36 protein-coding genes and 1 rRNA gene are annotated in these 47,728 nt (G+C 73.2%); 11 read left to right on the top strand and 26 right to left on the bottom strand.

Annotated features, from left to right (window positions below; all coding sequences use genetic code 11):
* Positions 1-42: 42 nt before the first annotated feature.
* Positions 43-954, bottom strand: coding sequence for a permease-like cell division protein FtsX (ftsX, locus tag ACFVX9_RS04435; RefSeq protein WP_063349174.1), 912 nt, complete (start codon positions 952-954; stop codon positions 43-45).
* Between the two features lie 86 nt (positions 955-1,040).
* Positions 1,041-1,730, bottom strand: a complete 690-nt coding sequence (ftsE, locus tag ACFVX9_RS04430) for a cell division ATP-binding protein FtsE (RefSeq protein ID WP_063349173.1) — start codon at positions 1,728-1,730, stop codon at positions 1,041-1,043.
* A gap of 349 nt (positions 1,731-2,079) precedes the next feature.
* Here ftsE and ACFVX9_RS04425 point away from each other — a divergent pair, with 349 nt between their 5' ends.
* Positions 2,080-2,274, top strand: coding sequence for a hypothetical protein (locus ACFVX9_RS04425; protein ID WP_363370334.1), 195 nt, complete (start codon positions 2,080-2,082; stop codon positions 2,272-2,274).
* 154 nt (positions 2,275-2,428) lie between these two features.
* Here the strand turns inward: ACFVX9_RS04425 and prfB are convergent, their stop codons facing one another.
* The 3 genes from prfB to ACFVX9_RS04410 all read right to left on the bottom strand — a co-directional run bounded on the left by prfB (position 2,429) and on the right by ACFVX9_RS04410 (position 7,032).
* Positions 2,429-3,538, bottom strand: coding sequence for a peptide chain release factor 2 (prfB, locus tag ACFVX9_RS04420; protein WP_380343626.1), 1,110 nt, complete (start codon positions 3,536-3,538; stop codon positions 2,429-2,431).
* An 80-nt stretch (positions 3,539-3,618) separates the two neighbouring features.
* Entirely contained in the window at positions 3,619-4,878 is a 1,260-nt protein-coding gene (locus ACFVX9_RS04415; RefSeq protein ID WP_063349170.1) for a serine/threonine-protein kinase, read from the bottom strand.
* Between the two features lie 228 nt (positions 4,879-5,106).
* Positions 5,107-7,032 (bottom strand): serine/threonine-protein kinase, encoded by a 1,926-nt coding sequence (locus tag ACFVX9_RS04410; RefSeq protein ID WP_387980355.1) that lies wholly within the window; start codon positions 7,030-7,032, stop codon positions 5,107-5,109.
* Between the two features lie 320 nt (positions 7,033-7,352).
* On the opposite strand from ACFVX9_RS04410, the gene ACFVX9_RS04405 reads away from it, so the two are divergent.
* Entirely contained in the window at positions 7,353-10,310 is a 2,958-nt protein-coding gene (locus ACFVX9_RS04405; RefSeq protein WP_387980353.1) for an FtsK/SpoIIIE domain-containing protein, read from the top strand.
* Positions 10,311-10,449: 139 nt separating this feature from the next.
* Here ACFVX9_RS04405 and ACFVX9_RS04400 read toward each other — a convergent pair whose 3' ends face one another.
* The 12 genes from ACFVX9_RS04400 to ACFVX9_RS04345 form a co-directional block, all read right to left on the bottom strand.
* Positions 10,450-11,361, bottom strand: a complete 912-nt coding sequence (locus ACFVX9_RS04400) for an enoyl-CoA hydratase/isomerase family protein (protein ID WP_387980351.1) — start codon at positions 11,359-11,361, stop codon at positions 10,450-10,452.
* Positions 11,358-12,548: a cytochrome P450 gene (locus ACFVX9_RS04395; protein ID WP_380376996.1), complete on the bottom strand. Its 1,191-nt coding sequence runs from the start codon at positions 12,546-12,548 to the stop codon at positions 11,358-11,360. Before ACFVX9_RS04395 ends, ACFVX9_RS04400 begins: the two co-directional genes overlap by 4 nt.
* 266 nt (positions 12,549-12,814) lie before the next feature.
* Positions 12,815-14,200 (bottom strand): cytochrome P450, encoded by a 1,386-nt coding sequence (locus ACFVX9_RS04390; RefSeq protein ID WP_387980349.1) that lies wholly within the window; start codon positions 14,198-14,200, stop codon positions 12,815-12,817.
* Positions 14,201-14,273: 73 nt separating this feature from the next.
* Positions 14,274-14,864 (bottom strand): ATP/GTP-binding protein, encoded by a 591-nt coding sequence (locus tag ACFVX9_RS04385; protein WP_387980347.1) that lies wholly within the window; start codon positions 14,862-14,864, stop codon positions 14,274-14,276.
* Positions 14,839-15,213 (bottom strand): DUF742 domain-containing protein, encoded by a 375-nt coding sequence (locus tag ACFVX9_RS04380; protein WP_350881090.1) that lies wholly within the window; start codon positions 15,211-15,213, stop codon positions 14,839-14,841. Before ACFVX9_RS04380 ends, ACFVX9_RS04385 begins: the two co-directional genes overlap by 26 nt.
* Positions 15,210-15,620 (bottom strand): roadblock/LC7 domain-containing protein, encoded by a 411-nt coding sequence (locus tag ACFVX9_RS04375; RefSeq protein ID WP_363370343.1) that lies wholly within the window; start codon positions 15,618-15,620, stop codon positions 15,210-15,212. The genes ACFVX9_RS04380 and ACFVX9_RS04375 overlap by 4 nt, the downstream gene beginning before the upstream one ends.
* On the bottom strand, positions 15,617-16,930 hold the full coding sequence (locus ACFVX9_RS04370; RefSeq protein ID WP_380479557.1) for an ATP-binding protein: 1,314 nt from the start codon (positions 16,928-16,930) through the stop codon (positions 15,617-15,619). Before ACFVX9_RS04370 ends, ACFVX9_RS04375 begins: the two co-directional genes overlap by 4 nt.
* A gap of 372 nt (positions 16,931-17,302) precedes the next feature.
* Positions 17,303-22,249 carry an NAD-glutamate dehydrogenase gene (locus ACFVX9_RS04365; RefSeq protein ID WP_380487309.1) on the bottom strand — a complete coding sequence of 1,649 codons (4,947 nt, stop codon included), beginning with the start codon at positions 22,247-22,249 and terminating at the stop codon, positions 17,303-17,305.
* Between the two features lie 283 nt (positions 22,250-22,532).
* Positions 22,533-24,158, bottom strand: a complete 1,626-nt coding sequence (pruA, locus tag ACFVX9_RS04360) for an L-glutamate gamma-semialdehyde dehydrogenase (protein ID WP_387980449.1) — start codon at positions 24,156-24,158, stop codon at positions 22,533-22,535.
* 151 nt (positions 24,159-24,309) lie between these two features.
* Positions 24,310-24,969 (bottom strand): HAD family hydrolase, encoded by a 660-nt coding sequence (locus tag ACFVX9_RS04355; RefSeq protein WP_079135844.1) that lies wholly within the window; start codon positions 24,967-24,969, stop codon positions 24,310-24,312.
* Between the two features lie 85 nt (positions 24,970-25,054).
* Entirely contained in the window at positions 25,055-25,564 is a 510-nt protein-coding gene (locus ACFVX9_RS04350; RefSeq protein ID WP_363370351.1) for a DUF6912 family protein, read from the bottom strand.
* Between the two features lie 90 nt (positions 25,565-25,654).
* Positions 25,655-26,797, bottom strand: a complete 1,143-nt coding sequence (locus tag ACFVX9_RS04345) for a patatin-like phospholipase family protein (RefSeq protein WP_387980343.1) — start codon at positions 26,795-26,797, stop codon at positions 25,655-25,657.
* Positions 26,798-27,157: 360 nt separating this feature from the next.
* Here ACFVX9_RS04345 and ACFVX9_RS04340 point away from each other — a divergent pair, with 360 nt between their 5' ends.
* Positions 27,158-27,598 carry an Rv3235 family protein gene (locus ACFVX9_RS04340; protein WP_063349159.1) on the top strand — a complete coding sequence of 147 codons (441 nt, stop codon included), beginning with the start codon at positions 27,158-27,160 and terminating at the stop codon, positions 27,596-27,598.
* A gap of 140 nt (positions 27,599-27,738) precedes the next feature.
* Here ACFVX9_RS04340 and secA read toward each other — a convergent pair whose 3' ends face one another.
* Positions 27,739-30,501: a preprotein translocase subunit SecA gene (secA, locus tag ACFVX9_RS04335; protein ID WP_380487313.1), complete on the bottom strand. Its 2,763-nt coding sequence runs from the start codon at positions 30,499-30,501 to the stop codon at positions 27,739-27,741.
* A 242-nt stretch (positions 30,502-30,743) separates the two neighbouring features.
* On the opposite strand from secA, the gene ACFVX9_RS04330 reads away from it, so the two are divergent.
* Together ACFVX9_RS04330 and ACFVX9_RS04325 are read left to right on the top strand one after the other, a co-directional pair.
* The gene (locus tag ACFVX9_RS04330) at positions 30,744-31,316 is read left to right on the top strand and encodes a GNAT family N-acetyltransferase (protein ID WP_380376979.1); all 573 of its coding nucleotides are present in this window, start codon (positions 30,744-30,746) and stop codon (positions 31,314-31,316) included.
* Between the two features lie 56 nt (positions 31,317-31,372).
* Complete coding sequence (locus ACFVX9_RS04325; protein WP_387980340.1) at positions 31,373-32,596, top strand: winged helix-turn-helix domain-containing protein; 1,224 nt, start codon at positions 31,373-31,375, stop codon at positions 32,594-32,596.
* A gap of 20 nt (positions 32,597-32,616) precedes the next feature.
* Here ACFVX9_RS04325 and ACFVX9_RS04320 read toward each other — a convergent pair whose 3' ends face one another.
* Positions 32,617-33,375, bottom strand: coding sequence for a response regulator transcription factor (locus tag ACFVX9_RS04320; RefSeq protein ID WP_079135841.1), 759 nt, complete (start codon positions 33,373-33,375; stop codon positions 32,617-32,619).
* A 205-nt stretch (positions 33,376-33,580) separates the two neighbouring features.
* Positions 33,581-34,273: a ribosome hibernation-promoting factor, HPF/YfiA family gene (hpf, locus tag ACFVX9_RS04315; RefSeq protein WP_380376983.1), complete on the bottom strand. Its 693-nt coding sequence runs from the start codon at positions 34,271-34,273 to the stop codon at positions 33,581-33,583.
* Positions 34,274-34,643: 370 nt separating this feature from the next.
* Between hpf and ACFVX9_RS04310 the strand changes: the two genes are divergently transcribed.
* Positions 34,644-35,363, top strand: a complete 720-nt coding sequence (locus tag ACFVX9_RS04310) for a ComF family protein (RefSeq protein WP_380376984.1) — start codon at positions 34,644-34,646, stop codon at positions 35,361-35,363.
* Positions 35,364-35,440: 77 nt separating this feature from the next.
* Here ACFVX9_RS04310 and ACFVX9_RS04305 read toward each other — a convergent pair whose 3' ends face one another.
* From ACFVX9_RS04305 to mtrA, 3 genes are all read right to left on the bottom strand, one after another.
* On the bottom strand, positions 35,441-37,306 hold the full coding sequence (locus tag ACFVX9_RS04305) for an LpqB family beta-propeller domain-containing protein (RefSeq protein ID WP_380376986.1): 1,866 nt from the start codon (positions 37,304-37,306) through the stop codon (positions 35,441-35,443).
* On the bottom strand, positions 37,281-39,317 hold the full coding sequence (gene mtrB, locus ACFVX9_RS04300) for an MtrAB system histidine kinase MtrB (protein WP_244293445.1): 2,037 nt from the start codon (positions 39,315-39,317) through the stop codon (positions 37,281-37,283). Before mtrB ends, ACFVX9_RS04305 begins: the two co-directional genes overlap by 26 nt.
* A 70-nt stretch (positions 39,318-39,387) precedes the next feature.
* A complete protein-coding gene (mtrA, locus tag ACFVX9_RS04295; RefSeq protein ID WP_030247322.1) occupies positions 39,388-40,065 on the bottom strand; it encodes an MtrAB system response regulator MtrA in 678 nt (225 codons plus the stop codon).
* A gap of 288 nt (positions 40,066-40,353) precedes the next feature.
* Between mtrA and ACFVX9_RS04290 the strand changes: the two genes are divergently transcribed.
* The 5 genes from ACFVX9_RS04290 (at position 40,354) to ACFVX9_RS04270 (ending at position 45,784) form a co-directional block, all read left to right on the top strand.
* Positions 40,354-41,529 carry a hypothetical protein gene (locus tag ACFVX9_RS04290; RefSeq protein WP_380376989.1) on the top strand — a complete coding sequence of 392 codons (1,176 nt, stop codon included), beginning with the start codon at positions 40,354-40,356 and terminating at the stop codon, positions 41,527-41,529.
* Positions 41,530-41,534: 5 nt separating this feature from the next.
* On the top strand, positions 41,535-42,194 hold the full coding sequence (locus tag ACFVX9_RS04285) for a DUF4129 domain-containing protein (protein ID WP_063349151.1): 660 nt from the start codon (positions 41,535-41,537) through the stop codon (positions 42,192-42,194).
* A complete protein-coding gene (locus ACFVX9_RS04280; protein ID WP_387980336.1) occupies positions 42,191-43,423 on the top strand; it encodes a DUF4350 domain-containing protein in 1,233 nt (410 codons plus the stop codon). The genes ACFVX9_RS04285 and ACFVX9_RS04280 overlap by 4 nt, the downstream gene beginning before the upstream one ends.
* A gap of 101 nt (positions 43,424-43,524) precedes the next feature.
* Positions 43,525-44,445 (top strand): AAA family ATPase, encoded by a 921-nt coding sequence (locus ACFVX9_RS04275; RefSeq protein WP_380343635.1) that lies wholly within the window; start codon positions 43,525-43,527, stop codon positions 44,443-44,445.
* Positions 44,446-44,473: 28 nt separating this feature from the next.
* Positions 44,474-45,784 carry a DUF58 domain-containing protein gene (locus ACFVX9_RS04270; protein ID WP_380376994.1) on the top strand — a complete coding sequence of 437 codons (1,311 nt, stop codon included), beginning with the start codon at positions 44,474-44,476 and terminating at the stop codon, positions 45,782-45,784.
* Between the two features lie 86 nt (positions 45,785-45,870).
* On the opposite strand, the gene ACFVX9_RS04265 is transcribed toward ACFVX9_RS04270, so the two are convergent.
* The 3 genes from ACFVX9_RS04265 to rrf form a co-directional block, all read right to left on the bottom strand.
* Positions 45,871-47,016, bottom strand: a complete 1,146-nt coding sequence (locus tag ACFVX9_RS04265; RefSeq protein WP_387980447.1) for an RNA polymerase sigma factor — start codon at positions 47,014-47,016, stop codon at positions 45,871-45,873.
* A gap of 8 nt (positions 47,017-47,024) precedes the next feature.
* Positions 47,025-47,432, bottom strand: coding sequence for a YciI family protein (locus tag ACFVX9_RS04260; protein ID WP_063351357.1), 408 nt, complete (start codon positions 47,430-47,432; stop codon positions 47,025-47,027).
* 204 nt (positions 47,433-47,636) lie between these two features.
* Positions 47,637-47,728, bottom strand: a 5S ribosomal RNA gene (rrf, locus tag ACFVX9_RS04255); the annotation flags it as partial.

Genomic DNA, 47,728 nt, shown 5'->3' with positions numbered 1-47,728 from the left:
GGACGGCGCAGTGCCGTCCGGGGCCGCCGGGGCCGGAGGTGGTCAGACCTTGAGGTACTTGCGCAGGGTGAAGAACGCCGCCACGCCGGCCATGCCCATACCGACCACGATCAGCAGCGGTATCACCGCGAGCACCGAGCCGAGGCCGATGAAGTGGATGAACTGCACCCGGTCGGCCAGCCAGTTCTGGACGAAGAAGTGCCCGCCGACCAGCAGCCCGGAGGCCATGGCCGCGCCGAGCAGCGCGGAGAACGCGGCCTCGGCGATGAACGGCATCTGGACGTAGAAGTTCGAGGCACCGACCAGGCGCATGATGCCGGTTTCGCGCCGCCTGCTGTACGCCGACACCCGGACGGTGTTGACGATCAGCAGCAGGGCGACGAACAGCATCAGCACCATGATCACGAAGGCCGCCGTCTGGAGGCCGTTGAGCAGGCCGAACAGGTTCTCCAGGATCTTCCGCTGGTCCTCCACCGACTTGACGCCGGGTTTGCCGGCGAAGGCGCTCTGGATGACGTCGTACTTGGTCGGGTCGTTCAGCTTGACCCGCCAGGACTGCGGCATCGCGTCCGGGCCCAGGACGGAGATGAGCGGGTTGTCCGGGTTCATCTCCTTCCAGTGCTTGTACGCCTCGGCGGAGCTCTCGAAGGCCGACGACTGGACCACCGAGTCCATCTTGTCCAGCTGGGCCTTGATGTCCTGCACCTGCTGGTCGGTGGCCGCACCCTTGTCGCACTGCGGCGAGTTGCGCGCGTCCGACTTGGTGCAGAAGTAGATGCTCACCTCGACCTTGTCGTACCAGTACCCCTTCATGGAGTTCACCTGGTCGCGGACCAGGAGCGAGGAACCGGCCAGGGCGAGGGAGAGCGCGACACTGACCACGACCGCGATGGTCATCGTCAGGTTGCGGCGGAGACCCACACCGATCTCCGACAGGACGAACTGGGCACGCATGCGGGTAACAACTCCAGGGTCGGTACTGCTGGTCTGGCGACGCGGGCGGACGGCCCTACGGGTTCAGCGCCGGCTGCGCCGGTCGGTCAGTGCTGGTATCCGTAGACGCCGCGGGCCTGGTCGCGGACGAGCAGCCCCTTGTCGAGCTCGATGACGCGCTTGCGCATCTGGTCGACGATGGCCTGGTCGTGGGTGGCCATCAGCACCGTGGTGCCGGTGCGGTTGATGCGGTCGAGCAGCTTCATGATGCCGACCGAGTTCTGCGGGTCGAGGTTGCCGGTGGGCTCGTCCGCGATCAGCAGCATCGGACGGTTCACGAACGCGCGGGCGATCGCCACGCGCTGCTGCTCACCACCGGACAGCTCGCCCGGCATGCGGTCCTCCTTGCCGCCGAGGCCGACCAGCTCCAGCACCTCGGGCACCACCTTGTTGATGGCGCTCTTGGGCTTGCCGATCACTTCGAGGGCGAAGGCGACGTTCTGCGCGACCGTCTTGTTGGGCAGCAGGCGGAAGTCCTGGAAGACGGTGCCCAGCTGGCGGCGCATGTGCGGCACCTTCCAGTTGGACAGCTTGCCGAGGTCCTTGCCCAGCACGTGCACCTCGCCCGTGGAGGGGCGCTCCTCGCGCAGGCACAGGCGCAGGAAGGTGGACTTGCCCGAGCCGGACGAGCCGACCAGGAAGACGAACTCACCCTTCTCGATCTCCAGCGAGACGTTGTCCAGGGCGGGACGGTTCTGCTTGGGATAGGTCTTGGAGACGTTGTCGAATCTGATCACGGCTGCATCACGGAGGCCATCCTAGGCGGCGCCAGTCCTCGGTCGGTCCACCCCGGGCGCCCGGCCCTGGGGCGGGTGGCGGGAGCGGAAAGGGCCGCTCCCGGTCTGGGACCATACGCGAATCGGCGGTCGGCGCGCAGGGCCCGCCCAGGACAGCCGTCGAAATCTGGGGGAGAATGTCTGGTTATGCCCCGAAAATTGGGAGGCATCTCACAGCCCGGGAGCCGGAACGGTCAGAACCTGGCAGAGTGGAGGTGGCGTCCGTGTTCGGGCGCTCCCCCGCACAGGGCAAGAAGAGGAACCAAAGCCCCGTCCGGTGCGTTGGCTGTAGCAGCGAGGAGGAGATCGCATGACCTGCGACCATCTGGTGTGCGCCAACTGCAACGGCCGCGTGAGTGACGGGCGCTGCGCGGTCTGCCGCGCCAACCGGGCCCGGCTGCAGGAGCAGCAGGGTCCGTTCGCGGCGCTCTCCCCCGCGATGCTGCTGGCCCTGCTGGCCGGTCTGCTCGCGGTGGCGCTGATCGCCCGGCAGGCACTGGCCTGAACCCACCGAGGCATACGAAAGGGCCCCCGACCACTGCGGTCGGGGGCCCTTTCGCATGCCTGCGCCTACTGCGCGGCGGTCTCGCGCTGCTTGCGCCAGCGGATGCCGGCCTCGATGCTGTGCTTGATGTTCATCGAGGCCGGCATCCTCACGCTCAGCTCGCGGTTTCCCGCTGCTTCCTCCATCGGATGCCGGCCTCGATGAAGCCGTCGATGTCGCCGTCCAGCACGCCCTGCGGGTTGCCGACCTCGTACTCCGTCCGGACGTCCTTGACCATCTGGTACGGGTGCAGCACGTAGGAGCGCATCTGGTTGCCCCAGGAGCTGCCGCTGTCCTTGAGCGCGTCCATCGCCGCCCGCTCCTCCTGGCGGCGCCGCTCCAGCAGCTTCGCCTGGAGGACGTTCATCGCGGACGCCTTGTTCTGGATCTGCGAGCGCTCGTTCTGGCAGGAGACCACGACACCGGTCGGGAGGTGCGTGATGCGCACCGCCGAGTCGGTGGTGTTGACGCCCTGGCCGCCGGGGCCGGAGGCGCGGTAGACGTCGATCCGCAGGTCGCCCTCGTCGATGTCGACGTGGTCGGACTGCTCGACGACCGGGAGCACCTCGACACCGGCGAAGGAGGTCTGCCGGCGGCCCTGGTTGTCGAAGGGCGAGATGCGGACCAGGCGGTGGGTGCCCTGCTCGACCGACAGGGTGCCGTAGGCGTACGGCGCCTTGACCGTGAAGGTCGCGGACTTGATGCCGGCCTCTTCGGCGTACGAGGTGTCGTACACCTCGGTGGGGTACCCGTGCCGCTCGGCCCAGCGCAGGTACATGCGCATCAGCTGCTCGGCGAAGTCGGCGGCGTCGACGCCACCGGCCTCGGCGCGGATGTTGATCAGCGCCTCGCGGGCGTCGTACTCGCCGGACAGGAGGGTGCGGACCTCCAGCTCCTCGACCGCCTTCTGGAGGGAGACGAGTTCGGACTCGGCCTCGACCCGGGTGTCCGCGTCGTCCTCGGCCTCGGCCAGCTCGAACAGCACGCCCAGGTCGTCGATGCGGCTGCGCAGGCCCTCGACCTTGCGCAGTTCGCCTTGGAGGAAGGAGAGCCGGCTGGTCACCTTCTGCGCGTTCGCGATGTCGTCCCACAGGTTGGGGGCGCCTGCCGCCTCCTCCAGGACAGCGATGTCGGCCCGGATCTTGTCCAGGTCGAGGACGGCCTCGATCGACCCCATGGTCGTTTCGAGGTTCTTGAGCTCTTCGGAAGGATCGACGGCTGCCACGCCCCCAGGGTAATGGTTCCGGGGGTGGTCATGACGACACCGGGGTCCTCCGGCTCTCGCGGTACCCGCCCGACGGCCCGCTACGGTGCCCGCGGGGCCGTGCCGGACACCGTCGGGCGGGCCGGGTGACCGGCGTCCGGGGCGGTGGCCGCGAAGGCCGTCCAGGCCGCGGCGGCGCCCGCCAGCAGCAGGACGGTGGCCAGCAGGACGGCCAGCACCCGGCGGCGGCGCAGCAGCGCCTGCCGGTCCCGGCGGTGCCCGGTGCCCGGGGCGGTGCGCTGGGCACGGGACTCCGCGGCGTACGCGGCCAGCTCGTCCGCGGAGGGGCGGCGCAGGCTGGTGTGGGTGTCCCGGGTGGAGTCGGGGGCGACGCCGGGCACCAGCGGGACGGCCGGGCCCCGGCGGCGCTTGTGGATTCCCGGGCCTGCGTCCACCTCGGCGTACACGGCCTCACCGGGGGTCAGCGCCTCCTCCGCCGGGGCGCGGCCCTGGGAGGGCACGGCCAGCACCGGCAGGCCGGCCAGCGAGGGCAGCTGCTCGCGCAGCCGGGCCGCCAGCTCGGCGGCCCGCAGCCGGGAGGCCGGGGCCTTGGCCAGGCACTCGGAGATGATCCGCCACAGCCCGTCCGGCAGGCCGGGGATCGGCGGCACCTGCTCGGTGACGTGCCGGCGCAGCACCGCGCCGGTGTGGCCGCCGCCGAACGGGGTGAACCCGGCCAGCAGCTCGTACAGCACGGTGGCGAGGGCGTAGATGTCGACGGCGGCGCGCGGCTCCAGGCCCTCGATGATCTCCGGGGCGAGGTAGTCGGGGGTGCCGATGATCCGGGTGGCCCGGGTGCGGCGCGGGGCGTCGACCAGGCGGGCCACGCCGAAGTCGGTGAGCTTGGCGCGCGGGGCGCCGCCGGGGCCGGGGGCGGCGGCGAGGTCGAGCAGGACGTTCTCCGGCTTGACGTCGCGGTGGACGATGCCGGCGGCGTGCGCGGCGGCCAGGCCGTCGGCGACGTCCGCGATGACCGAGGCGGCGGTCTGCGGCGGGAGCGCGCCGTCACGCTCCAGCCGGGAGCGCAGGTCGGTGCCCTGGACCAGCTCCATCACCAGGGCGAGGTCGCTGCCGTCCACGACCATGTCACGCACGCCGACCACCCGGGGGTGGTCGAGGCTGGTCAGCGCGGCGCGCTCCTGGACGAAGCGGCCGACCAGCACCTGGTCGGCGGCCAGGTCCTCGCGCAGCAGCTTGACCGCCACCGGGCCGTCGGGCCCCTCACCGAGCCAGACCGTCCCGGCCGAACCCCGGCCGATCACCTGGTGGACGGTGTACCGGCTGCCGATCTTGCGTGCCAATGCTGCTCCGTGGGCGGCGCGGGAGCGCGCCCGGGGGTCCGGTGCGCTCGATGGGGCGGGACAACAGCGACCAACCTACGCGCCCCGGCGCCCCGCGCGGGCCGCCCGAGGGCCCTGGGCGGGCAGCCGCGGGCGAGAAATCTTGCGAATTGTCGACAAAGCGTCAATCCCGCCGCGCGGGCCCGGCCCTGGACCGGGCGGGCCCGCACGGCAGGGTCTGGCCCGGCGTCAGTTCTTCGAGCTGCCGAACAGGGCGTCCGCCCAGTCGCGCACGGTGTTGAACCAGCCCTGGATGTTGTCCCAGTAGTGCGGCAGCGGCGTGAAGTTCCACAGCGCCACCCCGGCCACCACCAGCACCACCAGCACCACCAGGCACCCCTTGAGGCAGCCGAGCCCGGGGATGTACATCCGGTTGCGGCTGCGCGGGCGCCGCTCGCGCGGCGGGGCGGGCTCGCGGCGGTCCTGCTCGCGCGGCTCGTCCCGGCGCTGCGGCGATTCGCGGCGCTGCGGCGATTCGCGGTGCTGCGGGGGCTCGCGGTGCTGCGGCGATTCGCGGTGCTGCGGCGATTCGCGGTGCTGCGGCGCCGGCGGCTCGGCCCGGCGCGGGACCGGGGCGGGCGGGGGCGGGTAGCCGCCCTGCGACTGCCCGTACGCGGCCGGGGCCGGCCGGTAGCCGCCGGGCGGCTGCGGGCGTCCACCGGGCCCGGGCTGCGGCGGGCCGCCGTGACCGGACTGCCCGGCCTGGTAGCCCTGACCGCCCTGACCGCCCCGGTAGGGCGGCGGGGCCACCGGCGGCCGCTGGGCGTACCCGGGCGGCGGCGGGCCCTGGCGCCGCTGGTCCGGGTGGTAGCCGGCCGGCGGCTGCGGCTGGTAGCCGGGGGGGCCGGCCGGCCCGGCCTGGAAGGGCCTCGGGGCGACCTGCGGGTCCTCGAAGTCCTCCGGGCCGAAGTAGCCGACCTGGGTCTGCTGGTTGCGGTCCCGGGCCGCCCGCAGCTGCGTCTGCCACGGGTGCGGCGTCTCCTCCGCCGGAGCGCCCGGAACACCCGGAGCGCCCGGCGGGGGCGGCGGCACGACGGTGGGCGGCATCACCTGGGTGCGGTCCGGGGCCCCGAACGGCGGGGCGGGCGGCGGCTGGGTGCCCATCACCTGGGTCGCCCCGGCCGGGTCGTACTGCGGGGCCGCCGGGGCAGCCGGCGTCAGGCCGGGGACGCCCGCGCCGGCGCTCGGGACGGAGGTCGGGCGCGGGTCCGGCAGCAGCAGCGAGCCGACCGCGAGCGCCTCGTCCACCGCCGACGGGGAGGCGTGCACCCCGACGCCGGCCGCCACCACCCGCAGCGCGCGGGCCAGCGAGGTCGCGGACGGCCGCTGCGCCGGGTCCTTGCGCAGGCAGCGCTCGATCACCGTCCACAGCGGCTCGGGCATGGTGCTGGGCCGCTGCGGCTCCTGCGCCAGGTGGGCGTGGAGGAGCGCGATCGCGCTGTCACCCTGGAACGGCTGGCGGCCGGTGACCAGCTCGTACAGCATGATCCCGGCGCCGTAGACGTCCACCGCGGAGGTCTGCGGGCGGCCCTCGGCGGACTCCGGCGCGATGTAGGCGGGGGTGCCGACGAACTCGTGGGTACGGGTGATGCCCGGGGAGTCGGCGAGGCGGGCGATGCCGAAGTCGGTCAGCATCGGGTGCATCTGCTCGGTGCCGTCCAACACCGTGGAGGCGAGCAGCACGTTGGCCGGCTTGAGGTCGCGGTGGACGATCCCGTCCTCGTGGCTGGCCGCCAGCGCGTCCGCGACCTGGGCCATCAGCAGGGCGCCGGCGATCGGGCTGAACGGGCCGTTGGAACGCAGGTAGCGGGCCAGGTCGGGGCCGTCGATCAGGTCCATCACCAGGGCCAGCAGCTCGCCCTCGACCACCAGGTCGCGGACCCGGACGATGTTCGGGTGGGTCAGCCGCAGCAGCAGCGAGCGCTCGCGCAGGAAGCGCATCACGACGTCCGGGTCGGACGCCAGTTCCTCGCGCAGCACCTTGATCGCCACCAGCTGCCCGGGCTCGCTGCCGGGCACCTGGACGTCGGGGCGCACCCGGCCGCGCCAGACCGTCCCGGTGGCACCCCGTCCGAGGGTCTCCTCAAGCAGATACTTGCTGCCGACTGGCCGCACCTGTCGCACTCCTCGTCGTGCCGCCCGCGCGGGGCGCTCCTCCGCCGGTGCGGTGAGCCTGCCGGGCCCGTGTCTGCGGCCACTCTAACGGTGTCCGTTCAGGTTTTTGGGGCGACCGGCAGGCCATCCCGGAGGGGTTGGGGGACATCCCCTAGGGGAGTTCCCGGACCGGTTCCGCGGGCCCGCCGACGGGGCCCTCGCCGCACCGGTTGACCTGACCCTCCGTCGCCTCCACCATGGCGATGATCGCAAGATCGTCAAATCCGGTACGGTGCGCGGACTGTCCGTGACGGATGGCAGGATGGACACTCGCCACTCGTGTGGCCCAAAGGGTCGCCGCGGCCGCCCCGCGCGCCCGCGACGACACCGGGCAGCGGTACCAGGCTCCACACCAGCAGAAGGGACCCGCGGGCGAGATGCAGATCCGGCTGACCGTCCTCCGACCGCGCAGCGGCCCGGCCGCCGCCGGCTCCGCCATCCCCTACGTGGACGTGCTGGTCACCGCCCCCGTCGGCACCGCGCTCGGCTCCCTCGCGGGCGCCCTCGCGGGCGCCGTCGGCGTGCGCGGGCCCCGGGCCGCCACCCACGTGCACCTGTACGCCGGGGCGCACCGGGTCGACGAGCACACGCTGCTCGGCCACCCCCCGCTCCTCGACGGGGCCGTCCTCAGCCTCAACGAGCCCGACCCGACCGCCGACGACCCCGACGACACCCCCGCCGCCGCCGAACTTCGCGTGGTCGGCGGCCCGGACGCCGGCGGAGTGCACCGGCTGCACGGCCGGGAGATCCGGATCGGCCGCTCCGGCGAAGCCGACGTCCCGCTCGACGACCCCGACGTCTCCCGGCTGCACCTGGCCCTGCACCTCGCCGACGACGGCAGGATCACCGTCCGCGACCTCGGCTCCACCAACGGCACCACCCTGGACGGTCGGCTCGTCCCGCCCGGAGCCCCCGAGGAAGCCGTCCCGCTGGAAGCCGGCGCCCTGCTGCGCATCGGCGAATCCACCCTGCACGTGGCCACCCCCGACCCGGCCGACGGCACCGGCCGCGCCGCCCTGCCCGACGGCCACGGCCACCTCCAGCTCGCCGCCCCAGGCCCGGTCCGCCCCACCCCGCCGGTGGCCGAACCCCCCGCCGCCCCCGAACCGGCCCCCGGCCGCGGCCGCGGCCTGCTCTCGCTGCGACTCGGCCGCACCGCCGAACCGCCCGGCCAGGAGAGCGCCGAACGCCACCACACCGCCGTACGGCTGCGCCAGGCCGCCACCCAACGCGAACGGTGGCCGGATCTCGCCACCCTGCTGCTCAACGCCGTCGGCCCCGGCCCCCGGCTCTGGGAGCGCGGCCCCGGCCACCCCGACGCGCTCACCCTGCGCCTGGGCACCGCCGACCGCCCCGGCGGCCCCGGCACCGCACCCGGCACCATGCTGCCCGCCGTCCCCGTCACCCTCGACCTGCAGACCGCCGGCAGCCTCGGCCTCAGCGGCCCGCGCGAACGCCTGGACGCACTCACCCGGGCCGTCGTCGCCCAGCTCGCCGCCCTGCACCCGCCGACCGGCCTGAGCCTGGTCGTCGTCGACGCCGACCAGGCCCGCACCCCCGAAGAACGCGCCGACACCTGGGCCTGGGCCCTCTGGCTGCCCCACCTGCGCCCCGCCGACGGCCAGGACTGCCGGCTGCTGCTCGGCCTCGACGACGAACAGGCCACCGCCCGGCTGACCGAACTCACCGCCCGGCTCAGCGGCCCGGCCGGCCTCGGCGGCCACCCCGCCACCGTCGTCGTGGTGGACGGCCGCCCGACCACCGAGACCGCCCGGCAGGCCGTCGACCTGCTGCTGCGCCAGGGACCGGCCGTCGGCATCTTCCCGGTCTGCCTCGCCGAGCAGCCCGAACTGCTCCCCCGAGGCCTCGGCGCCACCGCCCTGATCACCGGTGAGGTCGGCACCCAGCTCTCCCTCGACCGCCCCGTCGCCCGCGGCAGGGAGACCTTGCACGAGGTCTCCCTGGACGCCGTCTCCGACGCCTGGGCCGAACGGCTCGCCCGCGTGCTCGCCCCGCTGCGCGAGGCCGCCCCGGCCGCCCGCGGCCCGCTGCCCGACGCACTGCGGCTGCTCGACCTGCTCCAGCTCGACACCGTCACCCCGGCCAAGCTGTCCGCCCGCTGGGCGGCGCACGCCGGCGGCATCGGCGCCGCCACCGCGCTGCTCGGCACCACCCGGGACGAGCTCTGCACGCTCGACCTGGCCGACCCCGAACTCGCCCTCCCCTCCCCCGACCCGGGCGGCCCGCACCTGCTCATCGGCGGCGCCCGCGGCTCCGGCAAGACCGAGCTGCTGCGCACCCTGGTCGCCTCGCTCGCCGTCTCCGAACGCCCCGAGCGCCTCACCGTCACCCTCATCGAGGGCCGGTCCACCGAGGACGGCCTGGACGGCTGCACCGAACTGCCGCACGTCACCGGCCTGGTGAACGCCGCCGACGACCCGCGGGCCGCACTGCTCGCCGCGGAGGCCCTGGAGGACGAACTCGCCCTGCGCGAGCGGCTGTTCGACGGACTGGACTTCGCCTCCTGGCACGCCGCCCGCATCTTGGACGGGCAGAGCCTGGACGCGCAGAGCCTGGACGGGCAGGGCCTGGCTGGACAGAGCCTCGCCGGACACCCGGCCGTCCCGGTGCCCGCCGTCGTCGGCGCGGCCTCCGCCGCCACCCCGAAGATCATCCACCCGCGCAGCGGCGGCGACGGCCCCCGGCCGGTCACCTCCCCCGCCGCCGCCCCCTGCCCCGCCCGCCTGGTCGTCGTCGTGGACGACTACGACGCCCTCCTCTCCCCCACCTCCCCGGCCGGCCGCCCGCTCGCCCGCGCCCTCGCCGCCGTCGCCCGCCACGGCGGCCCGCTCGGCGTCCACCTCGCGGTCACCACCGGCCACCCGGAGGAGAGCGCCGGCACCGAGGTCGACGAGGCCGCCCTGCTCCGCATCGCGCTGCGCACCGAGGACCCGGCCGACTCCGACCTGCTGATCCACCTCGGCGACGCGGCCGCCCTGCCCGAGGACACCCCCGGCCGCGGCTACCTGCGCCTGCCGGACGGCGGCGTCACCGCCTTCCAGACCGCCCGGATCAGCGGCCGCATCCCGCGCACCGCCACCCTGCGCCCCACCGTCGTCGCGATCGACCCGCTCCAACTCGGCGCCCCACCCGCCCGCCGCCCGGTCCGCGAACTCGGCAACGGCCCCACCGACCTCGCCCTCCTCGCCAGTGCCCTCCAACGCGCGGCCGCGCACTGACCAGCTCGTACCAGCGCGCCACCCACTTCCCAGGAACCGCGAACACCCCGGCGGCCCCCGCCGGGGCCGCCGAGAGCGGAGCCACGTACGCGCCGCCTCGACCGGACGGAGGTCGAAGGCGGCGGACGGCAGCTGGCGGTCAGTGGGCCGGGGGCTGGGCGGCGAGGCCGCGGGTGTAGTGGGCGGCGGCCAGGACCGAGGCCATCAGCTCGGCGTCGAGCACGGAGGCGTCGGCCAACCGGGTGGCCGCCGCGTGGGAGGCCAGCAGCGTCTTGGTGACCCGCAGTGCGGCCTCGGGGCGGCGGGTGACGGGCCTGACCCACTCGGCGACCGCCCCGTCCAGGTCCTGCTCGGGGACGACGCGTTGCAGGATGGCGAGCTCCCGCGCCTCCACCGCGCCGACCGGGCGGCTGGTGAGGATGATCTCGCGGACCCGGGCCGCGCCGACCTCGTGGAGCAGCCGAGGCAGCAGTCCGCCCCAGGCGACAGGCAGGCCCAGGGCCAGTTCGGGCAGCCGGAAGACGGCGTTGTCGGCGCCGGCCCGCAGGTCGCAGGCGAGCGCCAGGGCGAAGCCGGCGCCGGTGGCCCGGCCCTGGACCCGGGCGACGGTCACGGCGGAGCTGTTGGTCAGGGCATCGCAGACCCTGCGGGCCTTCTCCCCGTAGCTCCGTATGCCGCCGCCGGTCGGGTCCTGCTCCAGGCCCGCGAAGAGTTCGTCGCGGTCGCCGCCGAGGCAGAAGTCCCGGCCGGCCCCGGACAGCACGATCACGCGCACGGCCGGATCGGGTACGGCCAGCACGGCGAGGAGTTCGTCCAACATGGCAGAGGTGACGGCGTTCCCGGTCGCCGGGCTGTCCAACTCGATGTGGAGCACGGGGCCCTGGCGCTCGGTACGGACCGTACGGGCCGCCGCAGGCGCGGGAACGGGCTCCGGGGCGGGCGGCGGGACGGGCGACGCGACGGGCTCGGGGTACGGGTACGGGAGGTACGACGGCTGCGCCGCGTGCGGCGGGTACTGCGGAACCTGGGGAACCTGGGGGAACACGTTCATGCGGCCACTCTCAGGGACGTCACCCGGTGGAAGACCATCCGGGGTGCGTACTCGGGCGGGCTCGCCACCCGCAGGGTCGGGAAGCGCCGCAGCAGCTGGCCGAGCAGGGCGCGTGCCTCCAGCCTGGCCAGGCCCGCGCCGAGGCAGTAGTGGGCGCCGCCGCCGAAGGTGAGGTGGGTGCCCCGGCGGAGCACGTCGAAGGTGTGCGGGTCCGGGTTGCGGCGCGGATCGCGGTTGGCCGCGCCGTACATCACGTGGACCATGGTGTCCTTGGGCAGGAACACCCCGGCCAGCTCGGTGTCCTCGCCCGCGACGCGGCTGTTGACGCGGACCGGCGGGTCGTAGCGCAGCGCCTCGTCGATCGCGTCGTCGATGTGCTCCGGCCGCTCCCGCAGCCACTCCCACCGGCCGGGCGACCGCAGCAGCGACCACACCAGCGAGGAGAGCAGCGTCGCCGTGGTCTCCAGCGAGGCGATGGTGACGAACATGGTGAGCTGGTAGACCATCCGGTCGGTGGCCTCGCGGTCGGACTCCAGCGCGTCCCAGGTGCGGATCCAGCCGGCGATCACGTCGTCGCCGTCATTGTCGCGGCGCTCCCGGACGAGGCGGGTGAAGTACTCGCGCAGGTCCATGGTGGCCTGCTCGGAGACCGCCAGCTGGCTCTTGGTGGGCAGCAGTTCCTGGGCGTGCACCTGGTTGTGGGTCATCGTCAGGATGTGCGGGTAGTCCTCGGGCGCGATGTCCAGCCAGCGCCCGACGGTGTTGATCGGCAGCTGCTCGCTGACCAGGGCGGAGAGGTCCGCCTCGCCGTCCGTCCGTATTCGCTCGGCCAGGCGGTCGAGCAGTTCGGCGACGTCGGCCTCGATCTGCGGCTCCATGTCCCGCAGGGTGTTCCGGTCGAAGAGGTTTCCGAGGCTGCGCCGCTGCCGGGTGTGGTCGGGGGCGTTGAGCCGGGAGAGGGTCCGGCTCATCTCCTGGGTGGCGACGGCGTCCCAGCGCCCCGTCCCGGTCTGCCGTTCCTGCCAGGCGAAGTCGGGGACGAGCCAGGTCCTGCCGCGCAGGACCTGGTCGCACGCGTCGTACCCGGTGACCAGGTAGCCGCCCCAGGGCGCCGGGACGAGGTCTCCCAGCGCCCGCAGCCCGTCGTAGACCGGGCTCGGGTCGGCGAGTCCCTCGGCCGACCGCAGCCTGCGCAGGAGCGGCACGGCGGCACGGCGGTCGACCACCCTTCCGTCCGGGCGCTCCGGGTCTGCGGGGCGGGCTTCCAACGTGGCGGTCACACGGGGCTCCTTACGCGCGGGCGGGCAGTACGGCGGCGATCTACCCAGCAACAGCGCGCTCAAGCGTCGATCCGTGTTGCCCCTGTCACGTACCCGCACCGCCGTCGGACTCCGTTCACGCCGCGGTGGCGGAACGGCTTCCGACGGCGCGTCGGATCGGAGCCCGGGGCGTGTCAGACCCGGAAGACGTCCAGGAAGGAGCTCCACCACCCCTTCTTCTGCCCGGCCCGGCCCGGTGCGGGGGCGGTGGCCTGCGGGTACGCCTGCGTCGCCTCGGAGCCGACCGGCGACCCGCCCGGCGCGGTGTCCGCGCCCGCGGCCGGCCGCGTGGTCCGGGCGGGCGCCGGGCTGAACCGCACCGGCAGCGAGACCAGGCCGCGCTGGAACGGGCCCGGCCGCCACTCCACGCTCTCCGCGGGCACCGCGAGCGTGACGTCCGGGAGGGCGTTGAGCAGGCACTCGATCGCGCTCAGGGCGATCAGCTGGGCCGGAGACTTGGCCGGGCACGCGTGCGGGCCGGCGCCCCAGGCCAGGTGGGCCCCCTTGCTGAGGGTCAGCCGGGCATCCGTCAGCGCGGGGTCGCTGTTGGCGGCGGCGAAGCTGATCACCACCGGGCTGCCTGCGTCCATCGGGACCCCGCCCACGTCGAGGTCCTGCATCGGGTAGTGCGTGGCGTAGTTGGCGATCGGCGGGTTGTTCCACAGCACGTCGTCGAGGGCGTCCTCGATGCGCAGTCCGGAGCGGCCCTCGCCGGACAGCAGCAGGAGCAGCGCGTTGCCGATCAGGTTGCGCTCGGGCTCGACGCCGGCGCCCATCAGCATGACCAGCTGGTCCTTGAGCTCCTCGTCCCGCAGGCCGGCCGGGTGCTGGATGAGCCACGAGGTGATGTCGTCGCCGGGCTGGCGGCGCTTCAGCGCGACCAGGTCCATCAGGCAGGCGGTCAGCTCCTCGTTGGCCTGGATCACGTCGAGGCCGTCGAAGAGCGCGGACATGCTGCGGGTCAGCCGGTCGCCGATGTCGGCCGGGCAGCCGAACAGCTGGTTGAACAGCAGCAGCGGCAGCAGCTTGGCGTAGTCGTTGAGCAGGTCGGCCCGGCCCAGCGGACTGAACTGGTCGATCAGGTAGCCAGCGATCCGCTCGACGTGCCGGTTGAGCCGGTTGTCGTTGAGCCGACCCAGGCTCTCGGTGACGGCCTTGCGCAGCCGCAGGTGTTCGGCGCCGTCCGTGAAGAGGCAGTTGGGCCGGTAGAACATCATCGGCAGGACGGGGCTGTCCATCGGCACCCGTCCTTCGTTGAGCGCCGCCCAGCGCCGCGAGTCCCGGGCGAACATCCCCGGGTTCTGCAGCACCCGCAGGGCGGCCTCGTGCGAGGTGACCAGGGTGGCCTCCACCCCCGGGGCCAACTCCACCGGCGCGGCAGGGCCGTTGGCGCGCAGCTTGTCGTAGACCGCGCCGGGGTCGGACGAGAACATCTCCCCGTAGAGCGGTGTGCTCACGCCGACGTGCATCGGGCAGCCCTGCGGAGGCGACTGCGGGGCGGGTCGCTGCGGAGAATCCATGGGTCGTTCCTTGGAGGTGGCCCCGGGCGGGTGCGGACCCGGGAGGCGTGCGGGGAGGGAGGCGCGGGGGAGGTCAGGAGGCGCGGTCGAGCAGGTGCCGGACGAGCGTCAGCAGGGCGTCGGCCGAGGAACGCTGGTCCCGCGCGTCGCAGAACACCACCGGGGTGTGCGGCAGCAGGTCGAGTGCCTCGCGCAGCTGGTCCTCGGTGTACTCGTCCTGCCGGTCGAAGCTGTTGACCGCCACGGCGTACTCCAGGCCGTACTGCTCGATCAGGTCGATGACGGGGAAGGTGTCCGCGAGGCGGGTCGGGTCGGCCAGCAGCAGCGCTCCCAGCGCGCCCCGCGCCATGTCCTCCCAGAGCTGCATGAACCGTTGCTGCCCCGGCGTGCCGAACAGGTACAGCACCAGGTCGTCGCCGAGTGTCAGCCGGCCGAAGTCCAGGGCGACGGTCGTGGTCTTCTTGTCCGGTACGCCGCGGAGGTCGTCGACGCGGATGGACGCCTGCGTCATGCTCTCCTCGGTGCTCAGCGGGGCGATCTCCGACAAGGCCCCGATGAGCGTGGTCTTGCCGACCGCGAAGTGCCCCACGACCAGGATCTTGACCGCGGTCGTCACCGCGCCCGGGACATAGATGTCCTCAGGCGAACCGGCGTTGAAGTCCATGCAGTACCTTCTCTAGAAGTCTCGGATCCGGGGCCTGGGCCGGGGGCGGGGCCGACCGGCACAGCAACCGTCCCTCATGGATCAGGTCCGTCAGCAGCAGCCTCACGACCCCCACCGGCAGCTCCAGCCGGGCCGCGACCTCGGCCACCGAGAGGTAGCCGCCGGAGCACAGCTCCCAGATCGCCCGGGTCTCCGGGCTCGGCAGGGCCGGGAGGTCCTGCTCGGGCGCGACGGTGACCAAGGTGATCAGAGACAGGGCCTCCGCACTCGGTAACTCGCGCCCACCGGTGATCACGTAGGAGCGGATGAAGCCGCCGGTGACCCGCTGTTCCTCGCCGCCGGCCGTCATGAGCCGCTGAGCGTGCTCTGGCGCGGCGCCGCCGACATCGCCCGTCCGAGCGCGCCGACCTGCTGCTGCATCCGGAAGGACATCGCCTCCATGTCGACGTCGGGGGCGGTGGAGGCGGCCAGGTACGCGCCGCTGCCGGCCGCGATCAGGAAGATCCAGCCGTGGTCGTACTCCAGCAGGGTCTGGCGCCAGACCCCGGCGCCTGCGCCGTCGGTGCCGACGAACGGGGCGACCGCGCGGCTCAGCGACTGCATCGAGCTCATCGCGGCGGCGTTGGTCTCCGCCTCGTCGCGGCCTATCTCGCTGGACCGTTCGAGCAGGAGGCCGTCGGCGGAGACGAGGATGGCGTGCCGGGCGCCGGGTACCTGGAGTACGTCGTTGAGCACCCAGGAAAGATCGCGGCTCACTGGATCTCGGTTCCTTCCGTGTTCGTGGTGTTGCGCCCGGACAGCGTGCCGCGCTGGAACGCGCCGAGGCGGGACGGCGTGTTCTGGACGGGGCTCCGCACCGGCGCCTCGGCCCGGCCGGGGTCCTGCGGGGAGGGGAGGACGGACACCGGGCGGTTGCGGCGGCGGCGGGGCAGCTGTCCGTCCGCGGTCATCTCCGGTTCCGTCACCGCCGCCGCCGGCACCGGGGCCAGCGGCGCCGCCGGTTCGGGCAGCGACACGAGCCGCTGACCGGGGGCCTGCGCCCAGGCCTGCGCGGGCTGCTCCGCCGGCGGGGCCTGGTAGTCGCCGCGCGCGCCCTGGTGGTCACCGTGCGCGGCCTGGTGCTCGCCGTGCACGGCGGCGGCCGGGGCCGGGGCCGCGACCTCGCTGCTGAGCAGCTCGGCCGGCAGCAGCACCACGGCCCGCACGCCCCCGTACGGGGAGACCGAGTCGACGGAGACCCGGAAGCCGTAGCGGGCGGCCAGCATGCCGGAGACGGCGAAGCCGAACTTCGGGGGGTTGCCCAGGCTGGTGAGGCCGATCGGCGCGCCCGGGTTCAGGAGCACCGCCGCGCGGTCCTTCTCCTCCTGGCCCATGCCGAGGCCGGCGTCGTCGACGATCAGGCAGACGCCGGTGGGGACGGCCTGGACGCTGACCTCCACCGGGGTGTCCGGGGCGGAGTAGTTGGTCGCGTTGGCGAGCAGCTCGGACAGCACGACGGCGACCGGCTCGACGACCTTGCTGACGAGCGCGACGCTGACCTGGGAGTGGATCCGCACCCGGTCGAAGTGCCGGATCCGGCCCTGGGCGCTGCGGACCACGTCGTAGACCGAGGCGACGCTCTCACGGCGGCCCAGCCAGCCGCCGCAGAGCACCGCGATGCCCTGGGCGCGTCGGCCGAACTGGCTGTTCGTGTGGTCGATCGTCATCAGGTCGGCCAGGATCTGCGGGCTGTCGCCGTACTTCCGCTGCACCTTGTCGATGACGACCTGCTGCTCGTCGGCCAGGCCTTGCAGCGTCCGCATCGCCGCCTTGAGGACGGCCTTGGTGTCCTCCTCGGCGTCGCGGCGGACGTCCGTCAGCTCGGACGCGTGCTGGTTCCGCAGCTGGTCGTGCAGCACGGCGAACTCGTCGCGCTGCCGCTGTGCCAGGGCGCTGGCCTCCTCCAGGGAAACGTTTCGCCTCCGCAGGGCGAGGTTCGTCCTGCGGGCCTGGAGGGCCGCTCCGACGGCTGCGAGCATCACCACGATGAAGACCCAGAAAAAGGGTTCCTGCACAAATGACGTCATGAAACTCTCTTCAGGTGGCACCGTGTGGAGCCGGTCCGGGCCCCGAGGCGCGAATGGGACTGGCGGCCTGAACCCCCTCCGAAAGACACCTGATGTCACATCACATCGCGGTGCTTTCCGGCACGGGACCTGCGGCGACGCCTATCGCGGGGTCAGCCTACTGCAACTCCTGGTAGGTCAGAACAGCTGCCAAAAAGGGCAGTTGGGGCGAAATTTCGCGACCGGACGGGAACTCCGGTGGGAATGGGCGGACTTCGTAGCGCGACGTTAATCGCGGGGACACTTCCCGACCCCACCCCGGCTCGCGCGCAGCGTGATGGCTCCGTCACCGTCCGGAATCCGCCGCCCGCCGCCTTGCTGTGCCGCCTGCCGTCAGCGCATGGAACCCGTGCGCAGGAGGGTGCGGATGACGCGCATCGCGACCGAGAGGCTGGACAGCTCGTAGTTGTCCGAACCCCTTATGTCGTCGAGGGTGCTCTTGGCGCGGTTCAGCAGGGTGGAGTTGAGGTCCGCCCAGGCGGTGTAGCGCTCCTCGGGGGTGGCGCCCTCGGGGCCGCAGGCCAGGATGTCGGCGGTCAGCGCCGCGTGCGCCGCGAAGAGGTCCTCGCGGATCGCGGCCCGGGCCATGGACGACCAGCGGTCGGTGCGGGGCAGGTCGATGATGCGGTCGAGCAGGTGCGAGATCTGCAGGCGGTCGCCCAGGTCGTAGTAGAGCTCGGCGACCTCGGCGACGTCCTTGCCGGAGCGGTCCGCGACCTCGGTGATGTCCAGGGTCGGGAAGACCGAGGACAGCCCGGCGATCCGGGTGACCAGCTCGTCCGGCACGCCGGCCGCGGCGAGCTCGCCCTGGATGCCCTCGAACCAGGTCAGGTCCTCGCCGCGCAGCGGCTTGGGCAGCGAGCCCCAGACCTGGCTGACCCGGTCGTGGAAGAACTCGATGGTGCCGGCGATGTCGAGCGGCTGGCGGCGGTTGTTGAGCATCCACCGGGTGGCGCGCTCGACCAGGCGCCGCGAGTGCAGCCGCATCTTGGTCTGGATCCGGGCCGGGACCTTGTTGTCCAGGCCCTCGATCTCGGCCCAGATCTCCTCCAGGCCGAAGACGGCCCGCGCGGCGGTGTGCGTCCGGGCGATCTCCTCGTAGGTCGCGCCGGTCTCCTCCTTCAGCCGGAAGGCGAAGGTGCAGCCGCCACGGTTGATCGTGTCGTTGACGATCAGCGTGGTGATGATCTCGCGGCGCAGCGCGTGGTTGTCGATCGCGTCGGCGAACTTCGCCCGCAGCGCGCTCGGGAAGTAGTCGTGCAGCGCGGTGCGGAAGTACGGGTCGTCCGGCAGGTCGGTGGCCAGCAGCTCGTCGGCCAGGATGATCTTGGTGTACGCGAGCAGGACGGACATCTCCGGCTGCGACAGGCCGCGGCCGCCCTGCTGGCGCTCGCGGATCTGGCGCTCGGCGGGCAGGAACTCCAGCCCCCGGTCGAGCCGGCCGGCCCGCTCGAAGCGGTTGATCATCCGGGAGTGGACGTTGACCATGCTGTGCGCCTGGGCGACGGCGTTGGCCAGCACCACGTTCTGCGCGTAGTTGTTGCGCAGCACCAGGTGGCCGACCTCGTCGGTCATCTCGGCGAGCAGGACGTTGCGCTGCTTGACCGTCATGTCGCCGTCGGTGACGACCTGGTTGAGCAGGATCTTGATGTTGACCTCGTGGTCCGAGGTGTCCACGCCGGCCGAGTTGTCGATGGCGTCGGTGTTGATCCAGCCGCCGGCGCTCTCGGGGCCGCCGACCGCGGCGTACTCGATGCGGCCGAGCTGGGTGCAGCCGAGGTTGCCGCCCTCGCCGATGACGCGGGCCCGGACCTGGTCGCCGTTGACGCGGATGGCGTCGTTGGCCTTGTCGCCGACCTCGGCGTTGGTCTCGGTGGAGGCCTTGACGTAGGTGCCGATGCCCCCGTTCCAGAACAGGTCGACCGGTGCCTGGAGGATCGCCTTCATCAGCTCGGCCGGGGTGAGCCGGGTGTCCTGGACGCCGAGGGCGGCCCGGACCTGCGTGCTGAGCTGGATCGACTTGGCGGTGCGCGGGAAGACGCCGCCGCCGGACGAGATCAGCGACTTGTCGTAGTCGTCCCAGGAGCTGCGGGGCAGTTCGAAGAGCCGGCGCCGCTCGGCGTAGGAGGCGGCGGCGTCCGGGTTCGGGTCGAGGAAGATGTGGCGGTGGTCGAAGGCGGCGACCAGGCGGATGTGCTCGCTGAGCAGCATGCCGTTGCCGAAGACGTCGCCGGACATGTCGCCGATGCCGATGACCTTGAAGTCCTCGGTCTGGGTGTCGACGCCGAGTTCGCGGAAGTTGCGCTTGACCGACTCCCAGGCGCCGCGGGCCGTGATGCCCATGCCCTTGTGGTCGTAGCCGGCCGAGCCGCCGGAGGCGAACGCGTCGCCCAGCCAGAAGCCGTAGGACTCGGCGACGCCGTTGGCGATGTCGGAGAAGGTCGCGGTGCCCTTGTCGGCGGCGACGACGAGGTAGGTGTCGTCCTCGTCGTGGCGGACGACGTCGGCCGGGTGGACGACCTCGCCGGCGACCAGGTTGTCGGTGATGTCGAGCAGCGCGGAGATGAACGTCTTGTACGAGGAGATGCCCTCGGCCAGCCAGGCGTCCCGGTCGACCGACGGGTCCGGCAGCTGCTTGGCGACGAAGCCGCCCTTGGCGCCGACCGGCACGATGACGGTGTTCTTGACCATCTGCGCCTTGACCAGGCCGAGGATCTCGGTGCGGAAGTCCTCGCGCCGGTCGGACCAGCGCAGACCGCCGCGGGCGACCTTGCCGAAGCGCAGGTGCACGCCCTCGACCTGCGGCGAGTACACCCAGATCTCGAACGCGGGGCGCGGGGCCGGCAGGTCCGGGATGGCCTTCGGGTCGAACTTCATCGACACGTAGGAGTGCCAGTCACCGGAGCCGTCGTGCTGGAAGAAGTTGGTCCGCAGGGTGGCCGTGATGAGGTGCAGGAAGGAGCGCAGGATGCGGTCCTCGTCCAGCGAGACGACCTCGTCGAGCGCGCCGGACAGCTCCTCCAGGATGCCCTCGGTCAGCTCGGCGGCGCCCTGCTGGTGGCTGGGGCTCAGCCGGGCCTCGAACAGGTTGACCAGCAGCCGGGTGGTGTGGGTGTTGTTGCGGAGCGCGTCCTCCATGTAGTCCTGGGAGAACGTGGAGCCCGCCTGGCGCAGGTACTTGGCGTACGCGCGCAGCACCGTCGCCTGGCGCCAGGTCAGCCCGGCGGTGAGGACCAGCTCGTTGAAGCCGTCGTTCTCGGCCTTGCCGGTCCAGGTGGCGGCGAAGGTCTCCTGGAAGCGCTCGCGGGCCTCGTCGGTGAGCTCGGTGGCCTCGCGCAGCTTCAGGCCGAAGTCGTACACCCACGCGGTGGTGTCGTCGGAGCGGCGCAGCGCGTACGGGTGCTCGTCCAGCACCTCGACGCCCAGGCGCTGGAGCACCGGCAGGACCTCGGTCAGCGAGATCGGGCCGCCGACCCGGTAGACCTTGAAGCGGCGCTCGTCGGCGCCGGCACCGACCGGCTGGTACAGGTTGAGGCGGAAGTCGCCCTCGCCGTGCAGCGACTCGATCTGCTTGATGTCGGCGACGGCGGTGCGCGGCGGGAAGTCGGCGCGGTAGCCGTCGGGGAAGGCGTTGGCGTACTTGTGGCCGAGCTCGGCGGCCTTCTCCTCGCCCAGTTCGGTGTGCAGCTGGTCGTGGAAGCCGTCCATCCAGAACCGGGCGGCCTCGGCGAGGCGGTTCTCGATCCGCTCGATGTCGGAGTCGGTGAGCTGCGGCAGTTCGGTGCCGGGGGCGACGCGGACCACGAAGTGCAGACGGGTCAGCACCGACTCGGTGGCGTACACCGTGTAGTCGATGGTGGCGCCGTTCAGCTCTTCCTTGAGGATGTCGGTGAGCAGCAGCCGGATCCGGGTGGTGTAGCGGTCGCGCGGCAGGTAGATGAACGCGGAGAAGTAGCGCCCGTACTCGTCCTGGCGCAGGAAGAGCCGCAGCTTACGGCGCTCCTGGAGGTACAGCACGCTGGTGGCGATGGAGATCAGCTCGGAGGCCGCGGTCTGGAACATCTCGTCCCGCGGGAAGGTCTCCATGATCTGCAGCAGGTCGCGGCCGTCGTGGCTCTCGCTGGAGAAGCCGGAGCCTTCGAGCACCTCCTGCACCTTGCGGCGCACGACCGGGATGCGGGTGACCGACTCGGTGTAGGCGGCGGAGGAGAACAGGCCGAGGAAGCGGCGCTCGCCGATCGGCTCGCCGGCGGCGTTGAACTTCTTCACGCCGACGTAGTCCAGGTAGGACGGGCGGTGCACGGTGGAGCGGCTGTTGGCCTTGGTGAGGACGAGCAGCTTCTTCTCGTGGGCCTTGGCGCGGACCGGCGCGGAGAGGCGGCCGAAGGCCTCGCTGGCCGGGTGGTGGTGGTCGTCGTGGCCGCGCGGGTCGGAGCGCAGGATGCCGAGGCCGGTCCCGGCGACGGCCTTCAGGACCTCCTCGCCCTCGTGCCCGGCCAGGTCGTACTCGCGGTAGCCGAGGAAGGTGAAGTGGTCGTCGGCGAGCCAGCGCATCAGCTCCCAGGCCTCGCCGACCTCCTGCTCGGGCAGGCCGGTCGGGGGCTCCTCGGCGAGCTCGTCGGCCAGGCGCAGCGCGCTCTCGCGCATCTTGCTCCAGTCCTCGACGACCTCGCGGACGTCGCCGAGCACCCGGCGCAGGTCGGCCTCGATCGCGCGCAGGTCGTCGCGGTCGGTCTCGCGGTCGATCTCGATGTGCATCCACGACTCGACGCTCGCGTCGGCGGGCCACTCGGCGCCGGCGGCCTGGCTGCGGGAGCAGGCGTCGACGTCCAGGATCTCCAGCAGCTTGCCGGTGATGTCACGGCGGACGACCAGCTGGGGGTGGATCACGACGTGGATGGCGCGGTCCTGGCGGGACAGCTCGTTGGTGACGGAGTCGACCAGGAAGGGCATGTCGTCGGTGACGACCTCGACCACGGTGTGGCCGCAGGACCAGGCGTTCTCCTCGACCGAGGGGGTGTGCACCCGCACCTCGGCGGTGCCCTGCGGGCGCTTGAGGCCCAGCCGGTAGTGGGAGGCCGCCGCGCCGTAGACGTCGACCGGGTCGCGGTCGACCAGGTCCTCGGGCGCGGTGTGGAGGTAGTAGTGGTGCAGGTACGCGGTCAGAGCGCCGTTGCTCAGACCTTCCCCCGGCGCCGCTCCCCCCACCTGGCTGTTCTCAGCGGCTGCGGCTGCTTTCTTGAGCAGGTCGGCCTTGGCTGCGTCCAGCTTGGTCTGCATGACTTCTTGGCTCCTGTCGCGCGCCGTTGCGTGACTCGGTGGTGTGTGGGTGTACACCGACGGGTCACTCGCAATCCTGCCGCACCTTCCGACTGAAAAGGCTTCATGGCGCGCATGAAATTCCTTCGCAATGGGTAGGACGATTCGTCCTGCGGAGCCACCCGACGACGCCAGCCAGCCTAACCGGATCAATCGAAGGTGGACAGGGACAGGGAGGCGCAAACTCGCAGGATGATCGGTCCGTCCTGGACACCATGTCCAAACCGGAGCCTCCCGTTCACTCTCAGCCCATGTGCGGGTACCGCAGGTCCGTGGGGGGAACGAAGGTCTCCTTGATCGCGCGGGCCGAGGTCCAGCGCAGGAGGTTCTGGGCGGCGCCCGCCTTGTCGTTGGTCCCGGAGGCCCGGCCGCCGCCGAAGGGCTGCTGGCCGACGACCGCGCCGGTCGGCTTGTCGTTGATGTAGAAGTTCCCGGCGGTGAACCTCAGCGCCTCCACCGCCTGGGCGATGGCGTAACGATCCTGCGCGATCACCGAGCCGGTCAGGCCGTACGGGGCGCCGGAGTCGACCCGGCGCAGCACGTCCTCCCAGCGGGCGTCCTCGTAGACGTGGACGGCCAGGATCGGGCCGAAGTACTCCGTCCGGAAGATCTCGTTGCGGTAGTCGGAGGAGACCAGCACGGTCGGCCGGACGAACCAGCCGATCGCGTCGTCGTACTGGCCGCCCGCCGCCAGCTCGATCGTCGGATCGGCCTTGGCCCGCTCGATGGCGTCCCGGTTCTTCTCGAAGGCGCGCCGGTCGATGAGGGCGCCCATGAAGTTGGAGAGGTCGGTGACGTCGCCCACCGTGAGCGCGTCCACCTCGGCCAGCAGCTCGTCCTTGATCTTCTGCCAGAGGCTGCGCGGCAGGTAGGCCCGGGAGAGCGCCGAGCACTTCTGGCCCTGGTACTCGAACGCGCCGCGGACCAGCGCCGCCTTCAGGATCGCCGGGTCGGCCGAGCGGTGCGCCAGCAGGAAGTCCTTGCCGCCGGTCTCGCCGACGATCCGCGGGTACGCCCGGTAGCCGCCGATGTTGGCGCCGATGGTCTGCCAGAGCGACTGGAAGGTGGCGGTGGAGCCGGTGAAGTGCAGCCCGGCGAGCGCCGGATCGGCGAGGGCCACCGCGGACAGCTGGACGCCGTCGCCGGTGACCAGGTTGATCACCCCGGGCGGCAGACCGGCCGCCTCCAGCAGCCGCATCAGGTAGTACGCGGCCAGGGTCTGGGTCGGCGCGGGCTTCCAGACCACGGTGTTGCCCATCAGCGCGGGCGCGGTCGGCAGGTTGCCGGCGATCGCGGTGAAGTTGAACGGGGTGATCGCGTAGACGAAACCCTCCAGCGGGCGGTGGTCCACCCGGTTCCAGACGCCCGGCGCGGAGATCGGCTGCTCGGCCAGGATCCGCCGGGCGAACTGGACGTTGAACCGCCAGAAGTCGATCAGTTCGCAGGCGGAGTCGATCTCGGCCTGCTGCGCGGTCTTGGACTGGCCGAGCATGGTGGCCGCGTTGAGGGTCTCCCGCCAGGGCCCGGCCAGCAGGTCGGCGGCCCGCAGGAAGACCGCCGCCCGGTCGTCGAAGGACAGCGACCGCCACTGCCGGCCCGCCGCGAGCGCCGAGTCCACCGCCGCGCGGGCGTCCTCCCGGGTGGCGTTGCCGAGCACCCCCAGCTTGGCGGCGTGGTGGTGCGGCTGGACCACGTCGATCCGCTCACCGCCGCCGAACCGCTGCTCGCCGCCGATGGTCATCGGCAACGGGATCTGCTCGGCCGCCAGCTCGTCCAGCCGCCGGACCAGCCGGCCCCGCTCCGGGCTGCCGGGCGCGTACCCCAGCACCGGCTCGTTGACCGGGAGGGGCACCTCGGTGACTGCGTCGATCGGCATGGCGGCTCCGTCCTGCTGACTGCTCCGGTGGGAGGGCCCGATCCCACCGGACAGGCCCTGGTCCAGCCTGACCAGCGGCCACGCGATCCGCCCGCTCAGACACGCGGACGGCGGACGTGGCGCCCGCCACGCCCGCCCCGGCCGGTCAGCCCCGCCCCAGCCGCCCGGCCAGCTCGACCGCCTCCGCCAGGCTGTCCACCACCGGCACCCCGAGCGGCTCCAGCTTCTCCCGGGTGTGCGAGCCGCCGGTGTAGAGCACCGCGCGCGCACCCGCGCCCAGGGCCGCCCGGGCGTCGTCCGCCGCGTCGCCGATCAGCACCGTACGGGCCGGATCCACCCGCTCGCCGAGCGCGGCCAGGTGCCGGGCCAACTGCTCCGCCTTCTGGCCGCCGGACGGGCCGCTGCGGCCGTCCACCCGCAGGAACCGGCCGGTCAGGCCGAAGGCGTCGACCAGCGGCAGCAGCTTCTCGTGCTCGTACATCGACAGCAGCGACTGGCTGTGCCCGGCCTCCCGCCAGCCGTCCATCAGCTCGTGCACGCCGTCCGTCAGCCCGCAGGCCGGGCTCAGCTCCCGGTAGCGGTCGTGGAAGGCCTCGTCCAGCCGGAGCCACTCCTCCTGGGACGGCATCCGGCCGAGCAGCCGCTCGTAGAACCGGGGGATCGGGATCTCGTACTGCTCGCGGTACTCCCGCATGGTCATCGGCCCGACGCCGATGGTCGCGAACGCGGCGTTGCTCGCGCCGAGCACCGCCTCCATGTCGTGGAAGAGCGTGCCGTTCCAGTCCCAAACGATGTGTGTAGCCACGCGCGAAACGGTAGCCCCGACCACCGACACGCCGGTAGGACGGGGCTCACGCACCCCTCTGCTCCGCTCGGGTGCGCCCGGCCGTTCAGGCCAGCAGCGCGGGGATCTCCTGGGTGGCGAACCAGAGCAGGTCGTGGTCCTCGGCCCCGTCCACGGTGAACTGGGCGTCCTGGTCGCCCGCGTCGGCCGCGGCCACCGCCGCCACCGCCGCCGCGACGTCCTCGACCACCTCGCCGTCGGCGACGTCCGCGTGCACCGCCGCCGCCTTCGCCAGCGGCAGCGGGCCGGCCAGCACGACCCGGCCGAGCGAGGCCTGGTCCTGGTACTCGTCGCCGGGGAACGGCCGGACGGCCGAGTCTGCCACGTCCAGGGCCACCACGACCCGGCGGCGCGGGGCGTCCGGGTCGGCGGCCAGCAGCCGCAGGGAGGACTGCGCGGCCCGGTTCAGCGCCGCGTACTCCAGCTCCTCCAGGTCGTCACTGACGTACCACTCGCGCAGCGCGGGCGTCACGGCGTAGGCCGCGGACTGGTCCAGGGCACCACCCGGGTGCGCCGCCGCCAGGCCGTTCAGGGTGGTGGGCACGTACACGCGCATCGGTGGCACTCTCCGGTTCGTCCAGCGGCACAGCTTCCAGCGCCCCAAGAATAAGCGCCGCCGGGCCGGGCGTGATCACCTCGGCCCGACTCAGCGGGCGGCCCGCAGGGCCTCGCCGCACGTGTGCAGGGCGCTCTCCAGCACCGCGTCGCGGCGGGCCGGGTCCATCATGTTCGGGCCCATCACGGCCAGGTCGGCCGGGGTCGGCGCGAGCAGCCGCACCCGTACGCCCTCGGCCCGCAGCAGCACGGCCTCGCGCAGCAGCTGCCGGGTGACGGCGCGGCGGTAGCGGCTGACCAGCTGGGCCAGCACGCCGCGCGGGCGGTCCCGGGCGCGCCACTCGCGCAGCGCGGCGAGGGAGCCCGCGAGCCCGCTGGTGCCGGCGACCCCGCCGGCGTCGGCGTCGGCACGGTCGGCGCGGGGGCGCAGCCCTAGGGCCATCGGGGCGAGCACGTACACCTCGTCCAGGCCGCGGCCGAGCAGCAGGTCGGCGTTGGTGGCGGACCAGCAGCCGCCGTCCACGTACGCCGAGCCGTTCAGCCGCACCGGCGCGAACCAGCCGGGGATCGAGCAGGAGGCCATCACCGCGTCGGCGACCGCGACCGCCGGGGCGTCCGGGTCCCCGAAGACCACCCGGCGGCCGCTGCGGTAGTCCACGGCCGCCACCCGCAGCACCGCCGCTCCGGCCCCGGCGTCGGCCTCGCCGTCGGCGCCCGGCGGCGGCCAGCCGCCCGGGCCGAGCAGGCCGCGCACCAGCTCGCCGACCGGGGCCAGCGAACCGCGGCCGGGCGGCGCCATCGCCGACACCATGGTCAGCAGCGGGTACTCGCGCGGGTGCCGGACGGCGTCCCGCAGCAGGCCGGGCGAGCCGATGCCGGCCCCGGGGCGGGGCGGCAGCGCGCCGCCGGCGGCCGTGTCGTAGTCGAAGTCCACCCCGGCCAGCGGGCCGTCGGTGATCGGCAGGCCGCGCTGGTGGTCGCGCAGTTGCTCGGTGCGGACCCCGCCGGCCAGCATCGCGCCGAGGATCGAGCCCGCCGAGGTGCCGAGCAGCACGTCCGCGTGGCCCGGCCGCCAGCCGGTGGCCTCCTCGACGGCGCAGAGCGCGCCGACCGTCCAGGCCGCGCCGAGCATCCCGCCGCCGCCCAGCACCAGGCCGCGCCGGGGTGCGTCCCCGGTCGGCGGGGCGGTGCCCGCGGCTGCCGGAGCCGGAACCGCCGCTACCCGTGTCGTCATCGCGACCGCCCGTCGTCGTGGGTGCGGTCGTGGCCGCCCGGCCCCGTCCCGCTCCGCGCGGTTCCCGATCAGGCTCCGATGGTGCGCGCCGACGGCCCGGCGCCGCAACGGGGGCGGCGGTTCGGGCCACCCGGTCCGGCGCATCGAACCGTCCTCTTTCGGACCGTACGGCCCGCCCACGCACGTCAATCGGGCACCGCACGACCGCGCGCCGGGCCCGGCACCGCACTGATCGATTCACTCGGATAGGTGAACTTGCCGGTCACTCCGGGAGCAGCGGCAAAAGCCCTTGCCGCCCGACGCGGCGCACCGCTAGCAAGGACCCGTCCGCACCCGTACCACCTTGCCCAGGAGCCCGCCGTGACCGCACCGCTCACCGCCCGCCCGCACCGCCGGCCGCGCACGACCGCCGCCCACGACCCGGCCGGGCGCCGCCCGCGCCACCCCCGCGCCGCCTGCACCGGCCCGGGCGGCCACGATCCCCGGGCGCTGGCCTCCCGCTTCGCCCACCAGCTGGTCGAGGTGCTCACCGGCGCCCGGCCCTCCGGCCAGCTGATGCGGCACACCAGCCTGGACGGCTACGGGCAGCTCGCCTCCCTGGTCCGGGCCGGCGCGCTGCGCCGCGGCGGCGCCGCCGACCGGCCCCGGCTGGGCCCGGTGCACGACCGCTCGCCCTCGCCCGACGCGGTCGAGGCCTGCGTCCGGGTCGACCTCGGCCGGCGGCACCACATGGTGGCCTTCCGGCTGGAGCAGCGCGGCCAGGCCGGGCAGTGGCAGTGCACCGCCGTGGAGGCCCGATGACCACGGCAGTCGCAGCGACCACGGCAGTCTCAGCGGCCAGGGCGGCCACAGCGGCCCCCACGACCGCGCGGCGGCCCGGGACGGCGCAGGGCGCCGCCCCCGTCCGGGAGCGGCGCCCTGTGCGGCGTCCTGCGGCCTGCTCAGCCCTTGCGGCGGCGGCCCTTGGCCGACTTCGCGGCCTTGCGGCGCTCGGCGCGGGTCAGCCCGTCGCCCTCGTCCTCCGGCCCGAGGTCCTCGAAGTCGCCCTCGATGACACCGCCGCCGACCTCGTCCGAGGGGGCCGTGTAGTGCAGCCGCTGCGGCTTCGGGGCCTCCAGGCCCTTGGCCTTGATCTCCGGGCGGGCGGCGTCCTTCTCCAGCTTGTCGAGCAGCACCTCGGCGTCCGCGATCGGGACCTCCTCGACCTGCTGCTCGACCTGGACCTCCAGGTTGAACAGGTAGCCGACGGACTCCTCCTTGATGCCCTCCATCATCGCGGTGAACATGTCGAAGCCCTCGCGCTGGTACTCGATCAGCGGGTCGCGCTGCGCCATGGCCCGCAGGCCGATGCCCTCCTGGAGGTAGTCCATCTCGTAGAGGTGCTCGCGCCAGCGGCGGTCCAGCACCGACAGCACGACCCGGCGCTCCAGCTCACGCATGATCTCGGCGCCGAGCTGGTCCTCGCGGGCGCCGTACTGCGCCTGGATGTCCTCCTGGACGACCTTGACCAGGAACTCGGAGGTCATCCCGGCGGAACCGCCGGCCTCCTCCTCCAGCTCCTCCAGGTCCAGGGTGACCGGGTAGAGCTGCTTGAGCGCGGTCCAGAGCTTCTCCAGGTCCCAGTCGTCCTCGAAGCCCTCGCCGGTGGCCGCCTTGACGTAGGCCTCGACGGTGTCGTCCATAAAGTGGCCGACCTGCTCCTGCAGGTCCTCGCCCTCCAGCACGCGGCGGCGCTCGCCGTAGATGACCTCGCGCTGGCGGTTCAGCACCTCGTCGTACTTGAGGACGTTCTTGCGGATCTCGAAGTTCTGCTGCTCGACCTGGGTCTGCGCGGAGGCGATCGCCCGGGTGACCATCTTGGACTCGATCGGCACGTCCTCGGGCACGTTGGCCATCGACAGCACGCGCTCGACCATGCCGGCCTTGAACAGGCGCATCAGGTCGTCGCCCAGCGACAGGTAGAAGCGGGACTCGCCCGGGTCGCCCTGACGGCCGGAGCGGCCGCGCAGCTGGTTGTCGATCCGGCGGGACTCGTGCCGCTCGGTGCCCAGCACGTAGAGGCCGCCGGCCTCCTTGACCTCGTCCTGCTCCGCCTTGACCGAGGCCTTGGCCTTCTCCAGGGCGGCGGGGAACGCGGCCTCGTACTCCTCCGGGGTCTCGGTCGGGGTGAGCCCGCGCTGCGCCAGCTCGGCCGCCGCGAGGTGGTCGGAGTTGCCGCCGAGCATGATGTCGGTACCGCGGCCGGCCATGTTGGTGGCGACGGTCACTGCGCCCTTGCGGCCCGCCTGCGCGACGATCTGCGCCTCGCGCTCGTGGTGCTTGGCGTTCAGCACCTCGTGCGGGATGCCGCGCTTGCGCAGCTCCTGCGACAGGTACTCGGACTTCTCCACCGACACGGTGCCGACCAGCACCGGCTGGCCCTTCTCGTGCTTCTCGGCGATGTCCTCGACCACGGCGGCGAACTTGGCCGGCTCCGACTTGTAGATCAGGTCGGGCTGGTCGATGCGCAGCGGGTTCTTGTTCGTCGGGATCGGCACCACGCCGAGCTTGTAGATCTGGTGGAACTCGGCGGCCTCGGTGGTGCCGGTACCGGTCATGCCGGCGAGCTTGTCGTACAGGCGGAAGAAGTTCTGCAGGGTGATGGTGGCCAGCGTCTGGTTCTCGTTCTGGACCTCCACCCCCTCCTTCGCCTCGATCGCCTGGTGCATGCCCTCGTTGTAGCGGCGGCCGGCCAGGATGCGGCCGGTGTGCTCGTCGACGATCATGACCTCGCCGTTCATGACGACGTAGTCCTTGTCCGCCCGGTACAGCTCCTTCGCCTTGATGGCGTTGTTCAGGAAGCCGACCAGCGGGGTGTTCACCGACTCGTAGAGGTTGTCGATGCCGAGGTAGTCCTCGACCCGGGTGACGCCCTCCTCCAGGATGCCGACGGTGCGCTTCTTCTCGTCGACCTCGTAGTCGCGGTCGATCTTCAGGCGCAGCACCAGCTTGGCGAAGTCGGCGTACCACTTGGTCGCCTGGTCGGCCGGGCCGGAGATGATCAGCGGGGTGCGGGCCTCGTCGATGAGGATCGAGTCGACCTCGTCGACGACCGCGAAGTTGTGGCCGCGCTGGACGAGTTCGTCCTTCGACCAGGCCATGTTGTCGCGCAGGTAGTCGAAGCCGAACTCGTTGTTCGTGCCGTACGTGATGTCCATCGAGTACTGGTGCTTGCGCTCGGCGGGCGTCATGTTGCCGAGGATCACACCGACTTCGAGGCCGAGGAAGCGGTGCACCCGGCCCATCCACTCCGAGTCGCGCTCGGCGAGGTAGTCGTTGACGGTGATCAGGTGGACGCCCTTGCCGGTGAGCGCGTTCAGGTACGCGGGCAGGGTGCCGACGAGGGTCTTGCCCTCACCGGTGCGCATCTCGGCCACGTACCCGTGGTGCAGGGCCGCGCCACCCATGAGCTGAACGTCGTAGTGCCGCTGACCGAGCACCCGCTTGGCGGCCTCGCGCACCGTGGCGAACGCCTCGGGGAGGATGTCGTCCAGGGTCTCGCCGTCCGCGAGCCGCTGCTTGTACTCGTCGGTCAGCGCGCGCAGCTCGGCGTCGGTGAGGTTGACGAAGTCCTCTTCGATGGAGTTGACCTGGGCAGCAATCCGCTGCAGCTTGCGAAGGATCTTGCCTTCGCCGGCGCGCAGGATCTTGTCGAAGACGGACACTTGGGCGGGCTCCTTGCCTGTATTGGCACTGGACGACTGCACGGCGGGTTCACCCCACCGCACGGGCCATCGTATGCGAGGAGTCCAATGCCCCGGGAGGTGCGTCAGCACGGTATTCCCGTGTCACCCGCGCGAGCACTTGATCCGATAGCACCGTCCACCGGGACAAACCGGTCAGCGGATCGAGGGGTTGGCTCGATATTCGGATGCCCGAATTCCTCTTTCCACGGAATAATCCGCCCATGGAAGAGCCCCGCACCGCCACCCTCACCACCGACCGCCTCGTCCTGCGGGCCCCGCAGGAGTCGGACATCGACGCCGTCTTCGCCGCCTGCCAGGACGCCGAGATCCAGCGCTGGACGGTCGTCCCGAGCCCGTACCGGCGCGAGGACGCCGAATACTTCGTCCGCGACCTCGCCGCGCACGGCTGGCGCACCGGCGAGAACCGGATCTGGTGCGTGTTCGAGCACGGCTCCGACGTCCTGGTCGGCACCCAGGGCCTCGTGCTGCGCCACGGCGACCCGGGCTCCGCCGAGGTCGGCTGGTGGGCAACGAAGGAGTTCCGCGGCCGCGGCTACACGGTCGAGGCCGCCCGCGCGGTCGCCCGCCACGGCCTGGTCGAGCTCGGCCTGCGCCGCCTGGAGTGGCAGGCCTACGTGGGCAACGAGGGCTCCCGCGCGGTGGCCGAGAAGGTCGGCTACCGCTTCGAGGGCACCCTGCGCTCGTACGCCGAGCAGCGCGGCGCCTTCCACGACGCCTGGGTCGCCTCGCTGCTCGCCTCGGACCTCCCGGACCTCCCGGACCTCCGCCCCTGACGTCCGCGTCGGCGCACCCCGACCGGCTGTCGGTGCCCCGGACTACCCTCGCCGACATGACCGCCCTGCCTGCCGCCGGCTCCCCCGCCGGCCCGCCGCCCGTCACCGTCCTGAGCGCCGACGAAGCCCGCCGGATCGCCCTTCGCGCCCAGGGCCTGCTCGGCGCGCCGGACCGCCGGGCCGGGGTGCGCGGGGTGCTGCGACACCTGGGCGCCGTCCAGCTGGACACCATCTCGGTGCTGGCCCGCTCCCACGAACTGGTGCCGTACGCCCGGCTCGGCGCGGTCGGCCGCCCGGCCGTCGAGGCGGCGTACTGGGGCGCGGGCACGAGCTTCGAGTACTGGTCGCACGCGGCCTGCATCCTGCCGGTCGAGGAGTGGCCGCTGTTCGCGTTCCGGCGCCGCCGCTACCGCGAGCGCGGCCACCTCTGGGGCCACCAGGTGACGCCCGAGACGTACCGGCACGTGCTCGACAAGCTGCGCGCCGAGGGCCCGTTGACCTCCACGGAGCTGGGCGGCGCCAAGAAGACCGCCGAGTGGTGGGACTGGTCGGACACCAAGATCGCGGTGGAACGGGCGCTGGCCTTCGGCGACGTGGTCTGCACCGAGCGCCGGAGCTGGAAGCGCGTCTACGCACTGGCCGAACAGGCCATCCCCGAGGCCCTGTTCGGGCAGGACCGCACCGACCGGGATTGCGTGCGCACCCTGGCCGCCCAGGCCGGGGCCGCGCTCGGCGTGGCCACCCGGGCCGACCTGCTGGACTACCACCGGCTGCGCGCCGAGGAGCTGGACCCGGTCCTCGCGGACTGCGGGCTCGTCCCGGTCGAGGTGGCCGGCTGGGGCCCGGACGGCGCCGCGGCGGCGGCCTGGGCCGATCCGGCCGCACTGGCCACCGCCCCGCGCGGGCGCCACCGCACCACGCTGCTCTCGCCGTTCGACTCGCTGATCTGGGACCGCGCACGCACCGAGCGGATCTTCGGCATGACGCACCGGCTGGAGGCCTACACGCCCAAGCACAAGCGGGTGCACGGTTACTTCGCGATGCCGCTGCTGGCCGGCGGCCGGCTGGTGGGCCGGGTCGACCCGGCCCGGGAGGGGCGCACCCTGGTGGCCCGTCAGGTCTCACTGTCCGGCGACCGGGGGCACGGCGCCCGGCACGTCGAGGCGCTGGCGGCGGCCCTGCGCGAGGCGGCCGCCTGGGTGGGCTGCGACGACGTCCGGGTCGAGGCCCTGCCGGACGAGCGGCTGCGCCCGGCCCTCGAGAAACTCCTCGCGAGCTAGGGCTTGGGGCGCAGCCACGGTCACCCTATTTCGAGGATCTTCTCGCGCATCGCGTACACCACGGCCTCCATCCTGGAGTGCAGTTGGAGCTTCTCCAGGATGTTGCGCACGTGGTTCTTCACGGTGTTCTCGCTGATGAACAGCTCCTTGGCGATCTCCCGGTTGTTCATCCCGGTCGCCACCAGCTTGAGCACCTCCAACTCCCGGTCGGTGAGCCGGGGTGCGGGCACCAGGTCCCGGTCGTCGGAGCGGCGCTGGATCATCGACTTGAACTCGGTGAGCAGCTTGGACGCCATCGACGGGCTGATCTGGGACTGCCCGTCGGCGACCGCGCGGATCGCGGTGGCGACCTCGTCGGTGGAGATCTCCTTCAGCAGGTAGCCGGTGGCTCCCGCCTTGATCGCCTCGTAGAGGTCGGCCTCCTCGTCGCTTATCGTCAACATGATGATCTTGGTGCTGGGTGCCACGTCCTTGATCGCGGTGCAGGCCTCGATCCCGCTGCGGCGCGGCATCCGGACGTCCATCAGGATGATGTCCGGCAGCAGGTCGGCAGCCTTCAGCACGGCCTCGGCGCCGTCGCCGGCCTCGCCGACGACCTTGATGTCCGGCTCCTCCGCGAGCACGATCTCCAGCCCCCTGCGGAACAACGCGTGGTCGTCCACCACCAGCACGCGGATCGGCTCACCCCGGTGCGGCGCGTACGCGGGTTCCTCCTCCGGTCCCGGTGACAGTCCGGTGACCGGCCCCGTAGCGGGCCCCAGCCCGAAGTGATCCCCCATCCGCTCCTCCCCCTTCGCGGGTCGTCGTGCGCCAATCATTCCACGCCGCGCGGCCGTTGCGGTCACCCTCCGACGCCGCCGTTCCGCATCGGGTGACCTCCCGGGCCGGCCCTCGACTCCCGCTCCAGCCGCCCTGCCCCGAAACGCCGGTGACCCCGGCGGACTCGGCCGCCGGGGTCACCCCTCCAGGATTGTCTTCGGACGGTCAGTCCTCGTCGTCGCTTTCGCCGATCGCCCCGCCCGCGCCACTACCCGCGCCGACCGACCCGTCGGTCTGCAGGTGGATGACGCCGTAGTGGTAGCCGTGACGGCGGTAGACGACGCTCGGCAGGCCGCTGTCCTTCTCCACGAAGAGGTAGAAGTCGTGGCCGACCAGTTCCATCTCGTACAGCGCCTGGTCCAGCGCCATGGGGGCGGCCGGGTGGGTCTTCTCCCGGACCACCAGCGGGCCTTCGCCCTCCACTTCCAGGGATCCCATCATGGTCTTGCGGACGGCCCCGTTGGTCTCGCCCTCCGGCGCCGCCGTGTCCGGCAGCGCGGCCAGCGCCGCGGTCGCCTCGGCGACACTGATGGGGGTGCGGCCGTTGCCGCCCTTGTGCACTCGGCGCCGGTCCGCGGACTTGCGCAGCTGGGCGTCGAGCTTCGCCGAGGCCAGGTCGAGCGCCGCGTACGGGTCGGCGGCGGCGGCTTCGGCCCGGATCACCGGCCCACGGGTACGGAGAGTGATCTCCACCCGCTCGGACCGGTCGGCCTGCCGCGGGTTGTGCTCCTTGGACACCTCGACGTCGAGGCTGATCACCTTGCCGTCGAACTTCTGGACCTTCTCCAGCTTCTCGGCCACGTGCTCGCGGAACCTCTTGGGCACCTCGGTCTTGCGGCCCTTGACGACGATGTCCACGCAGAACTCCGATCCCTCGTGCTGACGCCGATCCGGGTGCTACCGGACCGGACTGAGACCCAGCTGGACCAGCCCATCCACTGCCGGCCCCCCGCCCCCGCCGCCAGCGGCGGGAAACGACTGGCCCTCACCTCACTTCCTCCCCACCAGGGACGGTTGAAACCCCTTGGAGCTTTATCGAACACCTCACACGGGGTTTTCGCCTCCCCAGGCGCGGAGTCGGGTATGACCCGATACTGCGGGCGGGCGGTCAAGCTGTTGGACCCTGTCTACCCTCCTGCGAGTGAAGCACGGGTAAATACCTGGACAACACCCCCCGTACGGCGCATCCTTTGCTCACTCTCCGTGCCTGCCGTCGCCAGGAGCAGCCGTGCCACCACCCTCCGCCCCCACCCGTCCACCGTCCGCCCAAGGGCCGTTCGGCCACGCACTGGCCGGACTGCTGGACGTCCTGGTCCCGGCCCGCTGCGCCGGCTGCGGCGCCGAGCGCACCCAGCTCTGCCCGGCCTGCCGGCACGCGCTGGCCGCCACCCGGCCCGGCCCCACGCTGCTGCCCTGGGCGCACTCCGCCGCCCCGTACGCCGACCCCGTCCGGCAGTTGCTGCTCGCCCACAAGGAGCGCGGCGCGCTGCGGTTGGCGGGCCCGCTCGGCGAGGCGCTCGGCCGGGCCGTCCGCTCCGCCCTGGGGCCGCGTGCCGGGGCCGCGCCGCTGCTGCTGGTCCCGATGCCCTCGGCCCGTTCCGCCGTCCGCGCCCGCGGCCACGACCCGACGCTGCGGCTGGCCGGGGCCGCCGCCCGCTCGCTGCGCCGGTCCGGCCTGGACGCCCGGGCCGAGCCGCTGCTGCGGCACGCCCGCCCGGTCGCCGACCAGGCCGGGCTGAGCGCGGCCGAGCGCCACCGCAACCTGCACGGCGCGCTCACCGTGCTGCCGCGTGCCCGGCGCGACCTGCTGGGCTGTCAGCCGGTCCTGGTGGACGACCTGGTGACCACCGGTGCCAGCCTCGCCGAGGCGGCCCGGGCACTGGCGGACGCCGGACTGCCCGCCCGGGCGGGCGCCGCGGTCGCCGCCACCGCGCACCGGCCCGGCTGAGGCACCGAGCGGCCCGACGGGGCACCAGGGGGTCGGGGCCTCGGGGAACGGGGCGTCAGGGCCTGGCCGGCGGGTTCCTAGCCCGCGTAGAAGAAGGACCCGGCCTTGTCGGCCAACTGGACCTCGCGCCACTGACTGCCGATCAGGCGGTAGATCGCGCCTCCGGCCGCCGCGAGCACCGCCGGCGCCTGGGCCAGGACGTTGCCCCGGGACTCGGAGGCCGAGACGGTGAGCATGTTCTCGGCCTGCAGCGTGGTGTCGGCGCTCTGCGTACCGTCGGTGCCGATGTAGTACAGCTGCTTGATCCGGTCGGCCTCCTTGCCGAGCACCAGCAGCTGGTCGGCCTCCGCCCAGGAGACCGAGGCGACGTCGGTGAGCGAGGGGGCCGCCCGGCGCAGGCCGGTGATCCGCGCGGTCGGCGCCTCCGGGGTGCCGCCGTGCACCACCAGGCCGAAGTACAGCGAGCGGCTGGGCACGCCCGCGGTCTTGACCACCAGGGCGGCCCGGGCGCCGTCCGAGGAGATCTTCAGGGCCTGTACGGTCTGCCCGTCCAGCCCCTCGACCGCGACGGGGTACGTCCGGTTGCCGCGGACCATCACCACCCGCGGGCCCTGCGGGTTGCGGTCCACCACCCAGAGGTCGCCGCGGCCGTCCCAGCTGGGCGAGGCGAGGCCGTCTTCCTTGTCGGCGGTCTTCACCGGCGAGGTGAGCACCGGGTCGGGCAGCGCCACCGCGCTGTCCGCCAGCGGCACCGAGTAGAGCTGGTGGCCGTCCCCGCTGATGGCGGCGGCCCGGGAGCCGTCCCGGTTGACGGCCGTGGTGCCGAGCGGCGCCTTGCCGGCGGGCTGCGGCTTGCCGAGGACGCCGCGCACCGGCTCGCCGTTGCGCTGCTCGTCGGTGACCATCAGCAGGCCGTTGTCGGCGCGCTGGTAGTACTGCTGCGCGGGCAGCGGCCCGGCCAGGGCGCCGGGGCCGGTGGCCGGCAGGTCGTTGCGGCTGGCGAAGCAGTTGCCCCGCTGGCCCTTCAGCTCAAGCCGTTCGACCTGTCCCTTGCCCTGGTCGGCGAGGGTGTAGAAGAGCTGGGTCGCCATCCGCCGGCAGGACACCGGTTCGCTGACGTCCGCCCCGCCGAGCTGCACGTGGGCGATCCGGCCGTCGTCGACGCTCACCCGGTCGACGCTGACGCCGCTCGGGAAGGACGTCCGGGCGACCGGCGCGAGCCAGGTCGAGGGCCCGGCGACCAGGGCCTTGGCGGCGGCGGTCAGCGGGTCTATCCGGCGCCGCAGGTAGATCGGGTCGGGGATCAGGACCTGCTGGCCGGCGCTTCCGGTGACGGTCGAGGACGGGTCCGGCGTGGTGTAGAAGTACCGGTCGACCTGGCGGTAGCTGTTGTTGAAGTTGGTCTCGTTCATGATCACGCCGGCCGGCAGCCTGTCGATCCGCCACTCGCCGTCCTTCTCCCGGACGAGGGTGAAGTCGGCCGAGACGTCCCGCTGCCCCTCGGCCAGGTACGAGTGCTTCTCGTCGATCCTGGCGATCAGCGAGCCGGTCACCGTCGCGGAGACGCTGGTGTCGGTGTCGGCGATCTCCTGGCCGGCCGGGAGGTTCGGGGTGGCGGCGGAGAGCACCTGGATGCCGGCGTCCGGGTTCCAGTGTGCGGAGGCGTTCTCGGTGAGGTACTGGCGCGCGGTCTCGTACCCCTCGTCGGCGGTCACCGCGTCCAGGAACCCGGTCAGCAGGGCGCGCGGCTTGGCGCCCTTGGCCGGCGCCACCGGGTAGACCTTGGCCTGCAGGTTCTTGTCGGCCGCCCCCTGCGACAGCTCCACCCTGGAGATGCCGCCGGAGTCCGGCATGGCCGCGCAGCCGCTCGCCACCAGGGCGCCGAGCACCACGCCGGCCACCGCCGTGAACCGCGGCTCAGTCCTGCTGCTCGTCCTTCGCACGCTGCGACCCCTCCAGGTCCGTCCCGCCCATCCCACCCGTCACGTCCGGCTCCGCCGTCCGCTGTGCCACCGACGGCCGTCCGGGCGTCGGGTCCACCATCACCTGGGCGCCGGTGGCACCGTACCCGGTCCCCGCCGTCCGGACGTCCGAGGGGTCCGCGCGCGGCCCTTCGGGCAACCGGCGCTTGCCCAGGTCGGGGCCGATGTTCAGCACCCCGCCGAGCCCGCTGCCGAAGCCGTTGACGGGCCCCTCCGGCGTCTCCGCCTGCTCCTCGGCCGCGGTCATCGCGGTCGCGCCGGCCGGGCTGATCGCCCGCCGGTACGGCGCGCCGTAGGTGCCCAGGCCCCGGTTGTTGCGGGAGTCCTCCGGCTCCAGCCGGAACGGCGCCCGGCTGATCTCGCCGCCCCGGGTACGCGGCAGGGTGAGCCGGAAGTGCGAGCCGCCGCCGGGCTCGCCCCAGGCCTGCAGCCAGCCGCCGTGCAGGTGCGCGTCCTCGACCGCGATGGACAGGCCGAGGCCGGTGCCGCCGGTGGTCCGCACCCGGGACGGGTCGGCCCGCCAGAAGCGGTGGAACACCCGGGACGCCTCGCCCGGCTTGAGGCCGATGCCGTAGTCGCGCACGCCGACCGCGACCGCGCCGTCGGCCGAGCCCAGCCGGACCACCACGTCGCGGCCCTCGCCGTGCTCCAGGGCGTTGACCACCAGGTTGCGCAGGATGCGCTCGATCCGGCGGGAGTCCACCTCGGCGACGACCGGCTCGCCGTCGCCGCGGATCACCACCGCACTGCCCTTGGCCTGGGCCAGCGGGTCGGCGGCCTCCACCACCCGGGCGACGATGTCGCGCAGGTCGACCGGCTCGCCGTCCAGGATCGCGGCGCCGGCGTCGAAGCGGCTGATCTCCAGCAGGTCGGCGAGCAACGACTCGAAGCGGTCCAGCTGGCCCTGCAACAGCTCCGCCGAGCGGGCCGCCATCGGGTCCAGGTCCTCGCGGCTGTCGTAGATGAGGTCCGCGGCCATCCGGACCGTGGTCAGCGGGGTGCGCAGCTCGTGCGAGACGTCCGAGACGAAGCGCCGCTGCACCCGGGACAGCTCCTCCAGCTGGCGGATCTGCGCCTGGAGGGCATTGGCCATCCGGTTGAACGACTCGCCGAGGCGGGCGATGTCGTCCGTGCCGGTGACCTTCATCCGCTCTTCCAGGTGCCCGTCGGCGAGCCGCTCGGAGATGCCCGCGGCCATCCGGACCGGGGTGACCACCTGGCGCACCACGACCCAGGCGATGCCGCCCATCAGGATCACCACGAACACGCCGGCGGTCGCCAGGGTGCCGGTGATCAGGTCGAGGGTGTCGGTCTCCTGGCCGAAGGAGAACACGTAGAACATCTGGTAGCTGTTGCCGGCCGGGCCGGTGAACTGCATGCCGAGGGCCAGCCCGGGCTCGGTCCGCTCGTCGGCCCGGTGGATCCGGGCCGGCTGGTCGAACATCTGGCCGGGCTCGGAGTGGACCCTGTCCCGCAGGGTGTCGGGGACGCTGCTGGGCAGGATGTCGCCCGAGAAGCGCGGCGCGAAGCCGTTCTCCGGGACGATGGCGTCGGTGCCGGCGGCCATCGCGATCACCGAGTAGACGGTCTGCCCGCTCGCGGCCAGGTCGTTGACCTGGCGCAGCAGCCAGGTGCCGGTCTCCTCGATGGTGGGGTCGGGCGTGGCGCCGACCCGCAGCCGCTGGTCCTTCGCCTCGTCGATCTTCTTCAGTTCCGCCTGGAACCCGATCCTGGCCTGCTCGCGGGCGGCCGCCATCTTGGTGCCGAGCAGGCCGGTGCGCACCTGCGCCATCACGACCACGCCGAGCACCAGGACGACCGCGATGGACGCGAGCAGCGAGACCGCCACCACGCGCAGCTGGATCGACCGGCGGTACAGCGCCGTCACCCGGCGCGCGGGCCGACGCAGCTGACGGGTCAGCAGCGCGAACGCGGCCGCCCGGCGCCGGCGGCGGGTGGTCGAACTCAGCACGGACCCGCGAACCGCGTCGGCCCCGTCGGTCGCGGAACCCGACGGGGCTTCGTCAGCCAGGTGCGTCACGTCAGCTGGGTCCGGCCTTGTAGCCGACGCCACGGACGGTCACCACGATCTCGGGGCGCTCCGGGTCCTTCTCGATCTTGGACCGCAGGCGCTGCACGTGGACGTTGACCAGGCGGGTGTCCGCCGCGTGCCGGTAGCCCCAGACCTGCTCCAGCAGCACCTCGCGGGTGAACACCTGCCAGGGCTTGCGGGCCAGCGCGACCAGCAGGTCGAACTCCAGCGGGGTCAGCGGGATGCCCCGGCCGTCCCGCTTCACCGAGTGGCCGGCCACGTCGATCACCAGGTCGCCGATGGTCAGCTGCTCGGGCGTCGGCTCCTCGGCACGGCGCAGCCGGGCACGTACCCGGGCCACCAGCTCCTTGGGCTTGAACGGCTTGGTGACGTAGTCGTCGGCACCCGACTCCAGGCCCACCACGACGTCGACCGTGTCGGTCTTCGCGGTCAGCATGACGATCGGAATACCGGACTCCGCCCGGATCTGCCGGCAGACGTCGATACCGTCCCGACCGGGCAGCATCAGGTCGAGCAGGACCAGGTCCGGCTTGGTCTCCCGGAACGCGGCTAGCGCCCTGTCTCCATCCGCGACGAAAAACGGCTCAAAACCCTCACCACGCAGCACGATACCGAGCATCTCGGCCAGTGCGGAGTCGTCATCAACGACGAGGACGCGTCCCTTCATGCGTCCATCCTCTCATTACCGCATTGTGACCTGCCGCACAGCAGTGCCAATGCTCCACAACGGCCAACTCCCCCCACCGGTTAATTCCGGCCATACCGGGCGAATGTGCCCGGTCGGAACACCTTCGAACGGTCCACGACCCACCGCCCGACCACCGGAAGGCCCCCGTTTCCGATCAGCGGCCGGATACCCATGGGGCCTCCCCAGGCCCCATGGCACGATGGGCGCTGCGCGCGGGCGAAAGATCCGCCCGGAACCGCGCCCGTGACGCCCCTCCGAGGAGCAGTGATGACCGACACTCCGGGCTGGGCCTCGCCCGGCTCGCCCGAGCCGCCCCGCGACGACGCCCGGCCCCCGGCCGACGCGCCCGCCGCCGTGCCCGGGCCGTCGGCACCACCGCAGGGCGCCCCCGCCCCGGCCCCCGGCTGGAACGGCCAGCAGGCCCGGCCCGACTGGAGCCGGCCCGCACCGGGCGGCCACCACCCCTACGGCTGGGGCGCTCCGCAGAGCCCCAAGCCCGGCGTCATCCCGCTGCGCCCGCTCGGACTCGGCGAACTCCTCGACGGCTCCGTCGCCACCATCCGCAAGCACTGGCGGACGACCCTCGCCCTCTCCCTCGGCATCGCCGTCGTCGAGCAGGCCGGCAACGTCGCCGCCCAGCTGCTGGTCAAGGGCAAGACCGGCCCCGCCACCCAGGTGACGACCATGCTCGCCTCGATGCCGCTGACGGTGCTGCTCGGCGTGGTCGCCACCGCGCTGCTCACCATGGTCGTCAGCCGCGCCGTCCTCGGGCAGTCCGCGACCGCCGGGGACGCCTGGCGCGACGCCCGCCGCCGGCTGCCGCAGCTGCTCGGGCTGACCCTGCTCACCGGCCTGATGTCCGGCGGCGTGGTGCTGCTCGGCTTCAGCCCCTGGTACTTCTACGCCACCGGCTCGGCGGGCGACCCCGGGACGGAGGCCCTCCTCTTCCTCGTCGGCATCCTGACCATCCCGGTCGGGTTCTGGCTGTGGATCCGGTTCAGCCTGGCCGCCCCCGCCCTGATGCTGGAGAAGCAGGGCGTGCGGACCGCACTGTCCCGCTCCCGGCGCCTGACCCTCGGCTCCTGGTGGCGCATCTTCGGTATCTCGCTGCTCGGCGAGGTGCTGACCTTCATCGTCGCCATGGTCATCGCGATCCCGTTCCGCTTCGCCGGACTCGTCCTCGGCTTCAGCGACTTCGACCGCCAGGTCGACCTCACCGCGGCCCACGAGCCCACCGCGATGCTGATCACCACCGCGATCGCCGGCATCATCGCCGCGACCCTCACCATCCCCTTCCGGGCCGCCCTCGGCGTCCTCATCTACATCGACCAGCGGATCCGCCGCGAGGCCCTGGACATCGAACTCGCCCGCGCCGCCGGCCTCGCCGAGCCCGGCGCCACCGGCTGGGGCGACCAGGCCGGCCGACCCCCCGCGAGGCACTGACCCGGATGCCTACCTGGGGGGACAGGCTCCTCGTCGCGGACGGCGCCCCGGTCACCGTCCCGCGTGACCCGGCCCGCGACGCCGCCCGCGACGAACTGCTCAACGCCGAGTACCACAAGCACGACCCGAGCGTCCTGGAACGGGTCATGACCTGGCTCAACGACCACATCACCGACGCGCTCGACAGCATCTCCGGCAACGGCACCAGCGGCACCACCGGCCTCGTGCTCTTCCTGATCGTCGCCCTGCTGATCGGCGCCGCCCTCTGGTGGCGCCTCGGCGCGCCACGGCGCGCGGCCCGCACCGTCCTCGACGTCTACGGCGTCGAAGGACCGCGCGGCGCCGGCCAGTACCGGGCCGACGCCGAACGGCACGCCGCCGCCGGGCACTGGAACGAGGCCGTCCGCGCGCAGATGCGAGCCCTGGTCCGGGCCCTGGAGGAACGCACCCTGCTCGACGTCCGCCCCGGCCGCACCGCCGACGAGGCCGCCACCGAGGCCGGCCGGGCCCTGCCCGACCACGCCGCCGCCCTGGCCGCCGCCGCCCGCACCTTCGACGACATCGCCTACGGCGAGCGCACCGCAGACCAGGCCGCGTACCAGCTGCTGCGCGAGCTCGACCGGACCCTGGAACGCGCCCGCCCGGCCCTGGGAGGAGCGGCATGACCAGCACCACCCCCGCGCCGCCCGCGCCGCAGCCGCCCGCCAGTCCTGCCCCCGACGAGACGGCCACGACCAGCCTCGCCCTCACCGGCCGCGGCCTCTGGCGCCGGGCCCGCTGGTACCTGCTCGTCCTCGCCATCCTGCTGATCGGCGCCACCGCCGTGGCCGCCCTCGGCCAGGACCGCCGCTACCCGCCGCTCGACCCGCGCTCCTACGACCAGGACGGCACCCACGCCGTCCTCGCGCTGCTCGAACACCAGGGCCTCAAGGCCGACCTCACCACCGACCTCATCGGCCACCCGGGCGGCGCCGACACCCTCGTCCTGCCCGAGCCCGACCTGCTCGGCCCCGCCGAACTGCGCGCCGTCGCCGCAGCCCGGCACAGCCGGCTCGTCCTCATCGCCCCCGGTCCGGCCGCACTCAGCGCCCTGGCCCCCGGCATCCGCCCCTCCGACGAGGACGGCGGGCCCTCCTACGCCTCCGTCCGCAGCACCGCCGCACAGTGCCCGCTCACCGAGGCCGTGCGGGCCGGCAGCGCCGAGATCGGCGGAATGCTCTACACCAGCGGCAGCCGCGGCGCCGGCTGCTACCCACGCGGCCACGGCTACCCGCTGGTCAGCGCCCCGACCGCCGGCGGCGACGTCATCGTGCTCGGCACCGGCGCCTTCCTGCACAACGAGCAGCTCGCCAAGGACGGCAACGCCGCCCTCGCCCTCGGCCTGCTCGGCTCCCAGCCCCGCCTCACCTGGCACCTGCCCGACTACAGCGTCCCGCCCGCCCAGGGCACCCGGGACAAGACCTTCGGCGACTACATCCCGGACGGCTGGCGCTGGGCCGGCTACCAGCTCGCCGCCGCGGCCGTCCTGACCGCCCTGTGGCGCGGCCGCCGACTCGGCCCGGTGATCAGCGAGAACCTGCCCGTGGTGGTCCGCGCCGCCGAGACCACCGAGGGCCGCGCCCGGCTCTACCGCCGCGCCAAGGCCCGCGGCCGCGCCGCCGAGGCCCTGCGCCGGGCCGCCGCGCACCGCCTCGCCCCCGCCCTGGGCGTCCCGCTCCACGTCGGCGCGCCCGACCCCGACACCCTGTGCGCGGCCGTGGCCGACCGCCTCCCCGAGCAGCCCGCCGGCGACGTCCGGGCCCTCCTCTTCGGCCCGCCCCCGACCGACGACGCCGCACTGCTGCGGCTCGCCGACGACCTCGACGCCCTCGAAAGGCAGGTACGGAACCCGTGACCGAACAGGCCACCGCCACCCCGTCCAGCACCCCCGGCGCGGCGGCTGCCACCCCGGGCACCCCCGACGCCGCCGTCGACCCGCGCGCCGCACTCACCGCCCTGCGCGCCGAGATCGGCAAGGCCGTGGTCGGCCAGGACGCCGCCGTCACCGGCCTCGTCGTCGCCCTGCTCTGCGGCGGCCACGTCCTGCTGGAGGGCGTCCCCGGCGTCGCCAAGACCCTGCTGGTCCGCACCCTGTCCACCGCGCTCAACCTGGACACCAAGCGCATCCAGTTCACCCCCGACCTGATGCCCGGTGACGTCACCGGCTCCCTCGTCTACGACGCCCGGACCGCCGAGTTCTCCTTCCAGCCCGGCCCGGTCTTCACCAACCTGCTGCTCGCCGACGAGATCAACCGCACCCCACCGAAGACCCAGGCCGCCCTGCTGGAGGCCATGGAGGAGCACCAGGTCACCGTCGACGGCGTGCCGCGCGCACTGCCCGTCCCGTTCCTGGTCGCCGCGACCCAGAACCCGGTCGAGTACGAGGGCACCTACCCGCTGCCCGAGGCCCAGCTGGACCGCTTCCTGCTCAAGCTGGTCCTGCCGCTGCCCGACCGGGACCAGGAGTTCCAGGTCCTGTCCCGGCACGCCGCCGGCTTCGACCCCCGCAACCTCGCCGCCGCCGGCGTCCGCCCGGTCGCCGGGCCCGCGCACCTCGCCGCCGCCCGCGAGCAGATCGCCAAGCTGACCGTCTCCCCCGAGATCCTCGCGTACATCGTCGACCTCTGCCGGGCCACCCGGCAGTCCCCGTCGCTGTCCATCGGCGTCTCGCCGCGCGGTGCCACCGCCCTGCTGGCCGCCTCGCGCGCCTGGGCCTGGCTCGCCGGCCGCGACTACGTCACCCCCGACGACGTCAAGGCCCTGGCCCTGCCCACCCTGCGGCACCGCGTCGCGCTGCGCGCCGAGGCCGAGATGGAGGGCGTCACCGCCGACTCCGTCATCCAGGCCGTCCTCACCCAGACGCCCGCCCCCCGCTGAACCACCCGTTCCCGAAGGAGCGCACCGCATGGCCCTCACCGGGCGAACCGCCCTGCTCGCCGCGCTCGGCACGCTCGTCGTGGGCCTGTTGCTGCCGTCCTGGGCCGGGATCGGCCTCGTCACCGGCACCGTGCTGCTCGCCGCCGTGATCGACCTGGTGCTCGCCGCCCCCGTCCGCAGCCTGGAACTCGGCCGGGGCGGCGACACCACCGTCCGGCTCGGCGAACCCGCCTCCGTCGAACTGACCGTCACCAACCCCTCCGGGCGGCCCCTCCGAGCCCGGATCCGCGACGCCTGGGCCCCGTCCGCCTGGCGGCCGGGCACCGCCGAGGCCGCCTCCCGGCACACCCTGCACGTCCCCGCCGGCGAGCGGCGCCGGGCCGTCACCGCACTCACCCCGACCCGCCGCGGCGACCACCACGCCCGGCGGGTGACGGTCCGTTCGCTCGGGCCACTCGGCCTGGCCGGCCGCCAGGGCTCGCACCACCTGCCCTGGACGGTCCGCGCCCTGCCCCCGTTCAACAGCCGCAAGCACCTGCCCTCCCGGCTCGCACGGCTGCGCGAACTCGACGGCCGCACCTCCGTCCTGACCCGCGGCCAGGGCACCGAGTTCGACTCCCTGCGCGAGTACCTACCCGGCGACGACGTCCGCTCCATCGACTGGCGGGCCAGCGCCCGCCGCAACACCGTCGCCGTCCGCACCTGGCGCCCCGAACGCGACCGGCACATCCTCGTCGTCCTCGACACCGGCCGCACCTCCGCCGGCCGGGTCGGCGACGCACCCCGCCTCGACGCCGCCCTCGACGCCGCCCTGCTGCTCACCGCCCTCGCCACCCGCGCCGGCGACCGCGTCGACCTGCTCGCCCACGACGCCCGCAAGCGCGCCGCGGTCGCCGGCAGCTCGCCCAGCGAGATCCTGCCGGCCTTCACCCACGCGATGGCCTCCCTCCAACCCGCCCTGCACGAGACCGACATGCGCTCACTGGTCTCCACCGCCCTCAAGATGGCACCGCACCGCTCGCTGATCGTCCTGCTCACCGGCCTCGACACGGCCCCGGTCGAAGACGGCCTGCGCCCGCTGCTGCCGCTCCTCACCAAGCGCCACGAGGTGGTCCTGGCCTCCGTCGCCGACCCCCACCTGGACGCCCTCGCCGCCGGGCGCGGCACCCTGGAGGCCGTCTACGGCGCCGCCGCCGCCGAACAGACCCGCGCCGACCGCCGTGCCACCGCCGACCTCCTCAGCCGCCACGGCGTCACCGTCCTCGACGCCTCCCCCGCCCAGCTCGCCCCCGCCCTCGCCGACACCTACCTCGCCCTCAAGGCCGCCGGCCGCCTCTGAGCCCTCGCCGTACGGACGGTCCCGTCGGGTGGTCCCGTTCCTTCAACGGGCAGACCGTGGTGACGTCGCGTCAACCTACTGGTCCGTCAGCGACGCCGACGGGCGTTGAGCCGGGCGGCCCGGCGCATCAGGTGGTCGCGCTCGGCGAGGTCGGGGGCCCGGTGGGCCGCCTCGGCGTACAGCCGGGCCGCCGTCTCCAGGTCGCCGTCGCGCTCGTGGAGGTACGCCGCCACCGCCGTGTGACGGGGCAGCGAGCCGTCCAGCTCCCCGAGCGCCGCCAGCCCGGCGCGCGGTCCGTCGGCCTCACCGACGGCCACCGCGCGGTTGAGCCGGACGACCGGGCTCTCGGTCAGGCGGGCGAGCTCGTCGTACCACTCGACGATCTGCACCCAGTCGGTCTCCTCGGCGGTGGGCGCGTCGGCGTGGAGCGCCGCGATGGCGGCCTGGGCCTGGAACTCGCCCAACCGGTCGCGGCCGAGGGCCGCTTGCAGGATCCCGACACCCTCGGCGATCAACCCGGTGTCCCACCGGCCACGGTCCTGCTCGGCGAGCGGCACCAGGCTCCCGTCGGACGCGGTCCGGGTCCCACGCCGGGCATGGTGGAGCAGCATCAGGGCGAGCAGCCCCGCCACCTCGGGGTGCTCGATCGCCTCCGCGAGCTGCCGGGTCAACCGGATGGCCTCGGCGGCGAGGTCGACGTCCCCGGAGTAGCCCTCGTTGAAGACCAGGTAGAGCACGCGCAGCACGGTGGCGACGTCGCCGGGCCGGTCGAACCGCACCCCCGAGACGGTCCGCTTGGCCCGGCTGATCCGCTGCGCCACGGTCGCCTCGGGCACCAGGTAGGCCTGGGCGATCTGGCGGGTGGTCAGCCCACCCACGGCCCGCAACGTGAGCGCGACCGCCGACGACGGCGTCAACGACGGGTGCGCGCACAGGAAGTAGAGCTGGAGCGTGTCGTCCACCGCGGACGCGGGCCCCGGCGTCGGTTCCTCCTCGACCCGGTCCTCGCGTCGGCGGCGGGCCGCGTCCGCCCGGGCCCCGTCGAGGAACCGGCGCCAGGCCACGGTGACCAGCCAGCCCTTGGGGTCCCGCGGCGGGTCGGCCGGCCAGACGCGGACCGCCTCGACCATCGCGTCCTGCACGGCGTCCTCGGCCGCCGCGAAGTCGGCTCCGCGGCGGACGAGGATACCGAGCACGCTCGGCGTGAGGCTCCGGAGCAGGACTTCGTCCACCGGAGAGGTCACTCGGTGACGGTGGGCGGCGCGGCCAGGAACGGACGCAGCTCCAGCCACTCGTGGATCGGCCGCCCGCCCGCCCCGGGAGCGGCCGACAGTTCCCCGGCCAGCTCGACGGCGCGCTCGTAGCTGTCGACGTCGATCACCATCCAGCCGGCGATCAGGTCCTTGGTCTCGGCGAACGGGCCGTCGGTCACCGGCGGGCGCCCCTCGCCGTCGTACCGGACGAACGTCCCCTCGGGAGCGAGTGCCTGGCCGTCGACGAACTCGCCGGTCTTCTCCAGCCGGTCCGCGAAGTCCTGCATGTACCGCACGTGCGCCGAGATCTCCTCGGGCGTCCATCGGTCCATGGGCACGTTGTTGACCGGAGCCGGGGCGCCTCGGTAGTGCTTGAGCAGCAGGTACTTGGCCATGATGTTCTCCTCGGTACTGGTGCGACCCATTGTGGCCGCGTCCACCCCGAGGACGGAGCCAGCCACGGGTTCTCGACATGGCCGGCCGAACTTTTTTGAACTTTCGTGGGGACTTTCGTGGGGCCCTGGTGAGGTGCTCCCGTGGGCCGGAAACGCAAAGAACCCCCATCCGGTTTCCCGGATGGGGGTTCTCTGTGAATGATTGTTCGGCGGCGTCCTACTCTCCCACAGGGTCCCCCCTGCAGTACCATCGGCGCTGTAAGGCTTAGCTTCCGGGTTCGGAATGTAACCGGGCG

It is taken from the genome of Kitasatospora sp. NPDC058243, from assembly GCF_042882025.1.
In the GTDB taxonomy this organism is placed as follows: Bacteria; Actinomycetota; Actinomycetes; order Streptomycetales; family Streptomycetaceae; genus Kitasatospora.
Note: the sequence above shows the minus strand (reverse complement) of the source record. Positions and strands in the feature narration are given on the sequence as shown.

Excerpts from the sequence above, each read along its gene's own strand:
- ACFVX9_RS04280 (WP_387980336.1), top strand. The coding sequence starts at position 42,191 with ATGACCAGCACCACCCCCGCGCCGCCCGCGCCGCAGCCGCCCGCCAGT.
- ACFVX9_RS04325 (WP_387980340.1), top strand. The coding sequence starts at position 31,373 with ATGACCGCCCTGCCTGCCGCCGGCTCCCCCGCCGGCCCGCCGCCCGTC.
- ftsX (WP_063349174.1), bottom strand. The coding sequence starts at position 954 with ATGCGTGCCCAGTTCGTCCTGTCGGAGATCGGTGTGGGTCTCCGCCGC.
- ACFVX9_RS04390 (WP_387980349.1), bottom strand. The coding sequence starts at position 14,200 with ATGGATTCTCCGCAGCGACCCGCCCCGCAGTCGCCTCCGCAGGGCTGC.
- mtrA (WP_030247322.1), bottom strand. The coding sequence starts at position 40,065 with ATGAAGGGACGCGTCCTCGTCGTTGATGACGACTCCGCACTGGCCGAG.
- ACFVX9_RS04380 (WP_350881090.1), bottom strand. The coding sequence starts at position 15,213 with ATGACGGCCGGCGGCGAGGAACAGCGGGTCACCGGCGGCTTCATCCGC.
- ACFVX9_RS04285 (WP_063349151.1), top strand. The coding sequence starts at position 41,535 with ATGCCTACCTGGGGGGACAGGCTCCTCGTCGCGGACGGCGCCCCGGTC.
- ACFVX9_RS04320 (WP_079135841.1), bottom strand. The coding sequence starts at position 33,375 with ATGGGGGATCACTTCGGGCTGGGGCCCGCTACGGGGCCGGTCACCGGA.
- ACFVX9_RS04270 (WP_380376994.1), top strand. The coding sequence starts at position 44,474 with ATGGCCCTCACCGGGCGAACCGCCCTGCTCGCCGCGCTCGGCACGCTC.
- ACFVX9_RS04370 (WP_380479557.1), bottom strand. The coding sequence starts at position 16,930 with ATGACGTCATTTGTGCAGGAACCCTTTTTCTGGGTCTTCATCGTGGTG.
- ACFVX9_RS04425 (WP_363370334.1), top strand. The coding sequence starts at position 2,080 with ATGACCTGCGACCATCTGGTGTGCGCCAACTGCAACGGCCGCGTGAGT.
- ACFVX9_RS04400 (WP_387980351.1), bottom strand. The coding sequence starts at position 11,361 with ATGAACGTGTTCCCCCAGGTTCCCCAGGTTCCGCAGTACCCGCCGCAC.
- ACFVX9_RS04290 (WP_380376989.1), top strand. The coding sequence starts at position 40,354 with ATGACCGACACTCCGGGCTGGGCCTCGCCCGGCTCGCCCGAGCCGCCC.
- ACFVX9_RS04330 (WP_380376979.1), top strand. The coding sequence starts at position 30,744 with ATGGAAGAGCCCCGCACCGCCACCCTCACCACCGACCGCCTCGTCCTG.
- ACFVX9_RS04365 (WP_380487309.1), bottom strand. The coding sequence starts at position 22,249 with ATGCAGACCAAGCTGGACGCAGCCAAGGCCGACCTGCTCAAGAAAGCA.
- ACFVX9_RS04350 (WP_363370351.1), bottom strand. The coding sequence starts at position 25,564 with ATGCGCGTGTACGTGCCCACCACCCTGAACGGCCTGGCGGCGGCGCAC.
- ACFVX9_RS04345 (WP_387980343.1), bottom strand. The coding sequence starts at position 26,797 with ATGACGACACGGGTAGCGGCGGTTCCGGCTCCGGCAGCCGCGGGCACC.
- ACFVX9_RS04385 (WP_387980347.1), bottom strand. The coding sequence starts at position 14,864 with ATGGACTTCAACGCCGGTTCGCCTGAGGACATCTATGTCCCGGGCGCG.
- ACFVX9_RS04260 (WP_063351357.1), bottom strand. The coding sequence starts at position 47,432 with ATGGCCAAGTACCTGCTGCTCAAGCACTACCGAGGCGCCCCGGCTCCG.